51 protein-coding genes, 1 tRNA gene and 2 rRNA genes (1 of these 54 cut by a window edge) are annotated in these 55,636 nt (G+C 65.7%); 31 read left to right on the top strand and 23 right to left on the bottom strand.

Going from position 1 to position 55,636, the window contains the following annotated elements; translation table 11 throughout:
• From CFB35_RS11540 to CFB35_RS11520, 5 genes are all read left to right on the top strand, one after another.
• Positions 1 to 239, top strand: a 23S ribosomal RNA gene (locus CFB35_RS11540); the annotation flags it as partial.
• Between the two features lie 228 nt (positions 240 to 467).
• Positions 468 to 580: ribosomal RNA gene (gene rrf, locus CFB35_RS11535) — 5S ribosomal RNA — on the top strand.
• 216 nt (positions 581 to 796) lie between these two features.
• Positions 797 to 1,201, top strand: coding sequence for a Cu(I)-responsive transcriptional regulator (gene cueR, locus CFB35_RS11530; protein ID WP_059583527.1), 405 nt, complete (start codon positions 797 to 799; stop codon positions 1,199 to 1,201).
• A 215-nt stretch (positions 1,202 to 1,416) separates the two neighbouring features.
• Complete coding sequence (locus CFB35_RS11525; RefSeq protein WP_080970925.1) at positions 1,417 to 1,563, top strand: DUF3563 family protein; 147 nt, start codon at positions 1,417 to 1,419, stop codon at positions 1,561 to 1,563.
• 147 nt (positions 1,564 to 1,710) lie between these two features.
• A complete protein-coding gene (locus tag CFB35_RS11520; RefSeq protein WP_059583561.1) occupies positions 1,711 to 2,046 on the top strand; it encodes a hypothetical protein in 336 nt (111 codons plus the stop codon).
• Positions 2,047 to 2,061: 15 nt separating this feature from the next.
• Here the strand turns inward: CFB35_RS11520 and CFB35_RS11515 are convergent, their stop codons facing one another.
• Both CFB35_RS11515 and CFB35_RS11510 read right to left on the bottom strand, forming a co-directional pair.
• Positions 2,062 to 2,907: a 23S rRNA (adenine(2030)-N(6))-methyltransferase RlmJ gene (locus tag CFB35_RS11515; RefSeq protein ID WP_059583529.1), complete on the bottom strand. Its 846-nt coding sequence runs from the start codon at positions 2,905 to 2,907 to the stop codon at positions 2,062 to 2,064.
• Positions 2,908 to 3,019: 112 nt separating this feature from the next.
• Positions 3,020 to 3,991, bottom strand: coding sequence for an aldo/keto reductase (locus CFB35_RS11510; RefSeq protein WP_089464957.1), 972 nt, complete (start codon positions 3,989 to 3,991; stop codon positions 3,020 to 3,022).
• A gap of 164 nt (positions 3,992 to 4,155) precedes the next feature.
• Between CFB35_RS11510 and CFB35_RS11505 the strand changes: the two genes are divergently transcribed.
• Positions 4,156 to 4,944 (top strand): 3-hydroxybutyrate dehydrogenase, encoded by a 789-nt coding sequence (locus CFB35_RS11505; RefSeq protein ID WP_089464956.1) that lies wholly within the window; start codon positions 4,156 to 4,158, stop codon positions 4,942 to 4,944.
• 119 nt (positions 4,945 to 5,063) lie between these two features.
• Here the strand turns inward: CFB35_RS11505 and CFB35_RS11500 are convergent, their stop codons facing one another.
• A complete protein-coding gene (locus tag CFB35_RS11500; RefSeq protein ID WP_059583535.1) occupies positions 5,064 to 6,263 on the bottom strand; it encodes an amino acid aminotransferase in 1,200 nt (399 codons plus the stop codon).
• A 259-nt stretch (positions 6,264 to 6,522) separates the two neighbouring features.
• On the opposite strand from CFB35_RS11500, the gene uvrB reads away from it, so the two are divergent.
• From uvrB to CFB35_RS11470, 5 genes are all read left to right on the top strand, one after another.
• Entirely contained in the window at positions 6,523 to 8,613 is a 2,091-nt protein-coding gene (gene uvrB / locus CFB35_RS11490) for an excinuclease ABC subunit UvrB (protein WP_059583537.1), read from the top strand.
• A gap of 223 nt (positions 8,614 to 8,836) precedes the next feature.
• Positions 8,837 to 9,388, top strand: a complete 552-nt coding sequence (locus tag CFB35_RS11485) for an iron transporter (protein WP_059583539.1) — start codon at positions 8,837 to 8,839, stop codon at positions 9,386 to 9,388.
• 55 nt (positions 9,389 to 9,443) lie between these two features.
• A complete protein-coding gene (locus CFB35_RS11480) occupies positions 9,444 to 9,776 on the top strand; it encodes a cupredoxin domain-containing protein (protein WP_006478303.1) in 333 nt (110 codons plus the stop codon).
• 57 nt (positions 9,777 to 9,833) lie between these two features.
• The gene (locus CFB35_RS11475) at positions 9,834 to 10,676 is read left to right on the top strand and encodes an FTR1 family protein (protein ID WP_059583542.1); all 843 of its coding nucleotides are present in this window, start codon (positions 9,834 to 9,836) and stop codon (positions 10,674 to 10,676) included.
• Entirely contained in the window at positions 10,673 to 12,070 is a 1,398-nt protein-coding gene (locus tag CFB35_RS11470; protein ID WP_089464955.1) for a 4Fe-4S binding protein, read from the top strand. The genes CFB35_RS11475 and CFB35_RS11470 overlap by 4 nt, the downstream gene beginning before the upstream one ends.
• A 274-nt stretch (positions 12,071 to 12,344) precedes the next feature.
• On the opposite strand, the gene hemP is transcribed toward CFB35_RS11470, so the two are convergent.
• The 3 genes from hemP to CFB35_RS11455 all read right to left on the bottom strand — a co-directional run bounded on the left by hemP (position 12,345) and on the right by CFB35_RS11455 (position 14,185).
• Complete coding sequence (hemP, locus tag CFB35_RS11465) at positions 12,345 to 12,590, bottom strand: hemin uptake protein HemP (protein WP_034207822.1); 246 nt, start codon at positions 12,588 to 12,590, stop codon at positions 12,345 to 12,347.
• A 140-nt stretch (positions 12,591 to 12,730) separates the two neighbouring features.
• The gene (locus CFB35_RS11460) at positions 12,731 to 13,213 is read right to left on the bottom strand and encodes an SRPBCC family protein (protein ID WP_059583545.1); all 483 of its coding nucleotides are present in this window, start codon (positions 13,211 to 13,213) and stop codon (positions 12,731 to 12,733) included.
• Between the two features lie 99 nt (positions 13,214 to 13,312).
• Complete coding sequence (locus CFB35_RS11455) at positions 13,313 to 14,185, bottom strand: pirin family protein (protein WP_089464954.1); 873 nt, start codon at positions 14,183 to 14,185, stop codon at positions 13,313 to 13,315.
• Positions 14,186 to 14,306: 121 nt separating this feature from the next.
• On the opposite strand from CFB35_RS11455, the gene CFB35_RS11450 reads away from it, so the two are divergent.
• Positions 14,307 to 15,281 (top strand): LysR family transcriptional regulator, encoded by a 975-nt coding sequence (locus tag CFB35_RS11450; protein WP_059583548.1) that lies wholly within the window; start codon positions 14,307 to 14,309, stop codon positions 15,279 to 15,281.
• 432 nt (positions 15,282 to 15,713) lie between these two features.
• On the opposite strand, the gene CFB35_RS11445 is transcribed toward CFB35_RS11450, so the two are convergent.
• The 9 genes from CFB35_RS11445 to CFB35_RS11405 all read right to left on the bottom strand — a co-directional run bounded on the left by CFB35_RS11445 (position 15,714) and on the right by CFB35_RS11405 (position 22,995).
• A complete protein-coding gene (locus CFB35_RS11445) occupies positions 15,714 to 16,142 on the bottom strand; it encodes a biopolymer transporter ExbD (RefSeq protein ID WP_059583550.1) in 429 nt (142 codons plus the stop codon).
• Between the two features lie 13 nt (positions 16,143 to 16,155).
• Entirely contained in the window at positions 16,156 to 16,890 is a 735-nt protein-coding gene (locus tag CFB35_RS11440; RefSeq protein ID WP_059642283.1) for a MotA/TolQ/ExbB proton channel family protein, read from the bottom strand.
• Between the two features lie 36 nt (positions 16,891 to 16,926).
• Positions 16,927 to 17,658, bottom strand: a complete 732-nt coding sequence (locus CFB35_RS11435; RefSeq protein WP_059642280.1) for an energy transducer TonB — start codon at positions 17,656 to 17,658, stop codon at positions 16,927 to 16,929.
• A gap of 218 nt (positions 17,659 to 17,876) precedes the next feature.
• Positions 17,877 to 18,113: a bacterioferritin-associated ferredoxin gene (locus CFB35_RS11430; protein ID WP_006482749.1), complete on the bottom strand. Its 237-nt coding sequence runs from the start codon at positions 18,111 to 18,113 to the stop codon at positions 17,877 to 17,879.
• Positions 18,114 to 18,263: 150 nt separating this feature from the next.
• Positions 18,264 to 19,121 carry a glutamate racemase gene (gene murI / locus CFB35_RS11425; protein WP_059583556.1) on the bottom strand — a complete coding sequence of 286 codons (858 nt, stop codon included), beginning with the start codon at positions 19,119 to 19,121 and terminating at the stop codon, positions 18,264 to 18,266.
• Between the two features lie 31 nt (positions 19,122 to 19,152).
• Entirely contained in the window at positions 19,153 to 19,629 is a 477-nt protein-coding gene (gene bfr, locus CFB35_RS11420; RefSeq protein WP_006478315.1) for a bacterioferritin, read from the bottom strand.
• A gap of 193 nt (positions 19,630 to 19,822) precedes the next feature.
• Positions 19,823 to 21,346: a fumarate hydratase gene (locus tag CFB35_RS11415; protein WP_034183495.1), complete on the bottom strand. Its 1,524-nt coding sequence runs from the start codon at positions 21,344 to 21,346 to the stop codon at positions 19,823 to 19,825.
• Between the two features lie 44 nt (positions 21,347 to 21,390).
• The gene (locus CFB35_RS11410) at positions 21,391 to 21,975 is read right to left on the bottom strand and encodes a TIGR00645 family protein (RefSeq protein ID WP_012492727.1); all 585 of its coding nucleotides are present in this window, start codon (positions 21,973 to 21,975) and stop codon (positions 21,391 to 21,393) included.
• 111 nt (positions 21,976 to 22,086) lie between these two features.
• Positions 22,087 to 22,995 (bottom strand): DMT family transporter, encoded by a 909-nt coding sequence (locus CFB35_RS11405; protein WP_089464953.1) that lies wholly within the window; start codon positions 22,993 to 22,995, stop codon positions 22,087 to 22,089.
• Positions 22,996 to 23,320: 325 nt separating this feature from the next.
• Between CFB35_RS11405 and acs the strand changes: the two genes are divergently transcribed.
• The 3 genes from acs (at position 23,321) to CFB35_RS11385 (ending at position 27,752) form a co-directional block, all read left to right on the top strand.
• On the top strand, positions 23,321 to 25,303 hold the full coding sequence (acs, locus tag CFB35_RS11395) for an acetate--CoA ligase (RefSeq protein ID WP_089464952.1): 1,983 nt from the start codon (positions 23,321 to 23,323) through the stop codon (positions 25,301 to 25,303).
• 85 nt (positions 25,304 to 25,388) lie between these two features.
• On the top strand, positions 25,389 to 25,733 hold the full coding sequence (locus CFB35_RS11390; protein WP_060966372.1) for a DUF4212 domain-containing protein: 345 nt from the start codon (positions 25,389 to 25,391) through the stop codon (positions 25,731 to 25,733).
• A 3-nt stretch (positions 25,734 to 25,736) separates the two neighbouring features.
• A complete protein-coding gene (locus CFB35_RS11385) occupies positions 25,737 to 27,752 on the top strand; it encodes a sodium:solute symporter family protein (protein WP_059578266.1) in 2,016 nt (671 codons plus the stop codon).
• A gap of 84 nt (positions 27,753 to 27,836) precedes the next feature.
• On the opposite strand, the gene CFB35_RS11380 is transcribed toward CFB35_RS11385, so the two are convergent.
• A tRNA-Ser gene (locus CFB35_RS11380) sits at positions 27,837 to 27,927 on the bottom strand.
• 350 nt (positions 27,928 to 28,277) lie between these two features.
• Here CFB35_RS11380 and CFB35_RS11375 point away from each other — a divergent pair.
• The 7 genes from CFB35_RS11375 (at position 28,278) to CFB35_RS11345 (ending at position 37,810) form a co-directional block, all read left to right on the top strand.
• Positions 28,278 to 31,055, top strand: a complete 2,778-nt coding sequence (locus tag CFB35_RS11375; protein WP_089464951.1) for a type VI secretion system Vgr family protein — start codon at positions 28,278 to 28,280, stop codon at positions 31,053 to 31,055.
• A gap of 23 nt (positions 31,056 to 31,078) precedes the next feature.
• Positions 31,079 to 33,340 carry a hypothetical protein gene (locus tag CFB35_RS11370; RefSeq protein WP_089464950.1) on the top strand — a complete coding sequence of 754 codons (2,262 nt, stop codon included), beginning with the start codon at positions 31,079 to 31,081 and terminating at the stop codon, positions 33,338 to 33,340.
• A gap of 50 nt (positions 33,341 to 33,390) precedes the next feature.
• Positions 33,391 to 34,818: a virulence factor gene (locus CFB35_RS11365; protein WP_373453009.1), complete on the top strand. Its 1,428-nt coding sequence runs from the start codon at positions 33,391 to 33,393 to the stop codon at positions 34,816 to 34,818.
• A gap of 9 nt (positions 34,819 to 34,827) precedes the next feature.
• Complete coding sequence (locus CFB35_RS11360) at positions 34,828 to 35,091, top strand: PAAR domain-containing protein (protein ID WP_060966367.1); 264 nt, start codon at positions 34,828 to 34,830, stop codon at positions 35,089 to 35,091.
• Positions 35,092 to 35,138: 47 nt separating this feature from the next.
• A complete protein-coding gene (locus CFB35_RS11355; RefSeq protein WP_089464949.1) occupies positions 35,139 to 36,476 on the top strand; it encodes a virulence factor in 1,338 nt (445 codons plus the stop codon).
• Between the two features lie 209 nt (positions 36,477 to 36,685).
• Positions 36,686 to 37,069 carry a hypothetical protein gene (locus tag CFB35_RS11350; RefSeq protein WP_226093851.1) on the top strand — a complete coding sequence of 128 codons (384 nt, stop codon included), beginning with the start codon at positions 36,686 to 36,688 and terminating at the stop codon, positions 37,067 to 37,069.
• A 120-nt stretch (positions 37,070 to 37,189) separates the two neighbouring features.
• Positions 37,190 to 37,810 (top strand): HAD family hydrolase, encoded by a 621-nt coding sequence (locus CFB35_RS11345; RefSeq protein WP_059578280.1) that lies wholly within the window; start codon positions 37,190 to 37,192, stop codon positions 37,808 to 37,810.
• A gap of 41 nt (positions 37,811 to 37,851) precedes the next feature.
• On the opposite strand, the gene CFB35_RS11340 is transcribed toward CFB35_RS11345, so the two are convergent.
• Positions 37,852 to 38,961: a fatty acid desaturase gene (locus tag CFB35_RS11340; protein WP_059578282.1), complete on the bottom strand. Its 1,110-nt coding sequence runs from the start codon at positions 38,959 to 38,961 to the stop codon at positions 37,852 to 37,854.
• A 224-nt stretch (positions 38,962 to 39,185) separates the two neighbouring features.
• On the opposite strand from CFB35_RS11340, the gene CFB35_RS11335 reads away from it, so the two are divergent.
• Positions 39,186 to 40,223, top strand: coding sequence for an AraC family transcriptional regulator (locus CFB35_RS11335; protein WP_059578285.1), 1,038 nt, complete (start codon positions 39,186 to 39,188; stop codon positions 40,221 to 40,223).
• 76 nt (positions 40,224 to 40,299) lie between these two features.
• On the opposite strand, the gene CFB35_RS11330 is transcribed toward CFB35_RS11335, so the two are convergent.
• Together CFB35_RS11330 and CFB35_RS11325 are read right to left on the bottom strand one after the other, a co-directional pair.
• Positions 40,300 to 41,349, bottom strand: a complete 1,050-nt coding sequence (locus CFB35_RS11330) for a beta-propeller fold lactonase family protein (protein WP_059578288.1) — start codon at positions 41,347 to 41,349, stop codon at positions 40,300 to 40,302.
• Complete coding sequence (locus tag CFB35_RS11325) at positions 41,336 to 42,703, bottom strand: MFS transporter (protein WP_059578289.1); 1,368 nt, start codon at positions 42,701 to 42,703, stop codon at positions 41,336 to 41,338. The genes CFB35_RS11330 and CFB35_RS11325 overlap by 14 nt, the downstream gene beginning before the upstream one ends.
• 572 nt (positions 42,704 to 43,275) lie before the next feature.
• Here CFB35_RS11325 and CFB35_RS11315 point away from each other — a divergent pair.
• Both CFB35_RS11315 and CFB35_RS11310 read left to right on the top strand, forming a co-directional pair.
• Entirely contained in the window at positions 43,276 to 44,256 is a 981-nt protein-coding gene (locus CFB35_RS11315; protein ID WP_059578340.1) for a hypothetical protein, read from the top strand.
• Positions 44,257 to 44,592: 336 nt separating this feature from the next.
• A complete protein-coding gene (locus CFB35_RS11310; protein WP_059578296.1) occupies positions 44,593 to 46,077 on the top strand; it encodes a deoxyribodipyrimidine photo-lyase in 1,485 nt (494 codons plus the stop codon).
• 22 nt (positions 46,078 to 46,099) lie between these two features.
• Here CFB35_RS11310 and CFB35_RS35305 read toward each other — a convergent pair whose 3' ends face one another.
• From CFB35_RS35305 to CFB35_RS11300, 3 genes are all read right to left on the bottom strand, one after another.
• Positions 46,100 to 46,222, bottom strand: a complete 123-nt coding sequence (locus tag CFB35_RS35305; protein ID WP_059578298.1) for a hypothetical protein — start codon at positions 46,220 to 46,222, stop codon at positions 46,100 to 46,102.
• A complete protein-coding gene (locus tag CFB35_RS11305) occupies positions 46,213 to 47,442 on the bottom strand; it encodes an MFS transporter (RefSeq protein WP_059578300.1) in 1,230 nt (409 codons plus the stop codon). The genes CFB35_RS35305 and CFB35_RS11305 overlap by 10 nt, the downstream gene beginning before the upstream one ends.
• A gap of 166 nt (positions 47,443 to 47,608) precedes the next feature.
• Positions 47,609 to 48,550 (bottom strand): LysR substrate-binding domain-containing protein, encoded by a 942-nt coding sequence (locus tag CFB35_RS11300; RefSeq protein WP_059578302.1) that lies wholly within the window; start codon positions 48,548 to 48,550, stop codon positions 47,609 to 47,611.
• Between the two features lie 461 nt (positions 48,551 to 49,011).
• Between CFB35_RS11300 and CFB35_RS11295 the strand changes: the two genes are divergently transcribed.
• Together CFB35_RS11295 and CFB35_RS11290 are read left to right on the top strand one after the other, a co-directional pair.
• Positions 49,012 to 50,055 (top strand): alpha/beta fold hydrolase, encoded by a 1,044-nt coding sequence (locus CFB35_RS11295; RefSeq protein WP_059578305.1) that lies wholly within the window; start codon positions 49,012 to 49,014, stop codon positions 50,053 to 50,055.
• 123 nt (positions 50,056 to 50,178) lie between these two features.
• A complete protein-coding gene (locus CFB35_RS11290) occupies positions 50,179 to 50,934 on the top strand; it encodes a 4'-phosphopantetheinyl transferase superfamily protein (RefSeq protein WP_059578308.1) in 756 nt (251 codons plus the stop codon).
• Positions 50,935 to 50,955: 21 nt separating this feature from the next.
• Here CFB35_RS11290 and CFB35_RS11285 read toward each other — a convergent pair whose 3' ends face one another.
• Complete coding sequence (locus CFB35_RS11285) at positions 50,956 to 51,876, bottom strand: glutamate/aspartate ABC transporter substrate-binding protein (RefSeq protein ID WP_059578310.1); 921 nt, start codon at positions 51,874 to 51,876, stop codon at positions 50,956 to 50,958.
• On the opposite strand from CFB35_RS11285, the gene CFB35_RS35300 reads away from it, so the two are divergent.
• The 4 genes from CFB35_RS35300 to hutU all read left to right on the top strand — a co-directional run.
• Positions 51,875 to 52,009, top strand: a complete 135-nt coding sequence (locus CFB35_RS35300) for a hypothetical protein (protein ID WP_256939973.1) — start codon at positions 51,875 to 51,877, stop codon at positions 52,007 to 52,009. The genes CFB35_RS11285 and CFB35_RS35300 overlap by 2 nt on opposite strands.
• 78 nt (positions 52,010 to 52,087) lie before the next feature.
• Complete coding sequence (gene hutH, locus CFB35_RS11280) at positions 52,088 to 53,611, top strand: histidine ammonia-lyase (protein WP_059578313.1); 1,524 nt, start codon at positions 52,088 to 52,090, stop codon at positions 53,609 to 53,611.
• Positions 53,612 to 53,615: 4 nt separating this feature from the next.
• On the top strand, positions 53,616 to 54,311 hold the full coding sequence (hutC, locus tag CFB35_RS11275; protein WP_059578316.1) for a histidine utilization repressor: 696 nt from the start codon (positions 53,616 to 53,618) through the stop codon (positions 54,309 to 54,311).
• Positions 54,312 to 54,349: 38 nt separating this feature from the next.
• Positions 54,350 to 55,636, top strand: the 5' portion of a protein-coding gene (hutU, locus tag CFB35_RS11270; RefSeq protein WP_059578320.1) for a urocanate hydratase. Its footprint extends 402 nt past the window's final position; only the first 1,287 of its 1,689 coding nucleotides appear in the window; it begins with the start codon at positions 54,350 to 54,352; its stop codon lies off the right edge, out of view.

Here is a 55,636-nt window from a genome sequence, read left to right as displayed (position 1 = left end):
CCGGAGTGGACGAACCTCTGGTGTACCGGTTGTCACGCCAGTGGCATCGCCGGGTAGCTATGTTCGGAAGAGATAACCGCTGAAAGCATCTAAGCGGGAAACTCGCCTTAAGATGAGATATCCCTGGGGACTAGATCCCCTTGAAGGGTCGTTCGAGACCAGGACGTTGATAGGTCAGGTGTGTAAGCGCAGTAATGCGTTCAGCTAACTGATACTAATTGCCCGTAAGGCTTGATCCTATAACAAGTCTGCCTTGTCGATGATCGTTAGTGCTTCAGCACCTACGAGCATCCCACGCAGAGCGTCGAGCAGCGAAGCTGATCGATGCGGCGCGCCGGTTGAAGTACCGGTGACCTGCGTAGCAAGACGAGACAAGTTGGATTCTCGTGTGTGATACACACAACTCAAAATTACTGCTTCTTCCAAGATTGGTTCTGTTGGCCACGCCAGTAGAACAACCCTCTTTGCCTGATGACCATAGCGAGTCGGTCCCACCCCTTCCCATCCCGAACAGGACCGTGAAACGACTCTACGCCGATGATAGTGCGGATTCCCGTGTGAAAGTAGGTAATCGTCAGGCTTCCTAAGCCAAGAACCCCCGCCTGACAAGGCGGGGGTTTTTGCATTTTGGCATCCCAAAAAGCATGCGCCGAGCCGCGCCCGTTCCATCCGCGCTCCTGCGACCAAGCTGTCCCTCGGAACGAAACCTCTCGATTTGATACGATCGACGTGTCGTCGGCGACGGCATTCGTCGCCGTTCGTGTTCGAAACCAGGGCTTGATGAAGAGGGCAGGGAATGAATATCGGCGACGCGTCGCGCGAATCCGGGGTCAGCGCGAAAATGATCCGGTACTACGAACAGGTCGGCCTTCTTGCGCCGAGCAAGCGGACCGATGCCGGCTACCGGATCTACGGCGCGGACGAAATCCATATCCTGCGATTCATCCGTCAGGCGCGGCGACTCGGCTTTCTGGTCGAGGACATTCGCAAGCTGCTGATGCTTTGGCAGGATCGCTCGCGCGCCAGCGCCGAAGTGAAATCGATTGCTCTCGAGCACGTGGCCGAACTGGACAAACGCATCGCCGAACTCAGCGACATGCGCGACACGCTGGCCGATCTGGCCGCGCACTGCCATGGTGACGGGCGGCCTGAATGCCCGATTTTGGCGCGCCTCGCCGACCCCGTCGATGAACCAAATTAGTGCGCTTCCTCGAGCCGCAAAACGGGCCCCGACTACATTCCTATAAAAATCAATGAGTTATAGGTGGTCGGTGCGGTTCCATTCCAAATCGGAATGGTTCCCATGCAAGTATTTCACTAGCATCTTGGTGCGGCGTCGCTATAATTCGGGATAACCCTATACGGGAAATCCCTGAATATCGATTCACCAGGGGTCCCTCTTCCTTGGAGAACGTCATGATCGCCTACATCGTCGAAAAGCTGAGCAACTGGTTCGAGTCCGCAGAACGTGAGCGCCGTGAGGCTTACCTCGCCACGTCGTCGGACATCGTTCAGCTCGAGCGCCGCATCCGCTCGCTCGAAACCAACGGCTACTCGCTGTAATCGGAGTGACCGTCGGGTGCCGAGCGGTACCGAACGATAAGCAAGCCCCGTATTGACGGGGCTTTGTTTTTTTGTGCGCCGGATCTGGCGAAATCGCCGGTGCAGCGCTATGGTATGGGCCTACTTTTCATCGGGAAGGACACGATCATGCGTGTGCGTGTCGATGTGCGACGCAGTACCTGCGCGCGTCTCGTTCTGGGCGCGGCAATGCTCGTCCATGGCTTCGCGGTAGGTGCCGCGACGTCGTCCAGGCCGCTCGTGCTCGATACCCAGCGCGGTATCCAGGACGGCAGGGGCGGGTTGGTGTTGCAGACGGCACCGTTGTCTTCGGAGCCGATCGTCGAGCCGGCAGGCATGCGGGCTCCAGCCGGGCAGGGACCGAATACGTCGGTTCCGCTGTTCGTCGCGCCGTACATCAATGTTCCCGCATGGAACGGGCAGCCGGCCAACCAGCCGAGACTGGCGCCCAGACCGCAACCGTAACCGCCGGTCGCCCGATCAGTTGCCGCGGTGCTCGATCTGGCAGCGGGCGCCGCTATCCTGTCCCAGCTTCTCGACCAGGTAGGGCAGGACCTCGTTCATGCTCTGGGCGAGCGTATATGGCGGATTCAGGATGAACATCCCGCTTCCGTAGAGGCCCAGTCCATCGGTCGGCGGATTCGACACCGTCAGCGTCAGGTGGAGCCAGTTGTTCGGCTGCAGGCGCTTCAACTGCTCGGGAAAGCGTTGCGATTCCGTCCGCGTGACCTGCGGATACCAGATGGCATAACAGCCGGTCGCGAAACGCTTCAGGCATTCCGTCACGCAGCTCACCGTGCGCGCGTAATCCTTCTTGTCCTCGTAGGACGGGTCGATCAGTACGAGTGCGCGTCGCGGCGGCGGCGGCAGCAGCGCCTTGATACCTTCGAAGCCGTCGCCGGCGAAGATCATCGCGCGTCGCCCCGCATCGCGAAAATTGTGGCGCAGCACATCGATTTCCGTCGTATGCATTTCGAACAGACGCATCCGGTCCTGCTCGCGCATCGACCGCCAGGCGATGTACGGGGAGCCCGGGTAGAAGTGCAGTTCGCCGTCGTCGTTCAGCGCGCGGACTTCATCGATATAGTCGCCCAGCGCTTCCGGAAGGCTCTTTTCGTTCCACAGCCGGCCGATGCCGGTATCGAATTCCGACGTCTTCGCTGCATAGCCGTCGCGCAGCGAGTACACGCCGGCGCCCGCGTGCGTATCGATGTACCAGTACGATTTGTCTTTCTTGTTCAGGTAGCGCAGCAGCTGGACGACGACGGTGTGCTTGAGCACGTCCGCGTGGTTGCCTGCGTGAAAACCGTGACGATAACTGAGCATGGCTGGCTGCCTGAAACGAAAGGTGAATCGATTAAAAACGGTCGAACGTGCGCGGCCGTCAGGCCGGGCACCGATGCGGCCGCGTATTGTACGCGAGTGGTCGCGAGTCGCCTTACTCGTATGCGTCGCCGACTACCGCCTCGATGCGCTGCTTCACATCCGGCGTCAGCTTCGCGGCAACGTCGAGCGCGCGCATGTTGTCGCCGATCTGGTCGACCCGCGAGGCGCCCGTGATGACCGAACTCACGCGCGGATTCGCGAGCACCCACGCAATGGCCAACTGGCCGGTGCTGCAGCCGAGCTCGGCGGCGATCTCGCCGAGCCGTTCGACGATGTCGTTGGCGGCCCGATCGGTCAGGCGTTCGCGCATCCAGTCGTAGCCTTGCAACTGCGCGCGGCTGCCGGCCGGCACGCCGTTGCGGTATTTGCCGGTGAGCAGGCCCGACGCGAGCGGGCTCCAGGTCGTGAGGCCGAGGCCGTAATCGTCGTAGAGCCGCGCATATTCCTGTTCGACCCGGGTGCGGTGGAACAGGTTGTACTGCGGTTGTTCGACGACCGGCTTGTGCAGATGATGCCGCTCGGCGATCTCGCATGCCGCGCGGATCTCGTCGGCGCTCCATTCCGACGTGCCCCAGTACAGCGCCTTGCCGCGCACGATCATGTCGCTCATTGCCCAGACGGTTTCCTCGATCGGCGTATGCGGATCGGGGCGATGGCAATAGACGAGGTCGACATAGTCGAGCTGTAGCCGGCGCAGTGAGCCGTCGATCGCGTTCAGCAGGTATTTCCGGTTCAGCGTGTGATACTGGTTCGGGGCTTCCGCGAGCCCCCAGAAGAACTTCGTGGACACGATATAGCTGACGCGCGGCCAGTCGAGCGACTTGAGCGCGTGGCCCATGATTTCCTCGGATTTGCCGCCGGCGTAGACCTCGGCGTTGTCGAAGAAATTGACGCCCGCGTCGCGTGCCGCGGCGAGGCATTCGCGCGCGACCCGCTGGTCGACCTGGTTGCCGTACGTCACCCACGAGCCGAGGGAAAGCTCGCTGATCTGCAGGCCGGAGCGGCCTAGCCGTCGATAGTGCATGAGATTCTCCTGCTGAACGGAACCGACCTTAAGCTTAGACGTTTTGCGCGCGAACGGCGGGTCCGATCGGGCACAATGGCGGCTGGCACGCCGATGCGATTTCGCGATGCGCGCGGATGCGGCGGGCGCGTGTTTCATCGATCCGACAACGGGAGGAGACGGACATGGCAGCAGATCTGAATGGCAAGACCGCAGTCGTCACGGGCGCCGCGAGCGGCATCGGCAAGGAAATCGCGCTCGAGCTCGCCAAGGCGGGCGCGGCCGTCGCGATCGCCGACCTGAACCAGGACGGCGCGAACGCGGTCGCCGACGAGATCGTCAAGGCAGGCGGCAAGGCGATCGGCGTCGCGATGGACGTGACCAACGAGGAAGCGGTGAATAGCGGCATCGACAAGGTCGCCGCGACGTTCGGCTCGGTGGACATCCTCGTGTCGAACGCGGGCATCCAGATCGTCAACCCGATCGAGAACTACTCGTTCGCCGACTGGAAGAAGATGCAGGCGATCCACGTGGACGGCGCATTCCTGACGACGAAGGCCGCGCTCAAGCACATGTACAAGGACGATCGCGGCGGCGTCGTGATCTACATGGGCTCGGTGCATTCGCACGAAGCGTCGCCGCTGAAGTCGGCGTACGTGACGGCCAAGCACGGGCTGCTGGGTCTCGCGCGCGTGCTGGCGAAGGAAGGCGCGAAGCACAACGTGCGCTCGCACGTCGTGTGTCCGGGCTTCGTGCGCACGCCGCTGGTCGACAAGCAGATTCCGGAGCAGGCGAAGGAGCTCGGCATCAGCGAAGAGGACGTGATCAAGAAGGTGATGCTCGGCAACACGGTCGACGGCGTGTTCACGACGGTGCAGGACGTCGCGCAGACGGTGCTGTTCCTGTCGGCGTTCCCGAGCGCCGCGCTCACGGGCCAGTCGGTGGTCGTCAGTCACGGCTGGTTCATGCAGTAACGCGGATGTGGGCGGTGTCGCCGCCCGCCGCGTTGGATGGCGCAAAAAAACGCGCTCCGTGGAGCGCGTTTTTCATGTCGGCAGGGCGGGGCCGGCGACGGCCGCCGCCCGGCGCCGCTTTACTTCAGGACCGCTGCGACCGCTTGGGCGACCACGTCGAGGTTGCGCGTGTTCAGCGCGGCGACGCAGATCCGGCCCGTGCCGACCGCATAGATGCCGAACTCGTCGCGCAGGCGATCGACTTGTGCCGAGGTCAGGCCCGAATACGAGAACATCCCGCGCTGCGCGTTGATGAAGCTGAAATCGCGATCGACGCCGCTTGCCTTCAGGCGTTCGACGAGACCGTTGCGCATCGCACGGATGCGGTCGCGCATTTCGCCGAGTTCCTGGACCCACGAAGCGTGCAGTTCCGGCGACGCGAGCACCGCTGCGACCACCGCGCCGCCATGGGTCGGCGGGTTCGAGTAGTTCGTGCGGATCACGCGCTTCAGTTGCGACAGCACGCGCGTGGCTTCTTCCTTGCTCGACGTGATGATCGACAGCGCGCCAACGCGCTCGCCGTACAGCGAGAACGACTTCGAGAACGACGACGACACGAACGCGTTCAGGTCGGCCGCGGCAAACAGGCGCACGGCAGCGGCATCGGCTTCGATGTTTTCGCCGAAACCCTGGTAGGCCATGTCGAGGAACGGCACGAGGTTGCGCGCCTTCACGACGTCGACGACCTGTTGCCATTGCGCTTCGGTGAGGTCCACGCCGGTCGGGTTGTGGCAGCACGCGTGCAGCACGACGACCGTGCCGGCCGCGTAGCTGTTCAGCGCCGACAGCATGCCTTCGAAGTTCACGCCGTTGGTGGCCGCGTCGTAATACGGGTACGCGACGACTTCGAAGCCGGCCGCCTCGAACAGCGCGCGGTGGTTTTCCCAGCTCGGATCGCTGATCGCGACCTTCACGTTCGGATTCACGGTGCGCAGGAAATCGGCGCCGATCTTCAGCGCGCCCGTGCCGCCCAGGGCCTGCGCCGTGACGACGCGGCCCGCCGCGATCAGCGGCGAATCGTTGCCCAGCAGCAGCTTCTGCACGGCCGCATCGTAGGCGGCGATCCCGTCGATCGGCAGGTAACCGCGCGGCAGGCCGGCTTCGACACGCGCCTTCTCCGCGTCGCGAACCGCGCGCAGCAGCGGAATCTTGCCTTCCTCGTTCGTGTACACGCCAACGCCGAGGTTGACCTTGGTCGGACGCGTATCGGCGTTGAAGGCTTCGTTCAGGCCCAGGATCGGGTCGCGGGGAGCAAGCTGGACAGCGGAGAAGAGCGACATGATGATTCGGCAGTAGTGAAAAGAGGGTCAGGCTTTCAGCCGGCGGGACGGGTGCAGCGGACCGCGCCAACGGCGCGACGCCGGAAAGCGCAGCAGCCTGACATTGTAGCGAATTCGCGCTGGCGGGGGCGGTGATTCCGTCGCGATTGGCGCGGCGAAACGCGATTTCGGGCGGCCGTCGCGCGTCAGGAGCCGACAGCAGTTCGCTCGGCCGCGAAGCGCTAGAATGCTTTCTTTGCCCTTGCTCCGGCCGCATTCCATGTCCGAACATCATGCCGAAGTCGGCGACGCGCTCGACGAATCCAAATTCGTCACTTTCGAAGGGTCGCCGTTCCAGCTTTACCAGCCGTATCCGCCCGCGGGCGACCAGCCGAGCGCGATCGACACGCTCGTCGAAGGGGTCGGCGACGGCCTTGCCTTCCAGACGCTGCTCGGCGTAACCGGCTCGGGCAAGACCTTCACGATGGCCAACACGATCGCGCGGCTCGGCCGCCCGGCGATCGTGTTCGCGCCGAACAAGACGCTCGCCGCCCAGCTTTACGCGGAGTTCCGCGAGTTCTTCCCGCGCAACGCGGTCGAGTACTTCGTCTCGTACTACGACTACTACCAGCCCGAGGCCTACGTGCCGCAGCGCGACCTGTTCATCGAGAAGGATTCGTCGATCAACGAGCACATCGAGCAGATGCGGCTGTCGGCGACGAAGAGCCTGATGGAGCGCCGCGACGTGGTGATCGTCGCGACGGTGTCGGCGATCTACGGTATCGGCAACCCGTCCGAATACCACCAGATGATCCTGACGCTGCGCACCGGGGACAAGCTCGGCCAGCGCGACGTGATCGCGCGGCTGATCGCGATGCAATACACGCGCAACGAGCAGGATTTCCAGCGCGGCACGTTCCGCGTGCGCGGCGACACGATCGACATCTTCCCGGCCGAGCATGCGGAAATGGCCGTGCGCGTCGAGCTGTTCGACGACGAGGTCGAGACGCTGCACCTGTTCGACCCGCTGACAGGGCGCGTGCGGCAGAAGATCCCGCGTTTCACCGTGTATCCGTCGTCGCACTACGTGACGCCGCGCGACACCGTGATGCGCGCGGTCGAGACGATCAAGGACGAACTGCGCGAACGGCTCGAGTTCTTCCATCGCGAAGGCAAGCTCGTCGAGGCGCAGCGCCTCGAGCAGCGCACGCGCTTCGACCTCGAGATGCTGCAGGAGCTCGGCTTCTGCAAGGGCATCGAGAACTATTCGCGGCATTTCTCGGGGGCGGCGCCCGGCGATCCGCCGCCGACGCTCGTCGACTACCTGCCGCCCGATGCGCTGATGCTGCTCGACGAATCGCACGTGCTGATCGGCCAGTTGAACGGCATGTACAACGGCGACCGCGCGCGCAAGGAAAACCTCGTCAATTACGGGTTCCGCCTGCCGTCGGCGCTCGACAACCGGCCGCTGAAGTTCCACGAGTTCGAGCGCAAGATGCGCCAGGTCGTGTTCGTGTCGGCCACGCCGGCCGACTACGAGAAGCGCGTGACGGGTCAGATCGCCGAGCAGGTCGTGCGGCCGACGGGCCTCGTCGATCCGGAAATCGAAGTCCGGCCGGCGAGCTCGCAGGTCGACGACGTGCTGACCGAAATCAACGCGCGCGTGAAGGCCGGCGAGCGCGTGCTGATCACCGTGCTGACGAAGCGCATGGCCGAACAGCTGACCGAGTTCCTGGCCGACCACGGCGTCAAGGTGCGCTACCTGCACAGCGACATCGACACGGTCGAGCGCGTCGAGATCATCCGCGACCTGCGGCTCGGCACGTTCGACGTGCTGGTCGGGATCAACCTGCTGCGCGAGGGCCTCGACATTCCCGAAGTGTCGCTCGTCGCGATCCTCGATGCGGACAAGGAGGGCTTCCTGCGCGCCGAGCGCTCGCTGATCCAGACGATCGGTCGTGCCGCGCGGAACGTGAACGGCAAGGCGATCCTCTACGCGGACAACATGACCGAGTCGATGAAGCGCGCGATCGGCGAAACCGAGCGGCGCCGCGCGAAGCAAATCGCCTACAACGAAAAGATGGGCATCACGCCGCGCGGCGTCGTGAAGCGCATCAAGGACATCATCGACGGCGTCTACAACGCCGACGACGCGCGCGCGGAGCTGAAGGAGGCGCAGCAGCGCGCGAAATTCGAGGACATGTCGGAAAAGCAGCTCGCGAAGGAAATCAAGCGCCTCGAGAAGCAGATGGCCGACTACGCGAAGAATCTCGAATTCGAGAAAGCCGCCGCGACCCGCGACCAGCTTGCCGTGCTGCGTGAACGCGTGTTCGGCGCGAACGTCGGCGACCACATCAGCGGTGGCCGGTAAATCTTTCCAAGCGTCACGGAATCCTTCGGTAAAGCGCCTGTAAGCCTTGTCGGATCAGGGGTTTACGGCGCTCCCCGTTTGTTCCGGAACGGGTTCGGTGCTAAACTCCGCATGTATTGAGAATAGTTCGCATTAACGTTCTTCGTCGCGTTAGTGTTTCCGGCGGGCGGCAGCGGCGGCTCGCATGTCGTCAAGATAGTCAGACAAATAACAAGGAGTGTCCATGTTGGGTTCTTCGTTCATCCGCACGACGGTTGCGGTAGCGGCGGCGTTTGCCGCGATGTCGGCCTCGGCTGCCGAGTATCCGATCGGCAAGCAGCAGATCCAGGGCGGCATGGAAATCGGCGCGGTGTATCTGCAGCCGATCACGATGGACCCGGAAGGCATGATGCGCAAGGCGTCGGATTCCGACATCCACCTCGAGGCCGACATCCATGCGGTCAAGAACAACCCGACGGGTTTCGCGGAAGGCGACTGGATGCCGTACCTGCAGGTCACGTACAAGCTGACGAAGCAGGGCGACACCAAGTGGAAGGCCGAGGGCGATCTGATGGGCATGGTCGCGAGCGACGGCCCGCACTACGGCGACAACGTGAAGCTCGCCGGCCCGGGCAAGTACCACCTGACGCTGGTCGTCAAGCCGCCGATGCAGTCGGGTCACATGGCGTTCGGTCGTCACGTCGACAAGGAAACGGGCGTGGGCCCGTGGTTCAAGCCCATCACGCTCGAGTACGACTTCCCGTTCGCCGGTATCGGCAAGAAGGGCGGTTACTGATCGGTGGCATCACGAACGGCGCGCTTCGGCGCGCCGTCGGCGTAGAGAACCCAGAATGAAAATTCCCCAGAAAATCGTCGCCGCAGCCGCTGCGCTGTGGCTTGCCGGCGCGGCGCATGCGGCCGATCTGCCGACGTTCAAGCTCGAGATGACGGATGGCAAGCTGAATCCCGCCCGCATCGAAGTGCCGGCCGGCCAGCGTTTCAAGATCGAGATCAGGAACACCGGCAAGGGCGCCGCCGAATTCGAGAGCGTGCAGTTGCGCAAGGAGAAGGTGCTCGCGCCGGGCGCCGATTCGTTCGTGGTCGTCGCCCCGCTGTCGCCGGGCGAATACAAGTTTTTCGACGATTTCCACCAGCAGGCACAGGGCGTGATCGTCGCGAAGTAACGTGTTTTATCTGCGCGCGGGCGGGCCAGGCCGTGCCCCGCGCGTCAGGAGGTATCGATGGGTCAGATCTTGTTCATCGTCTGGCGGGAGAGCGTCGAAGCGCTGCTCGTCGTCGGCATTCTCTATGCATGGCTGAAAAACGGCGACGACGACGCGCGCCGCGGTTTGCCTTTCCTCTGGACGGGCGTCGCTGTCGGCCTGCTGATGGCAGTCGGCCTCGGCGCCGCGCTGGTCGGGTTCACCGAAGTGTTGTCCGGCGACGCGCAGGACTATTTCCAGACGGCGATGGTGCTGATCGCGTGCGTGCTGATCGTGCAGATGGTGCTGTGGATGCGCCGGCACGGCCGCACGCTGAAGCGCGACATGGAGCAATCGCTGCAGCAAAGCACGCGTGATTCGAACTGGTGGGGCGTCGCCGTGCTGGTCGCGCTCGCGATCGCGCGCGAAGGCAGCGAGACGGTGATCTTCCTGTACGGCCTCGGTTTCGGCCAGTCCGGCCACGTCGACGGCAGCCAGATGCTCGCGGTCGTGATCGGCCTAGGCCTCGCGTTCCTCACGTTCTATCTGCTGCAGCTCGGCGGCAAGTACTTCTCGTGGCGGCATTTTTTCCGCGTCACCGAAGTGATGCTGCTGTTCCTCGGCGCGGGCCTGTTCCAGACCGGCGTCGACAAGCTGATCGACAAGGAAATCCTGCCGCTCGGCATCTCGCAGGTGTGGGATACGTCCGCGATCCTCGATGATTCGGGCACGTTCGGTTCGCTCGTCGCGACGCTGACCGGCTATCGCGCGCACCCGGCGCTGACCAACCTGGTGGCGTATGCGGTGTACTGGGCGGTCGTCTGGTTGCTGATGAAGCGTGCGAGCCGCCGTCCGGCCGTCGTAGCGGGTCGCGCGGCATGAGCGTTGTCGCCGCCGTCAAGCCGGGCTGGCTCGCGCAGGCCGGCCGGTGGATGCAGCGCCACGGTGCGCTGATCCGCGGTATTCAGTGGATCGTCGTCGCCGTCTACGCGTTCCTGATCATCGTGCCGGCGGTGTTGCCGCTGCCGGACGATTCCGCGCATCTGTGGAACAACCTCACGCTCATCGCGCAGTTCGCGTTCTGGGGCATCTGGTGGCCGTTCGTGCTGCTGTCGATGGTGATGCTCGGCCGCGTCTGGTGCGGTGTGCTGTGCCCGGAAGGCGCGCTCACCGAATACGCGAGCAAGTTCGGCCGCGGCGGCCCGATTCCACGCTGGATCCGGTGGGGCGGCTGGCCGTTCGTCGCGTTCGGCATCACGACGATCTATGGGCAGATGGTGAGCGTGTACCAGTACCCGCTCGCGGTGCTGTTCGTGCTCGGCGGCTCGACCGTCGGCGCGATCGTGATCGGCGTGCTGTACGGCCGCGAGAAGCGCGTGTGGTGCAAGTATCTGTGCCCGGTCAACGGCGTGTTCGGGTTGCTCGCGCGGCTTGCGCCGATGCGCTACAAGGTCGACGAGGACGCGTGGCGCCGTTCGTACAGGAACGGCGAGCACGGCCATCGCGTGATTCCGATCAATTGCGCGCCGCTCGTCCCGTTGCGCAACATGAAGGGCGCGGCGGACTGCCATATGTGCGGCCGCTGCAGCGGGCACCGCGACGCGATTTCGTTGTCGCTGCGCTCACCGTCCGACGAAGTCGTGAACCTCGGTGCGGAGCGAGCCAACCCGTGGGACACCGCACTGATCCTGTACGGCCTGCTCGGCGTGGCGATCGGTGCGTTCCACTGGACCGTCAGCCCGTGGTTCGTGCAAATCAAGCAATGGCTCGCGGGCTGGCTGATCGACCACGACATCACGTGGCCGCTCGAGACCAATGCGCCGTGGTTCCTGCTCACGCACTACCCGGATCGCAACGACGTGTTCTCCTGGCTCGATGGCGGGCTGGTCGTCAGCTACATCGTCGGCACGGGGCTCGTGTACGGCACGGCGTTGCTGGTGTTGCTGGCCGGCGCCACGCTGATGCTCGGCCGCTTCGATCGCGTGCGCCTGCATCACCTCGCGCAGGCGCTGATCCCCATCGCGGGTGCGGGCGTGTTCCTCGGGTTGTCGGCCACGACGCTGTCGTTGCTGCGCGCCGAGCATGTGCCGCTCGGCTGGGCAACCGATGTGCGCATCGCGATTCTGGTCGGCGCCAACGTATGGAGTGCGTGGCTCGCGTGGAAGGTGACGGGGCGCTATGCGGCGTGGCCGCGCCGGCTCGCGGCATTCGCGTGGTTCGCCGTCGGGCTGGCTGTCGTCGACAGCGCATGGTGGTTGATGTTCTGGGGATTCTGAGGCGGCGCGCATGCCGCTCTCGCCGTCGCGCATTGACGGCAGCCACGACAGTTGGGCAGCGTGCTTCGCGCATCGGCTGCCCAAACAAAAAAGCGACACGTCCATCGACGTGTCGCTTTTTTCTTCCTTGTGCGAGAACCAAAAAAGTGGCTTGGCTTGCTGCAACGGCTGCTTGAGTGTGTTTGCACGAAGGGGTCTAGATCTCGCGTGCAAGCCGTTACGCTGGCTACTGCCCAACACCTCTCAGGGAGGTGGTCCCCACAATACTCGGTCGTTACTTCGTCAGGATCAGTTTGCCGAGCCGCGTGGCGCGCAACTGATACGTCTCTCCGTTATGCGCGATGCTGACGTGGCTTTGGCCTTGCAGCAACGCATCACTGTTGACGACCCGCGTGCCTGCATCGCGGTTGCCGGCGGGTTTCGCCGGCGTGGTGACCGCTGCCGTCTTCTGACGGCTGCTGGCTGCGGTGCCGGTGGTCCGGCGCAGGGTCAGCGTGGTCGGGCGCATGGTGTCGGTCATTCGGTTTGATCGGTGACTGTCGATACGATGGAATGAATTCTAAATGATAACTATTCCCATTTACAAAAACTCTTTATCGATCGATGGTTCTAGTCTGATAGTTTGAATCAAAAGGGGCGGCCCGCAGGCCGCCGCCGGGCTCAGTGCAGCGGATCGGGGTCCTTGCGACCCTGCGCGTATTCGCGGATCAGGCGCACCGTGTCGATATCCGACGTGCGGTATGCCTCCTTGACGATCCCATGCGTCTGTCGCGCTTCTTCGCTGTCGTCGGTGACCGTCAGCGTCGTCCGGTACTCGAAACGCAGGAACAGTTCGTGGTCGTCGCGCTCCTCGATCGTCATCGTCAGCGAGCCGCCGATCTCGCCATCGGCTGCTCGGATGTCGTAGCGGACCTGCTGGTTCGGCGTGAACGTCACGTGGTCGCGCACCGTCGCGTGGCCGTAGTGCAGTTCGCGTTCGAGCGTCGTGTCCGTCCGTTCGTGGATGACGCAACTGTCGAGGCCGATCACGAACAATTGCGGCTGTTCCGCACGCAGCACGAGGCCTTCCCAGAGCTGGTCGCGAGTGAGAGTCGGCACGGCCGGATCGTCGGAGTTGATCTGGATCAGATGTTCGAAGTTCAAGGGGACGGGTTCCTTCTGGGTGGCGGGTGGCCACATGGTTCAAGAAGTTATTGTGACGCAAAACCGCCGGCTTCGCGGCACCTGCGACCCCGATCGAATCTACGCCTCGATGCGACCCATGCGACCGGTCTGATAGTCGACAACGGCCTGCCGGATCTCTTCCTCGGTATTCATCACGAACGGGCCGTAACGGACGATCGGCTCGTTGAGCGGCACGCCGCCGATCAGCAGCAGGTCGAGCGACGTGTCGCCGGCAGCGAACGTGACGGTGTCGCCATCGTCGCCGTAGACGATCATGTGTCGCGGGTCGACAGCCTGCCTGTCGGGCCCGTAGAGGCCCGTTCCGTCGATCGGATAGGCAAACACGCGATAACCGGCCGGCACCGGCTGCGTGACCGTTGCGCCGGGCTCCAGCGTGAAATGCTGATAGAGGATCGGCGTGCGCGTCTCGATCGCGGCCTGTACGCCAAACGCTTCGCCGGCGAGGACGCGCACGCGCGCGCGACCATCCGGCGACGTCGCCGCCGGAATGCGAGCGGCCGGAATCTCCTGGTAGCGCGGCGCGATCATCTTGTCGCGGCGCGGCAGGTTGACCCACAGCTGGAAGCCGTGGGAGCGGCCGCCGGCCTGCGCGAACGCCGGGTCCGGCATTTCGCTGTGGACGACGCCGGCCCCGGCCGTCATCCATTGCACGTCGCCCGGGCCGAGCGTGCCGGCATGGCCGGACGAGTCGCGATGGCGGAAGCGTCCGTCGAGCGCGTAGGTCACGGTCTCGAAGCCACGATGCGGATGGTCGGGCGCGCCCACGGCTTCGCCGGGCGCGTAATCGACAGGGCCCATTTCATCGAGCAGCAGGAACGGATCGAAATCCATCAGCAGCCGCGTCGGGAACGGGCGGTGAACCACGAAACCGCCGCCTTCGGTGGTGCGAAGCGCGGGGTAGGTGCGATCAAGCGAGCGAGCGGTGGTCATGGGAAGCCCTCGAAATCATCGGAATAGCGTTATTTTCGAAACATAGCGCTATTATATTGGGCGTTTTACCGGTCGATTTGCGGCGGATCGCAATGGATTGTTCTGAAATTGGAACGATGAGATGAATATCGATGCACATAACCTGAACGACCTGATGTACTTCTCGCAGGTCGTCGAACATGGCGGTTTCTCGGCCGCCGAGCGCGTGCTGGGCATCTCGAAATCGCGTCTGTCGCGGCGCCTGACCGAGCTCGAGGCGGCGCTTGGCGTGCGCCTGCTGCAGCGCTCGACGCGCAAGCTCGCGCTGACCGAGGCAGGGGAGCTGTTTTACCAGCATTGCCAGGCGATGCTCGCGGAAGCGCAGGCCGCGATGAACGCCGTGCAGCAGTTGCGCGCGTCGCCGCGCGGCTCGGTACGTGTCAGCGTGCCGGTGACGCTGTCGCAGACGATGCTGTCGCGCATCCTGCCCGAATTCCTGCGCCGCTATCCCGAGGTGAAGGTGCACGTCCGCGTGACGAACCGCGTGATCGACCTGTTCGAGGATTCGATCGACGTCGCGTTGCGCGTGCGCTCGGAGCCGCCGCAGAACGCGAACATCGTCGTGCGGCCGCTGTGGCGCACCGAGCAGATGCTGGTCGGCGCGCCGAGCCTGCTGAGCCAGAATGCACCGCCGCTGGTGCCGGACGACCTGACCGGCTTCGAGACGCTCGATACGCCGAGCGTCGACGGCCGGCACGTCTTCAACCTGATCGCGCCGGACGGGACGCGCCACGTGCACGAGCACGATCCTCGCCTCGTGACGGCCGACCTGATGACGATCCGCGAGGCCGTGCTCGACGGCCTCGGCATCGCGGCGCTGCCGGAGATGATGTACGGCAACGCGCTGCGCGCGGGGCAACTGTCGCCGGTGATGCCGGGCTGGACGCTGCCGGTGCCGCAGTTGTATGCGGTGTTCGTGTCGCGGCAGGGGATGCCGCCCGCGGTACGTGCATTCGTCGATTACCTCGTCGAGAAGCTCGACCATGGCGCGTACAAGGATCCGGGTTGCCCAGAACGTGCGAAGAAGGAAGCGGCGGCCGATGTTTCGGCCACCTGAACACGGCGGGCACGACGACGCAAATTTGTTTTGTCATTGAAGCGCCGCCTGCAATCGCAAGTTTCAATCGCCGGAACCTTGAATGCGTGCGCTGGCGAGCCTATATTGAAATCCCATTTCGTGAAGGAAGTTCTGAGCGAAATCAGGTGGCCGCATATATTGTGAGCCAGATAGGGCAGAACGCGCAGTCCGTGCAGACCACGGCAAAGTCGCATTTGCGTTGCTCGAGGCGTAACCGATACCGCCGAAGAGCCCGCCGCCCGAAGGCGCCCGCGTGCGCATGAAAAAAGGCCTTCATCTGGCGATGAAGGCCTTTTACTTTGGGTGCGGCCGGCGAGGCGCGGCCGGCGAGGTGCGGCCGGCGAGGTGCGGCCGGCTAGGCGCGGCCGCTAGGCGCGCAGTGACTACTGGCGACGACAGAACGTGCGCGTGTTACTTCGTTTTCGCGCCGGGCTCCGTCACGAAGCCGAGCTTGGTCAAGCCGCCAGCCTGTGCATCCGACATCACTTCCGCGACGTGCTCGTAGGCCACCTTGCGGTCTGCGCGCAGATGCAATTCCGGCTGCGGCGTGCGCTTCGCGGCTTCCGCGATGCGCGCCTGCAATTGTTCGCGCGTGACCGTGTGGTCGTCCCACAGGATCGTGCCGTCACCCTGGATCGCGACGTCGACGGTCTGCGGCTTTTCGTCGACGGGCTGGCTGCTGGCGTGCGGCAGGTCGATCTTCACCGCATGCTGCATCGCCGGGATCGTCACGAGGAAAATGATCAGGAGTACGAGCATGACGTCGACGAGCGGCGTCATGTTGATCTCGCTCATCACGGCATCGTCGTCATCGTCGCTGAAACCGGTGTTCATGGCCATGGTTCACCTCGTCTCAGCTGGCGGTGCGCGATGCGAGACGCAGGCCGTCGCGCGTCGACGACGACGCGAGGCTCGCGCCCGTCACGAAGTACGCGTGCAGACCGTGCGCGAAGCGGCGCAGCTTGCTGACGACACCCTTGTTCGCGCGGATCAGCGCGTTGTAGCCGAGCACCGCGGGAATCGCGACGAACAGGCCGAAGGCCGTCATGATCAGCGATTCGCCGACCGGACCCGCGACCTGGTCGATCGACGTCTGGCCGGTAGCGCCGATCGCGAGCAGCGCGTGATAGATCCCCCAGACCGTGCCGAACAGGCCGACGAACGGCGCGGTGCTGCCGACCGATGCGAGGATCGCGAGGCCGCTCTGCATGCGCGAAATGCCTTCGTCCATCGTGTCCTTCAGGCAGCGCGTGACCCAGTCCGATACGTCCATGCGATCGTGCAGATGCGGTTGCGTGTGATGGTGGTGGTCGACGGCTTCCTTGCCCGACAGCGCGAGCGCGAGGAACGGGTTGTCGTTCGGCGTCGACGCGGCGAGGCCGAGCTTCTTGATGCCGTCGTCGAAATCGTCGGAATGCCAGAAAGCCTGTTCGGCGTTCTTCGTGAGGCGGTTCAGGCGGATCACGTTCCAGCCCTTGATGACGATCACGATCCACGACAGGACCGACATCACGAGCAGCGTGATCGCAATGGCGCGCGTGACGAAATCACCTTGCGCCCAGACGTGCGCGATACCGTAGCTTTGCATTTTTTTGTTTCCTTTGAATCTTCCGGATGAGGCAGGTTAGTCGGTGAGCCCGAAGCTGTAGGGCTGTGTGCGGGCGGCGCGGATCGCCTCGCCGTTCTCGATGTACGGACGGCAGGTGGTCGCGCGCATCGCGTCGAGTGCGGCATCGTCGAGGCGCGGATAGCCGCTGCTCTTCTGCAGATCGATGCTTTCGATCTTGCCGGTCACGCCGACGACGAAGTGGACATAGGCGGTGCCCGATTCGCCGCGGCGTCGCGACATCGACGGATAGTCGGGCTTCACGAAGTTGCATTGGAGCGTCGGCACGTTCTTCGGCGCGCTGACCTGCATCGTTTCGCGCGCCGGGCCCGGCGTGGCGGCCGGTGCCGCGGGAGCGGGCGCGGCGGGAGCGGGTGTCGGATCGGCCGCGGGAGCCGGGGTGGGCGACGGCGCCGGCGACGGCGCGACCGGCTGCGGGGTCGGCTTTGCGGCTTTCTGCACCGGTTTCGGCTCGACCTTCGGCTTCACGCGCGGCACGGGCTTCGGCGGGGCGGGCTGCGGAATCGATTCGGCCGCGACCTGCTGCGCGATCGGCGCAGGCGTGATGAGCTGCGCGGTGATCGTCTGGACCTCGACCGATTTCGGCGGCGGCGCGTTGCGATGGAGCCATGCGGCCGTCAGCATGATCGCGTGTGCGGCTAGCACGCCGACCGCGACGACGATCACTCGGGGATTCATACGTGGTGCAGCCGGCATGGCGCCGGCAGGAGCGAGATGCGAAGCCTGCATGTTAGCTTGAAAGAACGACGCCGCACCCGGGGCGCGGCGGGTGAATCGGCATCACTTGCGGAAGATCAGCAGCGAGATGCAAACGGTGGTTACGAATCCAATCAGCAATTCCATCACAGGCTCCTTGGCAGGTAAGCCGTTGGCTCGCGCAGACGGTGGCTTGCTGACGGTCAAGACAAAAAATGCGGCCCGGGCCGCATGCACACGCTCGGCGCCGCTCAGGCCGCCTTGCGGTCGTAGAACGTGACCGGGATCGGATGAGCATGATGCTCGACACCGCACCGGCTCGCGCAGACGCCTTGCTCGGCCATGAGGTCGCGTACAGACTCCTCGCACTTGCCGCAGCACGTGGCCACGCCGAGCTCGAACTGGAGTTCATCGAAAGAGTTCACGCCCTCCGCGAGGGACGCGCGAATCTTGCGATCGGAAACAGACTTGCACACGCAGACGATCATGATGAGTTGCGATAGCTAACGTTAATGCGAATTATTATCATTAATTTTGCAGGTGTTGACAAGCCTGGGTCGGGCTTTTTTTAAGGTCATCGGACCCTTGAAAGGAAGCGGCGGCTTGGCCGCCGTGGGAGCCCGGCGTGCCGGCGCGCGTCAGGCGGTCGCGCAGGCGTGCGCGTTCGGCGAGGAAATGGTGACGGATTCGACCGGCGCCTCGAGGCCGAGCAGCGTCGACGCGAGCGCGCGCAGTTGCAGGCCGTCGCTCGTCGAGCACAAGCGCGTCGGCGCGGCGTGCGTGCCGGCCGGCGCGCGCAGCCCGCGTTCGTCGAGCACCCGCGCGAGCTGGCGGGCAATGGCATCGCTCGTGTCGACGATCGTCAGGCGCTCGCCAACAATGTCACGAATCGTTTCTGTGAAGAACGGGTAGTGCGTGCAGCCGAGTACCAGCGTATCGGCGCCGTCGTCGAGCATCGGCTGTATGTAACGCTCGAGCAGTGCCCGTAGTGCGGGCGAGTTCGTGTCGCCGCGCTCGATCGCTTCGACGAGCCCGTGGCCGGGCTGACAGATGAAGCGGCGGCCGGCGCCGTAGCGGTCGAGCAGCGCCTGGAAGCGCGGGCTGTTCAGCGTCGACTGCGTGGCGAGGACGCCCGCGACGCCGGTCGCGGACAGCGCGGCGGCCGGCTTGATGCCCGGCTCGACGCCGACGAGCGGTATCGACAGGCGTTCGCGGATGGCCGCGATCGCCCGAGCCGTTGCCGTGTTGCATGCGATGACGAGCGCTTTCGCGCCTTCGCGCGCGAGCCACTCGCCGATGGCCAGCGTGCGTTCCGTAATGAATGCCTCGTCGCGCGGGCCGTATGGCGCGTGGTGCGAGTCGGCGACGTAGACGAACGATTCGCCGGGCAGGTGCGCGCGCGCGGCGCGCAGCACCGACAGGCCGCCGAGCCCCGAGTCGAAGATGCCGACAGGGGCGGCGGCGTGCGGCGCGCTAGCGGCGGACGGGTGCGTCATCGTCGGGCGTGCGGCGGGCAGGGCAGGGCGATTACTCGGCCGAACCCATCATCGTTTGCTGATAGTTCTGCAGGCCGACCTTGCCGATCAGGTCGATCTGCGTTTCGAGCCAGTCGATGTGCTCTTCGGTGTCGTCGAGGATCTTTTCGAAGATCTCGCGCGACACGTAGTCGCGAACCGATTCGCAGTAGGCGATCGCTTCCTTGCAGGTGGACTGCGAGATCTGCTCGAGCTTCAGGTCGCACTTCAGGATCTCTTCGGTTTCCTCGCCGACGAGCAGCTTGTGCAGGTCCTGCAGGTTCGGCAGGCCGTCGAGCATGAACACGCGTTCGATCAGCCAGTCGGCGTGCTTCATTTCGCCGATCGACTCGTCGTATTCGTGCTTGCCGAGCTTGTCGAGGCCCCAGTGCTTGTACATGCGCGCATGCAGGAAGTACTGGTTGATCGCCGTGAGTTCATTCTTCAGTTGGGCGTTCAGATATTCGATGACTTTCTTGTCGCCTTGCATGGCTGTTCCTTGTTCAGTGGAGCTTCAGAAACCGAACGATAATCGCTCGAACGAGAAAAGCCAAGCCTCGAAGCCTTGTCGGGCCTGCCTTTTGCGTGTAATGAGAATCAGCCTTGAATAACCGGCCGCGCACAATAATGAGAATGAGAAGTAAAAAGGCCGGACGCGCGTCCAGCCTTTCGTTCGATCGCGCTTACGCGGCTGCGACCGGGATCTTGCCGATCTTCGCCTGCCATTCCTTCGGACCCGTCTGGTGCACCGACGTGCCCGACGAATCGACAGCAACTGTTACAGGCATGTCCTGCACGTCGAATTCGTAGATCGCTTCCATGCCGAGGTCTTCGAACGCGAGCACCTTCGCGCCGCGAATCGCCTTCGACACGAGGTAGGCCGCGCCGCCGACCGCCATCAGGTAGGCGGCCTTGTGCTTCTTGATCGCGTCGATCGCGACCGGGCCGCGCTCGGCCTTGCCGACCATCGAGATCAGACCCGTCTGAGCGAGCATCGTCTCGGTGAACTTGTCCATGCGCGTGGCCGTCGTCGGGCCGGCCGGACCGACGACTTCGTCGCGCACCGGGTCGACCGGGCCGACGTAGTAGATCACGCGGTTCGTGAAGTCGACGGGCAGCTTCTCGCCCTTCGCGAGCATGTCTGCGATGCGCTTGTGCGCGGCGTCGCGGCCGGTGAGCATCTTGCCCGACAGCAGCAGCGTCTGGCCCGGCGTCCAGCTCGCGACTTCTTCCGGCGTCAGCGTGTTCAGGTCGACGCGCTTGCTGGTTTCCGTGTTCGGTTCCCACTGCACCTTCGGCCAGGCGTCGAGCGACGGCGCTTCAAGCTTGGCCGGGCCCGAGCCGTCGAGCACGAAGTGCGCGTGGCGCGTGGCCGCGCAGTTCGGGATCAGCGCGACCGGCTTCGACGCCGCGTGCGTCGGCGCCGCCATGATCTTCACGTCGAGCACGGTCGCGAGGCCGCCGAGGCCCTGCGCGCCGATGCCGAGCGCGTTGACCTTCTCGTGCAGTTCGACACGCAGTTCCTCGACCCAGTCCTTCGGGCCGCGCGCGATGATTTCCTGGATGTCGATCGGCTCCATCAGCGATTCCTTCGCCATCAGCATCGCCTTCTCGGCGGTGCCGCCGATGCCGATCCCGAGCATGCCCGGCGGGCACCAGCCGGCGCCCATCGTCGGGACCGTCTTCAGCACCCAGTCGACGATCGAATCGGACGGGTTCAGCATCACGAATTTCGACTTGTTTTCCGAGCCGCCGCCCTTCGCCGCGACCTGCACGTCGACCTTGTCGCCCGGCACGATCTCGTAGTGGATCACGGCCGGCGTGTTGTCCTTCGTGTTCTTGCGGGCGCCTTCCGGCGGATTGACGATCGATGCGCGCAGCACGTTGTCCGGGTGCGTGTAACCGCGGCGCACGCCTTCGTTGATCATGTCGGTGAGGCCCATCGTCGCGCCGTCCCAGCGCACGTCCATGCCGACCTTCACGAAGATCGTGACGATGCCGGTGTCCTGGCAGATCGGACGCTTGCCTTCCGCGCACATGCGGCTGTTCGTGAGGATCTGCGCGATCGCGTCCTTCGCCGCCGGGCTCTCTTCCAGCTCGTATGCGCGGCCGAGGGCCTGGATGTAGTCGAGCGGGTGGTAGTAGCTGATGTACTGCAGCGAATCCGCGATGCTCTGGATCAGGTCTTCCTGTTTGATGACGGTCATGGCTGAGACTCTGTGGGGACAGTGGGGAATGCGTTGCCGACGGTTCAGGCCGCCGGTCGGGACGCCGCGGGCGCATGCGCCTCGTGGAAATGGGCCGGGTGCGTGTGCGTCGTCAGGCGGTCGACCCACGCCATCACGAGCGCCGACACGAGGAACGACACGTGGATGATTACCTGCCACATGATCGCGTGCGTCGTGTGCTGGTCGGGGTTGATGAACGTCTTCAGCAGATGGATCGACGAAATGCTGATCAGCGCCATCGACAGCTTGACCTTCAGCACGCCCGCGTTCACGTGGTCGAGCCATTCGGGCTCGTCGGGGTGGCCCTCGATGCCGAGCCGCGACACGAACGTTTCATACCCGCCGACGATCACCATGATCAGCAGGTTCGAGATCATCACCACGTCGATCAGGCCGAGCACGGCGAGCATCACGCTGATTTCGTCGAGGCCCGTCGCATGCGACAGCAGGTGCCAGACTTCCTTCAGGAACAGGAACACGTAGACGGCCTGCGCGACGATCAGGCCCAGATAGAGCGGAACCTGGAGCCAGCGGCTCATGAAAATCAGCGCGGGAAGCGGGCGAAGCGGGCGACGGCCAGGATGGCCGGGCGAATGCGGGGCGGACATGTCGGGGTACGGGCGCGGTGCGCAGGTATCGGGGTAATCTTGAAAAGGCGCGCTATTGTAACGCGTCGGCCGGCGCGACTGCAGCGATGCGCCGACGCCGCGGGGGACGGATCAGGAGGCGGCCGCCGGCATGCGTTTGACGCGCAGGCTCGCGAGCACGATGCCGGCGACGACGCACGCGAGCGCGATGCCGTGCGCGAGCGTCGGGCGCTCGCCGAGGAACGCGATGCCGTACGCGGCTGCCGCGATCGGCAACACCGCGCTGAACACGCCGGCGAGGCTGCCCGGCACGTGCCGGATGCCCTTCATCCACAGCCAGAACGAGAAGATGCTGGCCGACAACCCGTACCAGACGACGAGCGCCCAGGTGCCGGCGGGCACGCTCGCGTAATCGAAGCGCCACAGCGCCGTCGCGCCGAGCGGCAGCATCAGGAACAGGCCGAACAGGTGGGTATACGCGCAGATGTCGATCGGCGCGAGCGTCTGCGTGAGCCGGCGCGACAGGATCACGTAGATCGATTCGCAGCACACCGCGCCGAGGATCAGCAGGTTGCCGGCGAGCGAGCCGGACGCGTCGCCCTGCGCGCCGTGGCCGGCCGCGCTGCCGTTGGCGAGGTTGATCGTCACGACGCCAATGATCGCGAGCGCGATCGACACGAGCGCACGGCCGTTCGGTTTTTCACGCAGGATCAGCCATGCGAACAGCGCGACGATCGCCGGAATCGTGCTCGTGATGACGCCCGCGGCCACCGCGCTCGTGCGCTGCACGCCGTTGAGCATCAGCAGCGTGAACATGAAGGTGCCGAAGAACGCCTGCAGGAACAGGTTCAGCCATTCGCCGCGCTTGACCGTGCGCATCTTCGCGGGGCTGAACAGCGGCCACAGCACCGCGATCGCGATCACGAAGCGCAGCGTGGCGAGGATGGCGACGGGGACGAATGCAACGATGGATTTACCGATACCGACGTTGCTGCCGACGAACAGCATCGACAGGATGAGGAAGAGGGCGTAGCGATTCAAGCTGGAATCCGGAAGGCGAGTTCAGTTAGGATTGTAGGGTCGCGGTTGTAACAGCGTAAAGCTGGCCTCGATGCGGCGCCTCGCGCACGAAACGGCCATGCCGCGTAAGTGACGGGTAAGTTGGCGCGCTTATCGTGGAACTGCCGCGCCGCAGGTCACGTTTGCGTGACGTGACTTGATGTGGTGCGGTGCAGCATCGTGCGCAGGCCTTCGCGGCCGCGCGCGGGTGGTGGGAGACAGCGGCGCGCAGCGCCGGCCAGGACGACGCGCGGCGCGCACGATCGCGCCGCCATGCAGAGGATTCATGTTCACCAAGGGGTAGTCGATGTCTGCGATTGAATCGGTTCTTCACGAAACCCGTCAGTTCGCGCCGCCCGCGGCGCTCGAGAAGACGGCGACCATTTCCGGCATGCCGGCCTATCGCGCGCTCGTCGCCGAGGCCGAGCAGGATTACGAAGGCTTCTGGGCGCGGCTCGCGCGCGAAGGCCTCACGTGGCACAAGCCGTTCACCAAGGTGCTCGACGAGCGTAACGCGCCGTTCTACACATGGTTCGACGACGGCGAGCTCAACGCGTCGTACAACTGTCTCGACCGTCACGTCGAAGCGGGCCACGGCGAGCGCGTCGCGGTGATCTTCGAGGCCGACGACGGCACCGTCACCCGCGTCACCTATGCCGATCTCCTCGCACGCGTGTCGCGCTTCGCCAATGCGCTGAAGAAACGCGGGATCGGCAAGGGCGATCGCGTCGTCATCTATATCCCGATGTCGATCGAAGGCATCGTCGCGATGCAGGCGTGTGCGCGTATCGGCGCGACGCACTCGGTCGTGTTCGGCGGCTTCTCCGCGAAATCGCTCAATGAGCGGCTCGTCGACGTCGGCGCGGTCGCGCTGATCACCGCCGACGAACAGGCGCGCGGCGGCAAGACGCTGCCGCTCAAGAGCATCGCCGACGAGGCGATCGCGCTGGGCGGCTGCGAAGCGGTCAAGAGCGTGATCGTCTATCGTCGCACCGGCGGCAAGATCGACTGGCACGCGGGCCGCGACCTGTGGATGCACGAGCTGACCGACGGCGAATCCGACCGCTGCGAGCCGACCTGGGTCGGCGCCGAGCATCCGCTGTTCATCCTGTATACGTCGGGCTCGACCGGCAAGCCGAAGGGCGTGCAGCACAGCACGGGCGGCTACCTGCTGTGGGCCGCGCAGACGATGAAGTGGACCTTCGACTGGAAACCCGACGACGTGTTCTGGTGCACGGCCGACATCGGCTGGGTCACGGGCCATACGTACATCACGTACGGGCCGCTCGCGTGCGGCGGCACGCAGGTCGTGTTCGAGGGCGTGCCGACGTATCCGGACGCCGGGCGCTTCTGGAAGATGATCGGCGACCACAAGGTGACCGTGTTCTACACCGCGCCGACCGCGATCCGTTCGCTGATCAAGGCGGCCGAAGCCGACGACAAGGTTCATCCGAAGAGCTATGACCTATCGAGCCTGCGCATCATCGGCACGGTCGGCGAGCCGATCAATCCGGAAGCGTGGATGTGGTACCACAAGCACGTCGGCCACGAGCGCTGCCCGATCGTCGATACGTGGTGGCAGACCGAAACCGGCGGCCACATGATCACGCCGCTGCCGGGCGCGACGCCGACCGTGCCGGGTTCGTGCACGCTGCCGTTGCCGGGCATCATGGCCGCGGTGGTCGACGAGACGGGCCAGGACGTGCCGAACGGGCAAGGCGGGATTCTGGTCGTCAAGCGCCCGTGGCCCGCGATGATCCGCACGATCTGGGGCGATCCGGAGCGCTTCAAGAAGAGTTATTACCCGGAAGAACTCGGCGGCACGCTCTATCTGGCTGGCGACGGCACCGTGCGCGACAAGGAGACCGGCTACTTCACGATCATGGGCCGGATCGACGACGTGCTGAACGTGTCGGGCCACCGGCTGGGCACGATGGAGATCGAATCGGCGCTGGTGTCGCATGAACTCGTGGCGGAGGCGGCGGTGGTCGGCCGCCCGGACGACACGACGGGCGAGGCGGTCGTGGCGTTCGTGGTGTTGAAGCGTTCGCGCCCGGAAGGCGACGAAGCGGCGGCGCTCGCGAAGGCGCTGCGCGACTGGGTCGGCAAGCAGATCGGGCCGATCGCGAAGCCGAAGGACATCCGCTTCGGCGACAACCTGCCGAAGACGCGCTCGGGCAAGATCATGCGGCGCCTCTTGCGCTCGCTCGCGAAGGGCGAGGCGATCACGCAGGATACGTCCACGCTCGAGAATCCGGCCATCCTCGAGCAGCTCACCGAAGTGCGCTGAGCGCCTGCCGGTTGCGCGTCACGCGCACGAGCCCCTGCGCGGCAATCCCGATTGCCCGCGCAGGGGCTTTTTGCTACATAACGGCATGACCGTTCCGACCCGTTCGGCGCCTGCTGCGCCACCTCCCGTTCCCGCGCCGCTCGCGCGTGCGCACGCACGCTACTGGCGCTTCAACGTCGCGCTGATCGCGGTGCTGATGGTGATCGGTTTCGCGGTGTCGTTCATCGTGCCGTTCTTCGGGCCCGCGCTCGCCGGGGTTCGCTTCGCCGGCTTCAGCCTGCCGTTCTATGTCGGCGCACAGGGCGCGATTCTCGTGTACCTCGTGCTGATCGTCGTCTACATCGGGCTGATGCAGCGCGCGGACCGCACGCTGCGCCGCGCGTACGACGAGCATGCGGCGCGCGCCGGCCATGCGAACGGCGGGCGCTGATTCATGCTGACACATCGACTGATACGCGCTTACGCGCTCTACACGCTCGGGTTTCTCGGTTTCGTGCTGCTGATGTGGCGGATCGAGCGCGCGACGGGCTCGGGCGTGTGGATCGGCTACGTGTTCCTGTTCGTGCCGATCGCCGTGTACGCGGTGATCGGGTTGTTGTCGCGCACGTCCGATCTCGTCGAGTACTACGTGGCCGGGCGGCGCGTGCCGTCCGCGTTCAACGGGATGGCGACGGCGGCCGACTGGCTGTCGGCCGCGTCGTTCATCGGCCTGGCCGGCTCGCTCTACGCGACCGGTTACGACGCACTCGCGTACGTGATGGGCTGGACGGGCGGGTTCTGCCTCGTCGCGTTCCTGCTCGCGCCGTATGTGCGCAAGCTCGCGCGCTACACGATTCCCGATTTTCTCGGCACGCGCTTTTCCAGCACGGCCGTGCGCGCGCTCGCGGCCGGCGCGGCGATCCTGTGTTCGTTCGTGTACCTGGTCGCGCAGATCCAGGGGATCGGCCTGATCGCGACGCGCTTCATCGGGGTCGATTTCGCGATCGGCATCTTCTGCGGGCTCGCGGGCATTCTCGTGTGCTCGTTTCTCGGCGGGATGCGCGCGGTCACGTGGACCCAGGTCGCGCAGTACATCATCCTGATCAGCGCGATCCTGATTCCGGTGTCGCTGATCGCGATGAAGAACGGGCTCGGCCCCGTGCCGCAGTTCAATTACGGCAAGCTGATGGAGCGCGTCGCGGCGCGCGAGGCGCAGGTGCGCGACGCGCGCGACGAGCAGCAGGTGCGCGATGCATACCGCCGGCAAGCCGCGGCCATCCAGACGCGGCTCGACCGGTTGCCGGCGTCCTATGCGGACGCGCGCCGGCATCTCGTCGACCAGCTTGCGGACCTGCGGCGCCACAACGGGCCGCTGCGCGAGATCAGCCGGCGCGAGCGCGAGCTGGCCGATTTCCCGCGCGATCCGGCGGCGGCGCGCGTGGCGTGGACGCAGGCGCGTGACGACCTGCTCGCGCGTGCCGAGCCGCCCGTGCCGATGCACGAGCCGTTTCCGGCCGCGAGCGAAGACGAACGCAAGCCGCGCGAGCGGAATTTCCTCGCGCTGCTGCTGTGCCTGTCGCTCGGTACGGCGAGCCTGCCGCACATCCTGACGCGCTACAACACGACCACGTCGGTTGCGTCGGCACGGCGCTCGGTCGGCTGGACGCTGTTCTTCATCGCGCTGTTCTACCTGAGCGTGCCGGTGCTCGCGGTGCTGATCAAGTACGAGCTCCTCGCGAATCTCGTCGGGCGGCCATTCGCCGAATTGCCGGGGTGGGTCACGCAGTGGCATCACTTCGAGCCCGACCTGATCAGCGTCGTCGAGGTGATTCGCGACGGCATCGTGCACTGGTCGGAAATCCAGATGCAGCCGGACATGGTCGTGCTGGCCGCGCCGGAAATCGCGGGGCTGCCGTACGTGGTGTCGGGGCTGATCGCGGCCGGTGCGCTGGCCGCGGCGCTGTCGACCGCGGACGGGCTGCTGCTGACGATCGCGAATGCACTGTCGCACGACGTCTACTACTGCATGGTCGCGCCCGATGCGTCGAGCCAGCGGCGCGTGACGATCTCGAAGGTGCTGCTGCTCGGGGTGGCGCTGTTCGCGTCGTATGTCGCGTCGCTCAATACCGGGAAGATTCTGTTTCTGGTCGGCGCCGCGTTTTCGCTGGCGGCGTCGAGCTTCTTTCCGGTGCTGGTGCTGGGGGTGTTCTGGAAGCGCACGACGACGCGTGGCGCGATTGCCGGGATGGTGACGGGGTTGGCGGTGTGCGTGTACTACATCGTGTCGACGTATCCGTTCTTCACGCAACTGACCGGGTTCGCCGGGCGCACGTGGTTCGGGATCGAGCCGATCAGTTCAGGCGTATTCGGGGTGCCGGCGGGGTTTGCGGTGGCGATCGTGGTGAGTCTGTGCGACAGGCGGCCGGATGAGTATACGCGGGCGTTGGTGGATTACATTCGGCATCCGTGAGGGGGCGGGGCGATGTATGGCGTGTCGGCGGTCCCAAAATGAAAAGCCCCTGATTCCTAGGGAAATCAGGGGCCTCACGTATTCTGGCGGAGAGAGGGGGATTCGAACCCCCGATAGGCGATTAACCTATACACGCTTTCCAGGCGTGCGACTTAAACCACTCATCCATCTCTCCGGAAGACCGAGAGTATAGCAAACTCTGGCGGCAGCCCGCCACTCCCTTCCGCGCCTGTCGGAAAATCGTCGATCCATACCGAGCGCGCGTCGCCCTGCGTCAGATCGTGACGACCCGTACGACCTGTTCGCTACATCGGACACGGAACGTCCCGGTTCGAAAGAATGTGAACGGTTGAGTCCGTTCGGACGCTTCGCAAAAAGGATTCTAAATCCTGTCAAAAAGCCGTCACCAAGCCGACAAATTTGTTATGCTCGCCGAAAATCAGACGGGCGGCACTCCCAGGACGGACCAGCGGGCGTGATTGTTCGCCGAACAACGAAGTCAAACAAAATCCTGAGAGTCATGCTGTGAATACAGCCGAATTGCTGCGCACGTTTGCGTCCGGGGTGGTCGATCAGAACAATCGGCCGGTTCGCATGAACTGGGGGGCCGCCCAGAAAACGCTCGAGCAGGTGCTTGCGCTCCAGTATGCCGATATCCGCGAAGGGTTGATGACGGGCATCGAGGGGCATCTGACCTGCGTGTCAGCGCGGGCCGATCTTCCGATCCGCGGCTTCATCGGGCTGCCGGTCTCCGTCGAGATGACGACCGATCGCGGGCGTCTCCATACCATCAACGGCATTGTCACCGACGTTCGCACCGGCCAATCGGACGGTTCACTGACCTGCTACCAGCTGACGATTCGCGACGTGCTGTCCGTGATGGAGCGGCGCACCAATTCGCGGTTGTTTCGGTCCAAGAGCCTCCCCGACATCCTGGGTGTGCTGCTTCAGGAATGGCGCCAGCGCAGCTCGGCGCTCGCGGGCGCATTCGAATTCGATCTGTCCGGTCTGCAAGCCGAGCGTTACCCCGCGCGGGAACTCACGCGGCAGGTCAACGAGTCGGACGCGCATTTCATTCGGCGCCTGTTGCGACGGGAGGGAGCGACCGTATTCGTCAAGGCGGGCAAGACCGGGGAGCGGGCTAGCGGCAATGCGCACGACACGCCGGTGCATACGCTCGTCTTTGCCGACGACTCGATGAAGTTGCCGCAGACGGCCGCCGGCACCATCCGCTACCACCGTGACGCCGCCACCGAAGAGCGCGACTCGATCACGCTGTGGGCGACGAGCCGCCGGTTGATTCCGGGCAAGATCGTCCGGCCGACGTGGGACTACAAGAGCGGCCGGATGTCCCAAACCGAGCAGGCGACGATCGTCGATCAGGGCGACAGTGGCAACGACCTCGGGCATTTGCTGGCCGACGTCGTGATCGATATCCCGCACGCCGGGGATTCGTCGTCCGATCTCGACCGGATCGGCAAGGACCGGATGCTGGCGCATGAACTGCGCGCCGAATCCGTCGACGGCGTGAGCAACGTGCGTGATCTGGCCGTCGGTCACTGGTTTGCGCTCGCGGAGCATCCGCAACTCGACACGTTGCCGGCCGAACAGCGGCAGTTTGTCGTCACGTCGCTTCATCATCGCGTGCGAAACAACCTGCCGAAGGAACTGAACGAGCGCGCGCAATCGCTGTTCGCCGCAAGCCGCGTGCTGTTCAACGCGGTGCCGACCGACGTGAGCGGCAAGCCGGGCGACGAAAGCGACAGGCGCTACGAGAACACGTTCTCGTGCGTGCGGCGCGGCGTGCCGCTGACGCCTGCCTACGATCCGCACGTCGACCTGCCGCCCGTGCATCCGATGACGGCCGTCGTCGTCGGGCCGGAGGGCGAGGAGGTGTTCTGCGATGAAATGGGCCGCATCCGGGTGCGGATCCAGGGGCTGAGCGCGGACGATCATGCACACGCACAGGGTGCCGGCACGAGTGGCACGCCGTCCGACAGCGCGCCGGTGCGCGTCGCCTGCGCGCTCGCCGGGCCGAGTTTCGGCGCGAATACGTTGCCGCGCGTCGGCATGGAAGTGCTGATCGGCCATATCGGCGGCGATCCGGACCGGCTCGTCGTGATGGGTGTGCTGGCCAATGGGCCGAACATGCCGGCGACCTTCAGTCATACCGGCGCGCTGCCGGGCAACCGCTATCTTTCCGGCACGAAGACGAAGGAAATCAAGGGGCAGCGGTACAACCAGATCCGCTTCGACGATACGCCCGGGCAGATCAGCAGTCAGTTGGCGAGCGAGCATGCGTACAGTCAGCTGAACCTCGGCTATCTGACGCAGCCGCGCGACAACGGGCAGGGGGCGGCGCGCGGCGAAGGCGCGGAATTGCGCAGCGATGCGCACGTGGCGATTCGAAGCGGCAAGGCGATGCTGATTTCGGCCTGGGAGCGGCTGCGCGCCAGTGACGGCCACCTCGCGCGGGACGAGTATCTGCAGCTGATGCAGGAATGCGTCGAACTGTTCAAGAGTCTCGGCGACTATGCGGCCCGGCATCAGGGCGTCGCGCCCGACACGCAGCCGCACGATGCACTCATGACCACGGTGAAAGGCTGGCCGAATGGCGAGGCGTCCGGCGGCGGTGAGTCGTCAGGCGCGTCGATGGCCGCGATCGGCATCACCGCACCGGCCGGCATCAGCATGGCGACGCCGAAGACCGTGACGACCCATGCGGGCGGCAACGTCGATGTCGTCGCGCAGAACCACCTGCAGTACACGAGCGGGCAGCGGATCAACCTGCAGGCCGGGCACGGTGTCGCGATGTTTGCGCACAGCGAAGGCGTGTCGGCAATCGCCAACCGGGGGAAAGTTGCGCTGCAGAGCCAGAACGACGACACGCAGATCGATTCGGCGAAGAACATCCAGATGACGGCGGGCGGCGGCAAGCTCGCGGGCATGGCCAGCGAGCAGGTCGTGTTCGTGACGTCGGGCGGCGCGTATCTGAAGCTGCATGGCGGCGATATCGAGCTCGGGTGTCCGGGGAGTTTTACCGTCAAGTCCGCGTCGCATACGTGGGCCGGGCCGGCGAGCATGAGCGCCGACTTTCCGAAGTTCGACCAAGGCTCGCTGGGGCGCGTGCCGAAGCTGGTACGCGCCACGGACGGGCAGCCGGTCGAGGGCATGGAAGCCGAGGTGCGAAAGGCGTCGGGCGAATTGATCAAGGGGAAGACCGACGCGCAAGGCAAGCTGGCGCCGGTCAGCAGCGATCAGTTCGAACAATTGGCGGTTCGCTTTTTCAAGTCCAGAACCTGAGCTGAGTCTTCAAGAAAAACAACATGTTCAACTACAACTTTGCGCAGAACCCGGGCGGGCAACCGTCGACGGACGACCCGTCGCAGACTTCGGTGGGCGGTGGACTGGGGACGACACTGTTCAACCGCAACGACCTCGAGTGCGTGATGCAGATGCCGTTGCCGGGCGTCGTCATTTTCGTGCACGGGGTGAATTCGGAAGGGGAATGGTTCAAGGACGCCGAGAAGGGGTTGTGTGCCGGATTGAACCGGCGCATGGGGCGTTATGACGATCAACTGTTCCATTGGGGGCCGGTGGCCGGGCAGATGACGCCGGTCAGCTATATCGAAAGCCTGACGCCAGACGGTTTCCTGAATCCGGACATGTCGTCGAAGACGTACATCAAGCCCGATCCGTCCTTTTCGCCCGTCATCCACTTTCGGTGGGGCTATGCCGCGAACGCGGAAGAGCTGAAGGAGTATGGCGACAAGATCATGCTCAACGAAAAGAATTACTGGGGCGGTGGCCCGTTCGCGGGCGGGTGTACGAGTTTGCCGGATCTGTGGAACGACGGGTTGAACGATCGGCTTTTCCTGTGGCTGACCGTCCAGCACATGAATGGCATCGGCAATCGAAAAATCTACTCCACGCCACCGCGCACTTACGGTGTGCTTGGCGCGCTGCGGCTTGCACGCCTGGTCGAGTCGATCCGCAAGCGACAGGCCGACGCGCCGATCACGATCGTGTGCCACAGCCAGGGAAACATGATCGGCCTTGCCGCTGCATTCCTTGGAGACCGCTTGCCCGAGGTGACGGATCAATGGGGCAAGAAAGGGCGCTGCGTCGCCGATACCTATGTTCTCGCCAATCCCCCGTACAGTCTCGTCGAGGCCAACATGACCGACTCGTGGGCCCAGCGCGGGGTGCGCGACAAGAACGGGCACGTGGGGCGCGAGACCTATGTCGCGCGCAAGGAAACGCTGAGGGAGTACTTCGATATCCTGCGTGCCCGGGCCGAGCTCGAGATGCCTGCGGAGGATCTGGATCGCGCAATGGAAAACGCAAGACCGTCGAAGAACGGCGGCAAACCGTATAGTGCAGCCAAGGACCGCGAGGCGCACGGGTTGTACCAGAAAAACACGTACGGCAGAGTGACGCTGTACTGTTGCCCGCACGATCAGGTCATTTCGGCCTTGACCGTTCAGGGAATCGGCTGGCGCGGGATGAGTGTCGACGAGATCAGTGCGACGAACGGGTGGGGTGTTTTCTCGCAGCGCGTGTTCGCGTCGAATTTCGAGGTGGGCGGAGAGAACAAGCTCTATCGGTATTGGCAGGATGACTGGCGCAAGGACAAGAACCAGAAGGAGGGTTTCTGGTATCCGCCGTCACCACCTGCACGGTATGGTCTTGGACGAGGCACGCATTCCAATGAAGGGTGGATCGCGAAGTTTTTCACGATTGCAACGAGCCCGGCTCTTTACCTGTTCAATTTGACTAACATGGCGGTCAATGCCGATCCGCCGAAAGACTGGGAAATCCCGATTACGGCACCGATGCTCGACAAGGAGACCCGCTTCCTTCCGCAGGCGTTGCGCTACGACAAACCGTCGGGCGCTTGCGATGCGCAGGGGAAACCGATTGAGGAAGGGCGCTTCAACGAGAGTTACGATCCGCCGTCGGCTGCGCGCGATGCCAAGAAGGAGAGCAAGCGCGATGACGATCCGTACGACAACTTCGACGCGAAGTCGGAAAAATTCAAGACTGAGGGTGATGCGCTGAAAGCACTGGGCGATGCGGCGTCCGAGGCTGCGCAGCGGTATGAGGATCATTCGATTCTTCGCATGGAAGCGCGGAGATCCGGAAATCGTCGCTGGGTCGACAAGGATGGAAATGTGGTCGGGGAGGACAATCCGGAGTCAGCGAGTGCTGACTATACGGAATGGCGGAACAAGGAGATATTTCAGATTCTGAACGGCGGGGACAAGAATAACCCCACCAACCATTCGACCATCATGACCAACAAGGACCATGCTGAAAAGGCGTTGGCTTATGATGTTGCAATTGGGCTTTGTTATCTGACGGAGCTTGATTTTTATAAGCTTCGCATTGAGGCTGACTGGAGGTTTGTCGGGGGTCTCGATGATAGTAATCCGAGTCAGAAATTTTCTGAATATATCGTGTACGGAAAGTACAAAGAAGATTTTCTTCAGAATTGGGTGAAGAAGGACAAGGATGCAATGATGCCGCCCAAGATAAATGATGAGCGAGACGGAGGATTTTTCCTGAAGATTGGGGGTATTCTGTGAGGACGATCATTGCCACATGGCCTCGTCGTATAGGATTGGCATGCGCTGTGATGGTCATCACCTCGCTCGTTTCTCTGGTGCTGGCGATTTCAACTGGTGATTCGACTGGCTGGTTATTAAATTTGGGGGAGCTGATGAAGCGACTGGTGTTGTTGCCGGGACTTTTGGCAATTGTGGTGTTGGCGTTGGCAAGCGTCCTTGTGGCACCGAAAGCGACCGCCGCGCCGGCAGCGGGAACGGCTTTCGCAGGTGCGGAAGCAGCGCCGTCTAAACCCTTTGTGGCGCAGGTGGTGGGCCTTGAGTGGATGAATCCGCTGCAGCGACGAGATTATCCGACGGAGTGGCAACTGTTGTGGACGCTGGGTTTGGCGAAGCCAAATAAAAACGACGATATGGTTCGGACAAACCCAAAGAAATATTCGACATTACAGGCAATTTCTATTGTGGCCGACGGGCAGTGGGGTAGTGAGTCGTTCGTTGGTTTTTACAAGAAATATGTTAGAAAATTGCTGGTGCTTTTTCGTACTCGATATGTGACTAGTTCCAGTTATTTTTATACGATAAAGTCTGACAATAAAAGTGAATGGCGCGAATTGGCAGGTATTCACGTCGAACTCGCCATTCCGAAGGGGCGGTTGGATCCGGTACTCGCCGGCTCATTTCTGCGTGACGAAATGGTCAACGCTTATGAGATTGGAAATCCGTCCGCCAAAAATTTATGGAGCCACGACACACCGCCGGACGTGCACGTGACATCGGGGCAGGGGAATGCCGGCTTCACGTCGCTGAACGCGGCGCTGGACTATCTGGCCGCCCACCCCGACAAAAGCGCGTGGGTGATGAACTGGGATGCACCGAGTTTCCCGCCGAACGACGAACAGATCAACGAGAACATGGTGGTGCTGTTCCTCGCCGGCCCCGACCTGAAGACCGAGCGTGAGCCGCTGGCCTGGATCGGCAAGGCTGCACGAAGCAACGTCAAGGATTTCGAGGTAAAGCAAGGCGCGAGCCGTGCGGTGCAGGCATGGAAGTCGACGATCGATACGGCGGCGAGTAATGCTGGCGTGCCAGTGTCGTCGTTGAATTACATCGTGCACGACGCGGGCAAGGGCAGCGATGCTGCATCGACACGCATTGCCTCACTGTCGCAGACGCTGACAGAAGTTCTTCCGGAATACGATTTCCGCACGCAGACCTTCAATACATCGGCGTTGCTCGGTGACATGGGTGCCGGCGCGGCGCTGACCGATGTGGCGCTGGCGATCGGCCGCGCGAATCACCTCGGTGGAAATGTGCTCGTAGCCGGAACGACCGACGCGGAGCATCCGACGGCCGTGGTGGTGGTTGCGCCGTCGAAGCTGACACCGATAGATCCCGGCAAGGACTGGTTCCGCGCACGTGGTGAGAACAACGCGTACTTGCCGTGGTGGGGGCGCCGTCACGACGCGCGTCCGGCTCCGCAAGGCTATTCGGAATAAGGAACACGCATGCGCGGAATCATTCGGGTCGGCGACGCAACGAGCCACGGCGGTCAGGTCGTGACCGGCAGCGCGGTCAGCGAAGTGATGGGGCGGCCGGTCGCGCGGCTCGGTGATACGTGTGTCTGCCCGATCACGGGCCATCAGGCCTGCTTTATCGCCGAAGGCGATCCGCAGGTCATCGTCGACGGGAAGCCGGCCGCATTCGATGGTCACAAGACATCGTGTGGCGCGACGCTGATTTCGAGTCTGGCGTCGTCCGGACGGGAATGAATTATCGGACCAGCGCTCGGGATTGGTCGGCTCGATCGGGAATATTCATGCACTGCTTCAAGCTTGCCAGACGCTTCGGGTGCGTCTCGATGGTCATGGCAACACTCTTGTCGTTCCCGCCGTTGCGGGCCGAGACGAGCACCACATCGGCGCAATCTGTCGAAGGTGCATCTGCCGCGCCATTTCTTGCTCAAGTTGTCGGACTTGAATGGCTCAATCCGCTGCAGCGTCGTGACTATCCGACCGAGTGGCAATTGCTGTGGACGCTCGGGTTGGTGAAACCGAACGCCAACGACGACATGGTGCGGACAAACCCCAAAAAATACTCGACCTTGCAGGCGGTTTCCATCGTTGCGAATGGTAACTGGGGAAGTGAGACGTTTTCCGGGTTCTATGAAAAGTACGTCAACAAACTCCTTGTGTTGTTTCGAACGCGCTACGTGATGAACCCCGATTATTTTTACACCGTCAGCTCGAAGTACAAGCGGGAGTGGCGTGAACTGGCCGGGGTGCGTGTCGAACTCGCTCTTCCTGCCGACCGTCTCGATCCTGAAGCTGCCGGCGCGTACTTGCGCGACGAAATGGTAAGTACGTACGAAATCGGCAACCCCTCCGCAAAAAATCTATGGAGCAGCGATACGCCGCCCGATGTGCGCGTGACGTCGGGTCACGGCAATGCCGGCTTCACGTCGCTGAACGCCGCGCTGGACTATCTGGCCGCGCATCCCGACAAAAGCGTGTGGGTGATGAACTGGGACGCGCCAGGTTTTCCCCCGCAGGACGAACAGATCAACGAGAACATGGTGGTGCTGTTCCTCGCCGGCCCGGCTCTGAAGACCGAGCGCGAACCGCTGGCATGGATCGGCAAGGCGGCGCAAGGCAACGTCGAGGATTTCGACGCGAAGCAGGGCGGCAGCCGGGGAGGGCAGGCATGGAAGTCGACGATCGATGCGGCGGCAGGCAATGCGGGCGTCGCTGTCTCGTCGCTGAACTATGTTATTCACGATGCGGGCAAGGGCAGCGCTGCCGCGTCGGCAAGGGCCGCGTCGCTTTCGCAAGGGCTCGCGCAAGCCGTGCCGGAAAGCGACCTCCGCGACGCGACCTTCAACACGTCGGCACTGCTCGGTGACATGGGCGCCGGCGCGGCGCTGACCGATGTGGCGTTGGCGATCGGCCGCGCAAACCATCTCGGCGGAAACGTGCTCGTGGCGGGGACGACCGACGCGGAGCATCCGACGGCCGTGGTGGTGGTTGCGCCGTCGAAGCTGACACCGATCGATCCCGGCAAGGACTGGTTTCGCGCACGCGGGGAGAACAACGCGTACTTGCCGTGGTGGGGCCGCCGTCACGATGCGCGCCCGGCGTCGCAAGGCTATTCGTACTAGGGCGCGACGCAAGGGCTCGCGTTAAGCGATCTGTAACAATCAGCGGAATGGTGAACGCTTAATTCTTTCAAAATACTTTCCGCTTCTCTTTGCCGACGTGCCCCGAGGAACCCGGATTCGTGCTCCATCAAGGCACTTGTCCTGACGTTGCCGGAGGCAACATCGGAATCCCCATCGCATACATTGCAAAATGTATTGAAATGGAAAGGATGGCCTGGCTTGACGCGCCGCATCGTCGCCCCAGCCATGTCGACTACCGCGCGGCGCTCGGCGCGCTGAAGCAATCGCTCGGCTTTTTCCCGCGCCGGACCGAGGAACTCGCCGCGAAGGTTCGCCATGCGGAAGAGAACCTTGTGGTCGTGCTCGCGGCGCTGAGCGCGGTGTCGGACGTCGTGCGGGCGCCGGACGACGCGGGCGTCGAGCGCACGCTGTTCGATCGCCGCAACATCGTCGGGCAGGCCGTCCAGCAGATCCGGATGCAGCCGGCGCAACTGCGCGGGCTCGACGAGCGCGTGACCGATCTGCTGTCGCGCGCCGATCACCTGATGAACGTCGTGCTGCCGGCGGCGCTGGCCGCGCGGCCGCCGCGCTGAGGGAACGATGCGACCGCGCGCTTCGGTGCGCGTGGTCTCATGTCGGGCTTTACGGTTTCGCGCGGATGGCCCCGACTCTGCTATCTTCCCGGCATCTCACCGCTTTCCCGCCGATTCCCCATGACCGACCGCATCGTCGCCGCCTTCGATTTCGACGGCACCATCACGACCACCGACAGCTTCCGCCATTTCGTCCGCCAGGCGGTCGGCACGCCGCGATTCGCGTGGGCCGGGCTGCGCGCGCTGCCGTGGATCTTCGCGATGAAAGCCGGGCTGCTGTCGCGCGGCGACGCGAAGGCGAAGTTCGCGTCGTTCGCGTTCGGGCCGATCCGCGAAGACGCGCTCGATGCACACGCGCGCACGTTCGTCGACAGTTATCTGCCGAGCCTCGTGCGTCCGGAAATGCTCGAACGCATTCGCGAACATCGCGCGCGCGGGCATGAAGTCGTGCTGGTCAGCGCGTCGCCGTCGCTGTATCTGGAGAAGTGGGCGAAGACGGTCGGCTTCGACGCGGTGCTCTCGACGCGGCTCGCGTTCGAGCGCGGTGTCTTCGCCGGGCGGCTCGACGGCGAGAATTGCTGGGGGCCGCAGAAGGTCGTGCGGTTGCGCGGATGGTGGGGCAACCGGCCGCCGAAGCAGTTGTTCGTGTACGGCGACAGCCGCGGCGACAAGGAAATGGCCGAGCTCGCGAACTGGTCGTGGATTCGCGGGCAGGGGCCGATGCCGCCGATCGGCGATTGACCCCGGCGCTGACGCCGCGCTGACGCCCCACGCTGCCCGCGTTACGCGTCGGCCTGCGCGTCGCGCGTGCCGCGAGACGGACGATAGGCGCCCCAGCGATTCGCGCGGGCGAACGTGCCGACATCGTTGAAGCGCACGCCGACTTCGCGCAGCGCCGCATGCGCGGTGCGCGCGGTCAGCTGCCGGATGTAGAACGGGTCGCGCACCACGAAGTGATGGATCGCGTGCGTGCTGCCGAAATTGAAGCAGAACAACTGAAACGGCAGCATCCACCACGGGTTCAGCACCTGCGTCTGCTGGATCACGTTGCGCGAATCGATGTCGCCGAAGTAATGCATGTTCGAGCTGACGAAGTTGATGCAGAAGCTGCGCAGGAAGTTCGGCCCGAGCCACACCACCGCGAGGAAATCGACGACGCTCATCACGCGTTCGACGACGGCCGGCACCGTCACCGCGTAGCCGAACCCATGCAGTGCGAACAGGCCGACGTGATAGACGATGAACGCGTGCCACAGCGTGTAGTACAGGTGACCGATCGGCATGTACGACGACAGCTGCTCGACGCGCAGTTGCAGGCGCTCGGACGGATCCTGCACCGGCTGCGCGGCCACGTACTGCTTCACCTTGCGACGCATCGCGGCCGGCCGCAGCACGACGGCGAGCATGCCGTCCGCGATCATCAGCGCGCGCTTCATGCCCCAGCGCTCCCCGTTGGTGATGCCGAATTCCTCGAGATCCGATTCGCCGCCCGATACCTTGTGGTGATGCAGGTGCATGCGCCGCCGCGTCCACGGGTTGATCGTGCCGGGCCGCGTGAGCCAGCACAGCGCCATCATCAGGTGATACGCCCACGGTGTCTTCTTGAAGTACATCAGGTGGATCAGGTCGTGCTCGAGCTCGTGGATCAACGACGTGACGAACGCGGCGAGCGGCAGCGCGACGTACCACGCGATCGCGCCGCGCGCATACAGCCACGCGATCGCGAGCATCGCGCCGACCGACACGACCATCACGGTCGCGCCGACGAGGTTCTGGTTGTCGAGCAGCGGAAACCGCGCGCGGATCGCGTCGCTCGCGGCGTTGACTTCGCGGCGGACGTACGCGACCTTGTCTGCGTCGTGGCGAAAGGCGGTTCGTGCGGGGTGGCTCATCGACCGGGATCCATGCGGAAGGAGTGGGGCGCAATGCCGATGCGACAAGCATAGGCGCGTGCCGGAGCGCGTGCGAGGGCCGCCGGTGCCAATCGTGGTGTCATTTCGGGCCACGTTGGCCGGCGGGCGCGCACCCGACGGATGTCGGCGCGCTAGAGTGCCGGCAAGGTGTCATGGCGGGCCAGCGACGCTACAATCCGCCGAAACCGCCCGGAGTGAGCCGCATGGTCCCGTCCGTTCCGGATGCCGCGCGCCAGTTGAACAAGGCGACGGTATCGTCCGCGTATGCGCTGTTCATGCTGATGCTGGCCGAGGAGCGCGGCATCGACGGCGGCCGCATCCTCGCCGGCTCGGGCGTCGAGCGTGACCGGCTCGCGCAGCCCGATGCGCGCATCACGCCGCTGCAGCAGGCGGCGATCGTGTTCAACCTGCTCGACGCGACCGACGATCCGTCGATCGCGATCGAGATCGGGCTGCGCAGCAGCCTGACGAAAGCGGGGCTGATCGGCTTCGGGCTGATGAGCTGCGCGACGCTCGGCGAGGCGATCGCGCTCGGCATCCGTTACCTGCCGACGCGCGTGCCGTTCTTCTCGGTGCGGCTCGCGCGGCTCGACGGCATCGTCGACATCGACGTGCGCGAAGCGTTTCCGCTCGGCCGGCTGCGCCAGTTCGCGGTGGAAAACTTTCTGGTCGAGACCGCGATCCTGTTCAATTCGCTGCTGTATCCGACGCCGGGGCGCACGCTGCAGTCGCGTGCCGAACTGCATTTCGAATGGCCGGAGCCGCCGTGGTTCGAGCGCTATCGCGCGCGCCTGCCGCGCTGCCATTTCGACGCGAGCGCGAACCGCATCCGCTGCGACGCCGCGCTGCTCGACGAGCCGATCGGCACCGCGAACGCGCAGACCGCGCAGATGATCGTCCAGCAGTGCGAGGCCGAACTCGCGCGGCTCGGCTACGCGGAAAGCATCGTCGAGCGCGTGCGCAACCTGCTGATCTGCGGCGAGGGCGGCTATCCGTCGGTCGACGATATCGCGCGCGAGCTGCATGTGTCGGCGCGCACGCTCAAGCGCAAGCTGGCCGAATACGGCGCGACCTATTCGGCGCTGCTCGACGAGATCCGGCTGCGCGACGCGCTGCGGCTGCTCGAAGGCACGCGGCTGCCGGTCGACGAGATCGCGGCGCGCGTCGGCTATACCGACCGCGCCAATTTCACGCGCGCGTTCAAGCGCTGGACGGGCGTGGCGCCGAGCGAGCGGCGCTGAACGCGCCGAACGGCGCGCCCGCATCGGCGTGCCGGTTCCCGCGCGGGCGCGGATGCTTCTTCAAACCTTCAGACGTTCAAACGATCGCGATCCAGTTCGCGCCGCGGCCGCCCGGCACGCGCGCGTGCAGCGACAGCGTGCCGTCGTCCGGCGCGATCGCATACACCGCGACGTGTTCCGACTGTTCGCCGCAGGCGACCAGCCAGCATCCCGACGGATCGATCGCGAAGCCGCGCGGCTGGGTCTCGGTGGGCGTCGCGTGGGTGGGCACGAATGTGCCATCTTCGTCGAGGCGATAGCCGAGCAACTGGCTCGACGTGCGCTCGCTGACGTACGCAAAACGTTCGTCGGGCGTCAGGTGCAGATCGGCGGCCCACACGGACGGCTCGGCGGGGGCGGGCGGGCGCGCATGGCCTTGCGCGAGTTCGGCGACGGCCGGATGGCGCGCGCTCACGTGCGGGTCGCCGAGCCGGCCGGTGTCGGTGTCCCGCGCGAAGGTCGCAAGCGTCGCCTGGAATTCGCTGACGACGACCAGCGTGCGGCCGTCATCCGCGAACCGCAGGTGACGCGGGCCGAAGCCGGCGGGCACGCGCGTTTCGCCGTGTTCGACCGCGCGCAGGCCCGTGGCGCCTTCGACCAGCGCGAAACCGAACACGCGGTCCGAGCCGAGCGAGCTGACGTACGCGAAGCGGTTGTCCGGCGACACGATCACCGCATGCGCGTTCGCGATGCCGCCGGCGACCTGCAGCGGCGTGCCGTCGCCGTCGCGCACGCGCGCGGCGTCGTAGACGCTCAGCGAATTCCCGCCGTACGACGCGCCGAGCAGCCAGCGGCCGCTTTGATCGAGCGACAGGTACGCATGGCTCGCGTCGATCGCGGTCGTGCCGATGCGTGCGAGCGCGCCCGTGGCGGCGGCGACGCGGAACGCGACGATCATCGGCTGCGCGCCGCGCGTCGCGACGTAGAGCCGCGCGCGGTCGGCCTGCACCGCGATCGGCATCGCGGCGTCGGCCGCCGGATAGCGGGCGAGCGGTGCGAGCGTGCCGTCGCCGGCGAGGGAGAACGTGGCGAGGTCGCCGTCGACGGCATTCGAGACGACGACGGTCAGGCGGTCAGTGTTCGGCATGGCGGAGCATCGGGGCGTGCGTGAAGGGTTCGTCGGCCGGCCGGCCGCGCGGCGGATCGCTGCGCCGGTGCGTGCGCGCGAACAGCGCGGCGACCGCGGCGACGAGCGAAGCGATCGCGAGCGCATACAGCCCGCCCGTGATCGAACCCGTATGTTGCTTCAGATAGCCGAAGGCCGTCGGCGCGACGAAGCCGCCGAGGTTGCCGACCGAGTTGATCAGCGCGATCACGGCCGCGGCCACGCGCGTGTCGAGATAGCCCTGCGGGATCGGCCAGAACAGCGACGCCGCCGCCTTGAAGCCGAGCGCGGCGAAGCAGACCGACGCGAACGACCACACCGGATTCGGCGACGTCGACGCGAACAGCCCGCACGCGGCGAGCACGAGCGCGAACGCGAGCCATCGCTGCGGATGCTTCCACTTCGACGACAGCACCGCGAAGCCGTACATCGCGCCGATCGCGATCATCCACGGAATCGTGTTGTACAGGCCGACCTGGAAATCGGTGAGGCCGCCCATCTTGCGGATGATGGTGGGCAGCCAGAACGTGGCCGCGTAGATCGTCAACTGGATCGAGAAGTACAGGAAGCAGAACAGCACGATCTGCGGATCGCGCAGCAGCGCGGTGGCGCGCACCGGCACGTTCGAGCGGACGTCGCGCGTCGCGCGCTCGTCGTCCAGCGCGTTCTGGAGGGCGGTGCGTTCGTCGGCCGTGAGCCACGTCGCGTCGCAGATGTGCGATTTCAGCAGCAGCCAGCTCGCGCCGCACAGCGCAACCGAGAACAGCCCTTCGATCAGGAACATCCATTGCCAGCCTGCGAGGCCGAAGCCGCGGATCGACAGCAGGGCGCCGGTGACTGGCCCGGACAGCACCGACGCGAACGCGGAGCCGCCGAGGAAGATCGCCATCGCCTTGCCGCGCTCCTGCGGCGGCAGCCATTGCGACAGGTACAGCACGACGCCGGGGAAGAAGCCGGCCTCGGCCGCGCCGAGCAGGAAGCGCAGCGCGTAGAACGACGTGTCGTTCCACACGAACGCCATCGCGGCCGCGACGATGCCCCAGGTCGCCATGATCCGCGCGAGCCAGACGCGGGCGCCGTAGCGCTGCATCAGCAGATTCGACGGCACTTCGAACAGCGCGTAGCCGACGAAGAACAGGCCGGCGCCGAGCCCGTACGCGGCCGCGCCGATGCCGATCGACGCTTCGAGGTGGCGATCGACGAAGCCGACGTTCACGCGGTCGATGTAGTTCGCGATGAACATGATCAGCACGAGCGGCAGCACGTGCCACTTCACTTTCGAGACGGCGGACGCGAGCGGATCGCGGCCGGGCAGGGCGGACGAGGGCGGGTTCAAGGGTGTCTCCGGTCGGGTGTCGGCGGGCGGAGCGGCAGCCCGCGGCGGCGTCTGGGTAGCGGTTATGTAGTATGTCGTCGTATGACATGGTACGCCGGAGTGCCCTCAAAGACGTCGCGGGTTTACCCGGGAATTTATCAAAAATTACCGAAATCTCGAGATGGAAAGCGCCTGTCTTCACATCTGATGACGTATGACATAAGGCAACATTGCACCGATCGCTGCTTCAAGGTCGGGCCGGCTGGGCGCGAGGCTCGCGGTCGAGGCGGTGCGTGAGCGCACGGCGTGTGGCCGGCGCCGGCGGAGAAAACCGGCCTCGACGGGGCGACGTTCGATATTCACGCGCTCCGTACGGTGTGCCCATACAGGAAGTCGTGCCGCCGATGAAGCGGCAGCGGCGTGATCGCGACGATCGACACGCAGTCGACCCGCAAGCCGTTTACCGGGAGCACGACTACGCTGTATCGAAAGGCGCGCTCGCGGTTGCGGCAAAATATCTGGCGCCGGAACTCGGCGTGCTCGCCACGCGAGAACGGCCGCGATTTCATGCCTTGACGATGGAGCAACGGATCATGCAGGACAACCAGTACGCGCGGCACGTGTTCGCGTTCAACGGCGACGCGGACGGCCTGTGCGCGCTTCAGCAGTTGCGGCTCGCCGAACGCGTGCACGGCACGCTCGTGACCGGCGTGAAGCGCGACATCACGCTGCTCGAGCGGATCGACGCGCGCGCGGGCGACCTCGTCACCGTGCTCGACGTGTCGCACGACCAGAACCGCGATGCCTGCGCGCGGCTGCTGCGGGCAGGCGCGACGGTCCGCTATTTCGACCATCACTTCGCGGGCGAACTGCCCGACGATCCGCGCTTTCACGCGCATATCGACACGGCGGCCGACGTCTGCACGAGCGCGATCGTGAACCGCTATCTCGGCGGCCGGCACGTGCGCTGGGCGATCGTCGCCGCTTATGGCGACGAACTGCCGGCGCTCGGCGATGCGCTCGCGCGCGAGCATGGAGTCGACGAAGCCGAGCGCTGCACCCTCGCCGAGCTGGGGCGCTACCTGAATTACAACGCATACGGCGAATGCGTCGGCGATCTGCATTTCGATCCGGCGGCGCTCGCGGATGCGATGTTGCCGTGGGCCGATCCAGTCGATTTCGTGCGCGAGACGGCCGTGTTCGCCGCGCTGCGCGACGGCTATCGCGACGACATGGCGCTCGCGTGCGCGCTCGCGCCGCTGCGTGAGGTGCCGGGCGCGACGCTGGTCCGGATGCCCGATCATCCGTGGGCGCGGCGCGCGACCGGCATGCTCGCGAACGAACGGATGCGCAATGCGCCGCATACGGCGCTCGCGGTGCTGTCGCCGCGCGCGGGCGGCGGGCTCGTCGTCAGCGTACGCGTGCCCGACGGCCGGCCGATCGGTGCGGACGAGTTCTGCCGCGGCTTCGCGACCGGCGGCGGGCGCAAGTGCGCAGGCGGCATCAACCATCTGCCGGAAGCCGAGTTCGACGCATTCGCCGAGCGCTTCGAGGCCGCGTTCCGGCTCGACTGATCCAACATCGATGCGCCGTGCGCCGGGCGGGCCATCGCGCGGCACGTGCATCGCGAAGCAGACCAGCCGGCCGCACAGGTGGCCACGGCAGGCTTTCCTGCGTTCGTCGATGCGCGGGGCAATGCGCCAGCGATGCGCCGGGCGCACGAACCGGTCGACGGACGACAGCCTCGCAAACATCACCTGCGTGCGGCCGGCACCGCAACCTTCATCGGGTCGGCGCCGCGTGTACGGCCGCGCACGGCGTCGCCGTGATGCGCTAGCCGTAACGGCCGGCGTCGACACCGCGCAGCGCAGCCGCGACAATACGCATCTCCTGTCCCTTTCGTCATCGAGATGCCCGTATCCGCCCAGTCGTCCGTTGCCCCAGCGATCGTATGGTTCCGCGACGATCTGCGCGTGACAGATCAGCCCGCACTGACGCGCGCGGTCGAATCGGGCCGGCCGCTCGTCTGCGTCTTCGTCGACGGCACGGACACGGGCGCCGGGCCCGCGCTCGGCGGCGCGGCGCGCTGGTGGCTGCACGGGTCGCTGGCCGGGCTCGACGCGGCGCTCGCGCGGCATGGCGGGCGCCTGCTGCTGTTGCGCGGCGACGCGCGGCGCGAGATCGAGCGCCTCGTTCGCGACACGGGCGCCGCGGCCGTGTACTGGAACCGCCGCTATCCGCAGCCACAGCGCGACGCCGATGCGGCGTTGAAGGCGTCGCTCAAGGCGCAGGGCGTGACGGTCGAAAGCAGCAACGGCAGCCTGCTGAACGAGCCCTGGGAGGTGCTGACGGGCAGCGGCGGCCCGTACCAGGTGTTCACCGCTTACTGGCGCGCGGCGCGCCGCGATCGCACGGTGGCCGCGCCGCTGCCGGCGCCCGAGCGGATCGCGTTCCATCCGTGGCCGAAGGCCGTGCGCGAGCGCGCGCTGTCGCTCGATGCGCTCGCATTGCGTCCGCATGCGCCGGACTGGGCCGGCGGCCTGCGCGAGGCGTGGCCGGCGCCCGACGAAGCCGGCGCGCACGCGCAGCTCGACACGTTTCTGACGACCTCGCTCGCCGGCTATGCGGACGCGCGCGATCGACCCGACCGCCCCGCGACGAGCCGGCTGTCGCCGTTCCTGCGCTTCGGCAACGTATCGCCGCGACAGGTGTGGCATGCGGTGCAGGGCGCCGCGAACGCGGGCGGCGCGGCGTATGCGATGCACGCCGACAAATTCCTGAGCGAGCTCGGCTGGCGCGAATTCAGCTACATGCTGCTGTATCACTTCCCGGCGCTCGCGACCGACAACTTCCGCGCGCAATTCGATGCGATGCCGTGGCGCGACGATCCCGCCGCGTTGCGTGCGTGGCAGCGCGGCCGGACCGGCTACCCGCTCGTCGACGCGGGCCTGCGCGAGCTGTGGACGACCGGCTGGATGCACAACCGCGTTCGAATGGTCGTCGCGTCGTTCCTGATCAAGCATCTGCTGATCGACTGGCGCGCGGGTGAAGCGTGGTTCCGGGACACGCTGGTCGATGCGGATCCCGCGAACAACGCGGCGAGCTGGCAATGGGTGGCCGGCTGCGGCGCCGACGCGGCGCCGTATTTCCGCATCTTCAATCCGGTCGCGCAGGGCCGGAAGTTCGACCCGGACGGCGCGTACGTACGGCGCTGGGTGCCCGAGCTCGCCGGCCTCGACAACACGTCGATCCATGCGCCGTGGGAAGCGTCGCCGCTGGAACTCGACGCGGCCGGCGTGCGGCTCGGCGTCGACTATCCGGCGCCGCTCGTCGAGCATGCGGCCGCGCGCGCCCGTGCGCTCGATGCGCTGGCCGCGTTGCCGAAGCGCCACTGACGATGCGCCGAGGTTTGCCGCATCAATTGCAGAACGCGACGTGCTCGAGCAGCGCGTACGCGACGCCCGAATCGAGGTAGGCCGCGCCGCACCACGCGACGAACGCGAGCATGCCGGCGGCCAGCGCCGCGCGAATCATGCCCATGCCGCAGTGCCCGATCCCGGGCGTGCGACGCGCGCGTCGTCGATCGGCAAGTGCAGCAGCGCCGCGAGCACGCCGAGCGCGATCGAGCCGATCCACAGCGGCAGGTACGAGTGCGTCGCATCGTACACGAGCGCGCCGAGCCATACACCGAAGAAACTGCCGAGCTGGTGCCCGAAGAACACGAAGCCGAACAGCGTCGCGATGTAGCGCACGCCGAACACCTGCGAGATCACGCCGTTCGTCAGCGGCACCGTGCCGAGCCATGTGAAACCCATCACGGCCGCGAACACGTAGACACTGGCGGGCGACAGCGGTGCGGCGACGAACGCGGCCATCGCGAGCGCGCGCACGAGGTACAGCACCGACAGTACGTACTTGCGCCGCAGCAGCCCGCCGAGATGGCCGCACGCGTAGGTGCCGGCCACATTCGTCAGCGCGATCAGCGCGAGCGCGACGCTCGCGTGGCGCGCCGGCAGCCCGTGGTCGAGCAGGTACGCGGGCAGGTGCGTCGCGATGAACGCGAGCTGGAAGCCGCACGCGAAGAAGCCCGCATTCAGCAGCCAGAAGCCGCGATGCGCGAACGCCTCGCGCACGGCTTCGCCGATCGACTGGTCGGAGCCGGCGGCGGCGGCCGCCTGCGCGGGCCGGTCGCGCAGCAACACGGCGAGCGGCGCGAGCAGCGCGGCGACGAGCGCCAGCGCGATGAACGCGTGCCGCCAGCCGATGCCGCCGATCAGCTCCTGCGCGAGGGGCACCATGCAGAACTGGCCGAGGCCGCCGACCGCGCCGGCGACACCGAGCGCCCAGCCGCGCCGGTCGGGCGGGAACAGTCGGCTCAGCGCGCCGTAGATCGACGCGAACGCCGAGCCCGACAGCGCGACGCCGATCACGAGCCCGGCGCCGACCGTGAACAGGCCGGTCGTGGCCGCATGCGCCATCGTGCCGAGCCCGGCTGCGTACAGCAGCATGCCGGCGACGATCACGCGCACCGAGCCGAAGCGGTCGGCCACCATCCCGGTGAACGGCTGCGCGACGCCCCAGATCAGGTTCTGCAACGCCAGCGCGAGCCCGAACGCCTCGCGCGACCAGCCGTGGTCGAGCGACACGGGCGCGAGGAACAGGCCCTGCACGTGGCGGATGCCGAGCGCGGCGCCCATGATCAGGCCGCCTGCCAGCACGGGCAGCCAGCGGCGCCGGACTTCCTGCTCGATCGGGGTCATGCGTGTCTCCGGATGAAGGCGCGCGGCGAAACCGCCGCGCTCGATCCGATTAGACGAGCGCGGCTGCCGTCGCTCAAGCGATCATTCGGTCAGGTTGGCATGCGTGGCGCGAATGTGAAGGGGGCGGCGTGAGCCGGTGGTCATGCGCAGCCGCCCAGCTGCCGGTTCAGCCCGACGCCGTATCGTGCGCGTGCATCGCCGCATCGCATTCGGCTGCTTCGGCGAGCATCCAGTCGCGCACGTCGACGACCTCGCGGCGCGGGGCCGGATCGTGCTGAAACAGCCAGTAGCCGTACGTTGGCGGCAGCGTCCGCGTGTGCGGCCCGAGCGCCGCCAGCCGGCCGTCGGCGAGCATTGGCGCGACGAGCGCGAGCCGCCCGAGCGCGATGCCCTGGCCCGCGATCGCGGCCTGGATCACCTGGTCGTACTGGTTGAAGCGCAGCACGCCTTTCGGGCGCGCGTCGTCGAGCCCGGCCGCGTGCAGGTGCGCGTGCCATTGCAACTGCGGTTGCGGCGGCCCGTCGAATTCGAGCAGCACGTGATCGGCGATCGCGGCCGCGCTCGTGATCGGCCGCGCGGCGAGCGCGGGATGCGCGACCGGCACGACGATCTCGTCGAACAGGCGCAGCGCGCCGGCTGGTGCGCGCTCGCGCGGGCAGTAGCGGATGCCGAGGTCGATGCCCTCGGCGCGCAAATCGAGTACCTTGTCGTTCGCGGCGACGCGCAGGTCGATCCCGGGCAGGCGCGCCTGCAGCCGCCCGAGCCGCGGCAGCAGCCACAGCGCGGTGACGCCGATGCTGGCGGTGATCGTCACCGGCTGGCGCTCGCGCCCGGCGGCGAGCGACGCGACGGTGTCCTGCAGGCCGTGCAGCGCCGCATCGGCGACGCGGAACAGTCGCTCGCCTTCCGGCGTGAACGCGATCTTCCGGTAGCCGCGCTGCAGCAACGCAACGCCGAGATGCGCTTCGAGCGCATGGATCTGACGGCTGACCGCCGACTGCGTGACGCACAGGTCCTGCGCGGCGAGCGTGATGCTCATGCGGCGGCCGACGGCGACGAAACCGCGGACGAGATCGAGCGACGGGAGACGGACGAGTGGCATTGACATGCGTGTGACTCATGCGAACGGAGCGGCAAGATTGGTTGAGAACGCGGCGCGCGTCAAGTTCAATGGAGGCGGGGTGATTGCGGAGGGCGGGGCGTTGAGCAAGTGTTGAAGCGCTGACTCCATCCAGCCACGCCATGGGACCAGAGTAGGCGCTAAAGCGCTAACTCGGGTCGACCGCCGTGGGGTTGGAGTAAGCGCTAAAGCGCTAACTCCATCCAGCCACGCCATGGGACCAGAGTAAGTGCTGAAGCACTTACTCCGGTCGACCGCCGTGGGGTTGGAGTAAGCGCTGAAGCGCTAACTCCACCCAACCACGCCATGGGACCAGAGTAAGTGCTGAAGCACTAACTCTGGTCGACCGCCGTGGGGTTGGAGTAAGCGCTGAAGCGCTAACTCCAACCAGCCACGCCATGGGACCAGAGTAGGCGCTAAAGCGCCAACTCTGGTCGACAGGAGACACAATGACGATTTCGAACGAGAACAGCGGCGCGCCACAGGCCAATCGCACGGCCGACGCGTTGCCACCCGAACCCGTGACGCTGCGCGCAGCCGACGGCTACGAACTGCGCGCCCACGTCTGGCGCCATCGCGGCGGCGGCGGCGCCGTGCGGCCCGTGACGGTCGTCAATTGCGCGACGTCGGTGCGCTGCGACTACTACTTTCGTTTCGCGGCCTGGCTGTTCGCGCAAGGGCGCGACGTGCTCGTCTACGACTATCGCGGCATCGGCGGGTCGCGCCCGGCGCGGCTCGCCAAGCTGCACGCGAACTGGCTCGACTGGGGGCGGCTCGATTGCGAAGCCGCGCTGCACTACGCGCGCGACGCGTTTCCGGGGCAGCCGCTCGACGTGGTCGCGCACAGCATCGGCGGCTGCGTGCTCGGCCTCGCGGCATCGAACGTGCACGCGCGGCATGTGGTCACCGTCGGCGCGCAGTATGCGTACTGGCGCGATTACCTGCCGGCCGAGCGACGCCGGATGTGGTGGAAGTGGCACGTCGCGATGCCCGCGCTCGCGGCCGTGTTCGGCTACGTGCCCGCGAAGCGGCTCGGCTGGATGGAGGACACGCCGCGCGGCGTCGCACTGTCGTGGGCGCGCTCGCAGCCGCGTTTCGAGGATGGCTACATCGGCAGCGTGCTCGACGACAGCGCCACGAGTCGCACCGCGTTGCCGGCGCGCTTCGCGGGGCTGTCGGCGCCGATGCTCGCGATAGGCATCGACGACGACGCGTTCGGCACGGTCGACGCGATCGAGCGGCTGGCCGGCTATTACACGGGCAGCAACGTCACGCATCTGCGGATCGCGCCGGCCGACATCGGCGTCGACGCGATCGGCCATTTCGCGTTTTTCCACAGCCGCTTCACCGACACGCTGTGGCCCGTCGCGCTGTACTGGCTGCAACACGGCGTGCTGCCGGCCGATGCGCCGGGCGTCGTGCACGCGCTGCACCCGGCGTCGCGCGGGCGGCTGACGGGGAGCGGCTTGCCCGGCATCGCCGCGAACGGGTGACCGCGCATCCGCGCACGCATCCCGCAGCCCCGTTCAATGCCCGATCGTGCCGCAGCGGCCGCAGGCCGGCGCGATCGATTAACATCGGACGTTTCGCTTTACCGCACCGACTGCCGCGCGCCGATGTCCATTCCGTCCGATTCCGCTTCTTCCGTTGAAACGCCCCGCGCATGGCGCATGCGTGCGCTCGACGTGCCGCCCGCCGCGGCGCGCGCCGGCGTGCGGATCGCGCGCGTCGATTTCGATTGGCGCGTGCCGCTCGTGTCGGCCGCGTATGCGGCGCTGAGCGATGACGAGCGCGCCCGCGCCGCGCGCTTCCTGCGGCACGAGGATGCGGTGCGCAGCGCCGCGACGCGCGCCGCGCTGCGCGACGTGCTCGGCGCGGCGCTCGGCATCGCGCCGCGCGCGGTCGCGATCGTCGTCGACGCGGCGGGGCGGCCGTCGCTGGACCCTGCGCATCGCGCGTCGCTCGACTTCAACGTGTCGCACGCGGGCGAACACGCGCTGCTCGCGTGGGCGCCGGCAGGCCGCGTCGGCGTCGATATCGAGGGCTGCAACCGCGCGACCGACTGGCGTGCGCTGACGCGCGAAGTGTGCGCGCCCGCCGAGATCGCGTATCTCGACGGCCTGCCGCCCGGCGCGCGCGAGGGTGAATTCATGCGGGTGTGGTCCGCGAAGGAGGCGCTGCTCAAGGCGCTCGGCACCGGCATCGTCGGCGGGCTGCGCGCGTTCGCGGTCGTGCCGCCGCGCGACGCGGCGACGCCCGCGACGACGATCGTCGAGCCGGCCGCGCCCGCCGCCGGCGTCGCGGCGTTCGACGCGGCGTGGCTCGACGCGGCGCCCGGCTACGCGGCGTGCGTCGCGTGGACGCGCGCGTAAGCCGGTGTCGACGCGCGGCGCTCACTCGAGCGGCGCGTCGTTCGGCGCCGCATAGCGCGCCTTGATCACGTCGCTCATCGGGAAGTCGAACGACAGCCCCTTCGGCGGCACCGGCTTCAAGAACCACTTGTCGTACAGCGCGTCGATCTCGCCGCTTTTCATCAACTGCACGAGCACGCCGTCGACGAGCGCCTTGAACTGCGGATCGTCCTTGCGCAGCATGAACCCGTACGCTTCCGACGATTGCGGCGTGCCGACGATCCGCCAGTCGGCCGGTTTCGCGGCGAGCTGGCGCACGCCCGCGAGCAGCACGTCGTCCATCATGTACGCGGCCGCGCGGCCCGATTCGAGCGTGAGCCGTCCTTCGCCGTAGTCCTTCGCGCCGATGATCTGCATGCCCATCTTCCTTTCTTCGTTCATCTTGCGCAGCAGGCGTTCGGACGTCGTGCCCTGGTTCGTCACGACCGTCTTGCCGGCGAGATCGGGGAAGTCGCGGATACCCGAGGTCGTGCGCGTGAGCAGGCGCGTCGTCGCGACGAAGAAGGTGGTCGAGAACGCGACCTGCGCATGGCGCGCGGCGAGGTTGGTGGTCACGCCGCATTCGAGATCGACGGTGCCGTTCTGCACGAGCGGAATGCGGTTCTGCGACGTGACCGGAATGAAGCGCACCTGCAGGTCGGGCTTGCCGGTGCGCGCCTTCACCGCGGCGATCACGCGGTCGCACAGGTCCTGCGAGAAACCGACGACCTTGCCGCTGGCATCGACATAGGAGAACGGCACCGACGTTTCGCGATGGCCGATCGAAATCAGGTTGGCCTGGCGGATCCTGTCGAGCGTGCCGGACAGCGGCTCCGCCGCGAAGGACGCACCGTGCGCGAGCGCGCACGCGACGACGAGCAGGGGGAAGCCGAGGCGGGCGGCGAATCGTGACGGGAAGGGCATGACGGTCTCCGTGGCGAGCGATGATTCGTATGTTGCCAAAAATAAAATAATTGCAACAGATGTTAAGAACCGGATCGCGGCGACCGGCCCGGCGGGCCTGCCGGGCATCAGGGAAACTCCCGAGTCGGAATAATGAAAAACGGGTTGTCTAGACAAGTGTGGGTGGCTACACTTCAATCCATTCCGAACTTGTCTAGACAGGATTGCTCACATGATTACGTTGACCCCCGGCCACCTGACGCTCCCGCAACTGCGCCGGATCGCACGTGAATCCGTGCAACTGAAGCTCGACCCGGCCAGCTTCGCGAAGATCGACGCCGGCGCGAAGGCCGTTGCCGACATCGCCGCGAAGGGCGAGCCGGCCTACGGCATCAACACGGGCTTCGGCCGCCTGGCGAGCACCCACATCCCGCACGACCAGCTCGAACTGCTGCAGAAGAACCTCGTGCTGTCGCACGCGGTCGGCGTCGGCGAGCCGATGGCGCGTTCGTCGGTGCGCCTGCTGATGGCGCTGAAGCTGTCGAGCCTCGGCCGCGGCCACTCGGGCATCCGTCGTGAAGTGATGGACGCGCTGATCACGCTGTTCAACGCCGACGTGCTGCCGCTGATCCCGGTGAAGGGCTCGGTCGGCGCGTCGGGCGACCTCGCGCCGCTCGCGCACATGTCGGCCGTGCTGCTCGGCGTCGGCGAAGTGTTCATCCGCGGCGAGCGCGCGAGCGCGCTCGACGGTCTGCGCGTCGCGGGCCTCGCGCCGCTCACGCTGCAGGCGAAGGAAGGCCTCGCGCTGTTGAACGGCACGCAGGCGTCGACCGCGCTCGCGCTCGACAACATGTTCACGATCGAAGACCTGTACCGCACCGCGCTCGTCGCCGGCGCGCTGTCGGTCGACGCGGCGGCCGGCTCGGTGAAGCCGTTCGACGCGCGCATCCACGAACTGCGCGGCCACCAAGGCCAGATCGACGCGGCCGCGTCCTACCGCGAACTGCTCGAAGGCTCGCCGATCAACCAGTCGCACCGCGACTGCGACAAGGTGCAGGATCCGTACAGCCTGCGCTGCCAGCCGCAGGTGATGGGCGCGTGCCTGGACCAGATGCGCCACGCGGCCGACGTGCTGCTCGTCGAAGCGAACGCCGTGTCGGACAACCCGCTGATCTTCCCGGACACCGGCGAAGTGCTGTCGGGCGGCAACTTCCACGCGGAGCCCGTCGCGTTCGCCGCCGACAACCTCGCGCTCGCCGCAGCGGAAATCGGCGCGCTGGCCGAACGCCGCATCGCGCTCCTGATCGACGCGACGCTGTCGGGCCTGCCCCCGTTCCTCGTGAAGGACGGCGGCGTGAACTCCGGCTTCATGATCGCGCACGTGACGGCGGCCGCACTCGCATCGGAAAACAAGACGCTCGCGCACCCGGCGTCGGTCGACTCGCTGCCGACCTCGGCCAACCAGGAAGACCACGTGTCGATGGCGACGTTCGCCGCGCGCAAGCTCGCCGACATCGCGGACAACACGAAGCACATCCTCGCGATCGAGCTGCTGGCCGCCGCGCAAGGCGTCGACCTGCGCGCGCCGTACCACACGAGCCCGAAGCTCGCGCCGGTGATGGAGACGATTCGCAGCCAGGTCGCGCACTACGAACTCGACCACTACTTCGCGCCGGACATCGCGGTGATCGCGAAGCTCGTCGGCGAGCGTGCGTTCGCGAAGGTCGCGCCGTTCTCGTTCGCATCGGAACAGTAAGCCGATGAGCGCGCCGGTCTACCAGGAGATCAAGGATTTCATCCTGGCCCGCATTCACGCCGGCGAGTGGGAGGAGGGCGACCAGGTGCCGTCCGAGAACGAACTGGCGCGCGAGTTCAAGGTGGCGCGCATGACCGTCAACCGCGCATTGCGCGAGTTGACGGCCGAGCAGGTGCTCACGCGCATGAAGGGCGCGGGCACCTACGTCGCGCGGCCGAAGTACGAGTCGACGCTGGTGGCGATCCGCAGCATCTCCGAGGAAGTCGGCGCGCGCGGGCATGCATACCGCGCCAGTGTGCTCGGCCTCGACACGATCCGCGCCGACGAGGCCCTCGCCGACGAGATGCAGGTGGCCGTGCGCACGAAGCTGTTTCATTCGCAGGTGCTGCACTTCGAGAACGACGAGCCCGTGCAGCTCGAAGAACGATGGGTGAATCCGGCGGTCGCGCCGGATTACGCCGAGCAGGATTTCACGAACACGACGCCGAACCTGTACCTGATGCGCGCGGCGCCGCTGCAGCGCGTCGAGTACCGGATCGAAGCGGCGGCCCCGGCGCCGGAGCGGCGCGAGCAGCTGCGGATGGACGACGTCGAGCCGTGTCTGGTTTTACATCGGCGCACCTGGTCGCAGGGCGTCGTCGCCTCGGTGGCGAATCTGTGGCATCCCGGCAGCCGTTATCGCTTCACCGGGCATTTCTGATTCCTTATTGATCTCAATTTCCCTCGGGAGCAGTCGTCATGAACCATCCGAAACACATCGATCCCCGTCTCGATCCGACGCGCACGATCCGCGCGCCGCGCGGCAGCGAGAAGACGTGCAAGACCTGGCTGGCCGAAGCGGCCTACCGGATGATCCAGAACAACCTCGACCCGGAAGTCGCCGAACATCCGCACGCGCTCGTCGTGTACGGCGGCATCGGTCGCGCGGCGCGCAACTGGGAATGCTACGACCAGATCCTCGCGTCGCTGAAGGATCTCGAGGAAAACGAAACGCTGCTGATCCAGTCGGGCAAGCCGGTCGGCGTGTTCCGCACGCACAAGGATGCGCCGCGCGTGCTGCTCGCGAACTCGAACCTCGTGCCGCACTGGGCGAACTGGGATCACTTCCACGAGCTCGACCGCAAGGGCCTGATGATGTACGGCCAGATGACGGCCGGCAGCTGGATCTACATCGGCAGCCAGGGCATCGTGCAGGGCACCTATGAAACCTTCTTCTCGGTCGCGAACCAGCACTTCAACGGCGATCCGTCGGGCCGCTGGATCCTGACGGGCGGCCTGGGCGGGATGGGCGGCGCGCAGCCGCTCGCCGCGACGATGGCCGGCTTCTCGATGATCGCGGTCGAATGCGACGAGACGCGCATCGACTTCCGCCTGAAGACGCGCTACGTCGACAAGAAGGCGACGACGCTCGACGAGGCGCTCGGCATGATCGACGAAGCGAAGCGCACCGGCAAGCCGGTGTCGGTCGGCCTGCTCGGCAACGCGGCCGACGTGTTCGCGGAACTCGTCGCGCGCGGCATCACGCCGGACTGCGTGACCGACCAGACGAGCGCGCACGATCCGATCAACGGCTACCTGCCGCAAGGCTGGACCGTCGCGCAATGGCGCGAAGCGCAAAAGGTCGATCCGCAGAGCATCGTGAAGGTCGCTAAGCAGTCGATGGCCGTCCAGGTGCGCGCGATGCTCGCGCTGCAGGAACGCGGCGCGGCGACGCTCGACTACGGCAACAACATCCGCCAGATGGCGCTGGAAATGGGCGTCGAGAACGCATTCGACTTCCCGGGCTTCGTGCCGGCGTACATCCGGCCGCTGTTCTGCGAAGGCAAGGGCCCGTTCCGCTGGGTCGCGCTGTCCGGCGATCCGGAAGACATCTACAAGACCGACCAGAAGGTGAAGGAGCTGATCCCCGACGATCCGCACCTGCACAACTGGCTCGACATGGCGCGTGAGCGCATCGCGTTCCAGGGCCTGCCTGCACGGATCTGCTGGGTCGGCGTGAAGGATCGCTATCGCCTCGGCCAGGCG

Source organism: Burkholderia sp. AU16482 (genome assembly GCF_002223285.1).
GTDB classification, from domain to species: Bacteria; Pseudomonadota; Gammaproteobacteria; order Burkholderiales; family Burkholderiaceae; genus Burkholderia; species Burkholderia semiarida.
The sequence above is the reverse complement of the archived record's forward strand: the minus strand, read 5'-3'. Positions and strand labels throughout refer to the sequence as shown.

Bases quoted from the DNA above. Each gene is read 5' to 3' on its own strand.
- CFB35_RS11350 (WP_226093851.1), top strand. From the start codon at position 36,686: ATGGCCTGGCTTGACGCGCCGCATCGTCGCCCCAGCCATGTCGACTAC.
- CFB35_RS11295 (WP_059578305.1), top strand. From the start codon at position 49,012: ATGACGATTTCGAACGAGAACAGCGGCGCGCCACAGGCCAATCGCACG.
- CFB35_RS11440 (WP_059642283.1), bottom strand. From the start codon at position 16,890: ATGCAAAGCTACGGTATCGCGCACGTCTGGGCGCAAGGTGATTTCGTC.
- CFB35_RS35305 (WP_059578298.1), bottom strand. From the start codon at position 46,222: ATGGGCATGATTCGCGCGGCGCTGGCCGCCGGCATGCTCGCGTTCGTC.
- CFB35_RS11485 (WP_059583539.1), top strand. From the start codon at position 8,837: ATGTTGGGTTCTTCGTTCATCCGCACGACGGTTGCGGTAGCGGCGGCG.
- CFB35_RS11365 (WP_373453009.1), top strand. From the start codon at position 33,391: ATGGTCATCACCTCGCTCGTTTCTCTGGTGCTGGCGATTTCAACTGGT.
- CFB35_RS11520 (WP_059583561.1), top strand. From the start codon at position 1,711: ATGCGTGTGCGTGTCGATGTGCGACGCAGTACCTGCGCGCGTCTCGTT.
- CFB35_RS11385 (WP_059578266.1), top strand. From the start codon at position 25,737: ATGCTGACACATCGACTGATACGCGCTTACGCGCTCTACACGCTCGGG.
- CFB35_RS11310 (WP_059578296.1), top strand. From the start codon at position 44,593: ATGCCCGTATCCGCCCAGTCGTCCGTTGCCCCAGCGATCGTATGGTTC.
- CFB35_RS11500 (WP_059583535.1), bottom strand. From the start codon at position 6,263: ATGTCGCTCTTCTCCGCTGTCCAGCTTGCTCCCCGCGACCCGATCCTG.
- hutC (WP_059578316.1), top strand. From the start codon at position 53,616: ATGAGCGCGCCGGTCTACCAGGAGATCAAGGATTTCATCCTGGCCCGC.
- hutH (WP_059578313.1), top strand. From the start codon at position 52,088: ATGATTACGTTGACCCCCGGCCACCTGACGCTCCCGCAACTGCGCCGG.
- CFB35_RS11515 (WP_059583529.1), bottom strand. From the start codon at position 2,907: ATGCTCAGTTATCGTCACGGTTTTCACGCAGGCAACCACGCGGACGTG.
- CFB35_RS11475 (WP_059583542.1), top strand. From the start codon at position 9,834: ATGGGTCAGATCTTGTTCATCGTCTGGCGGGAGAGCGTCGAAGCGCTG.
- CFB35_RS11315 (WP_059578340.1), top strand. From the start codon at position 43,276: ATGCAGGACAACCAGTACGCGCGGCACGTGTTCGCGTTCAACGGCGAC.
- cueR (WP_059583527.1), top strand. From the start codon at position 797: ATGAATATCGGCGACGCGTCGCGCGAATCCGGGGTCAGCGCGAAAATG.
- bfr (WP_006478315.1), bottom strand. From the start codon at position 19,629: ATGCAAGGCGACAAGAAAGTCATCGAATATCTGAACGCCCAACTGAAG.
- CFB35_RS11480 (WP_006478303.1), top strand. From the start codon at position 9,444: ATGAAAATTCCCCAGAAAATCGTCGCCGCAGCCGCTGCGCTGTGGCTT.
- CFB35_RS35300 (WP_256939973.1), top strand. From the start codon at position 51,875: ATGACGGTCTCCGTGGCGAGCGATGATTCGTATGTTGCCAAAAATAAA.
- CFB35_RS11470 (WP_089464955.1), top strand. From the start codon at position 10,673: ATGAGCGTTGTCGCCGCCGTCAAGCCGGGCTGGCTCGCGCAGGCCGGC.
- CFB35_RS11300 (WP_059578302.1), bottom strand. From the start codon at position 48,550: ATGTCAATGCCACTCGTCCGTCTCCCGTCGCTCGATCTCGTCCGCGGT.
- CFB35_RS11510 (WP_089464957.1), bottom strand. From the start codon at position 3,991: ATGCACTATCGACGGCTAGGCCGCTCCGGCCTGCAGATCAGCGAGCTT.
- uvrB (WP_059583537.1), top strand. From the start codon at position 6,523: ATGTCCGAACATCATGCCGAAGTCGGCGACGCGCTCGACGAATCCAAA.
- CFB35_RS11390 (WP_060966372.1), top strand. From the start codon at position 25,389: ATGACCGTTCCGACCCGTTCGGCGCCTGCTGCGCCACCTCCCGTTCCC.
- CFB35_RS11355 (WP_089464949.1), top strand. From the start codon at position 35,139: ATGCACTGCTTCAAGCTTGCCAGACGCTTCGGGTGCGTCTCGATGGTC.
- CFB35_RS11335 (WP_059578285.1), top strand. From the start codon at position 39,186: ATGGTCCCGTCCGTTCCGGATGCCGCGCGCCAGTTGAACAAGGCGACG.
- CFB35_RS11410 (WP_012492727.1), bottom strand. From the start codon at position 21,975: ATGTCCGCCCCGCATTCGCCCGGCCATCCTGGCCGTCGCCCGCTTCGC.
- CFB35_RS11340 (WP_059578282.1), bottom strand. From the start codon at position 38,961: ATGAGCCACCCCGCACGAACCGCCTTTCGCCACGACGCAGACAAGGTC.
- CFB35_RS11455 (WP_089464954.1), bottom strand. From the start codon at position 14,185: ATGACCACCGCTCGCTCGCTTGATCGCACCTACCCCGCGCTTCGCACC.
- CFB35_RS11345 (WP_059578280.1), top strand. From the start codon at position 37,190: ATGACCGACCGCATCGTCGCCGCCTTCGATTTCGACGGCACCATCACG.
- murI (WP_059583556.1), bottom strand. From the start codon at position 19,121: ATGACGCACCCGTCCGCCGCTAGCGCGCCGCACGCCGCCGCCCCTGTC.
- CFB35_RS11305 (WP_059578300.1), bottom strand. From the start codon at position 47,442: ATGACCCCGATCGAGCAGGAAGTCCGGCGCCGCTGGCTGCCCGTGCTG.
- CFB35_RS11450 (WP_059583548.1), top strand. From the start codon at position 14,307: ATGAATATCGATGCACATAACCTGAACGACCTGATGTACTTCTCGCAG.
- CFB35_RS11360 (WP_060966367.1), top strand. From the start codon at position 34,828: ATGCGCGGAATCATTCGGGTCGGCGACGCAACGAGCCACGGCGGTCAG.
- CFB35_RS11370 (WP_089464950.1), top strand. From the start codon at position 31,079: ATGTTCAACTACAACTTTGCGCAGAACCCGGGCGGGCAACCGTCGACG.
- CFB35_RS11525 (WP_080970925.1), top strand. From the start codon at position 1,417: ATGATCGCCTACATCGTCGAAAAGCTGAGCAACTGGTTCGAGTCCGCA.
- acs (WP_089464952.1), top strand. From the start codon at position 23,321: ATGTCTGCGATTGAATCGGTTCTTCACGAAACCCGTCAGTTCGCGCCG.
- CFB35_RS11435 (WP_059642280.1), bottom strand. From the start codon at position 17,658: ATGCAGGCTTCGCATCTCGCTCCTGCCGGCGCCATGCCGGCTGCACCA.
- CFB35_RS11415 (WP_034183495.1), bottom strand. From the start codon at position 21,346: ATGACCGTCATCAAACAGGAAGACCTGATCCAGAGCATCGCGGATTCG.
- CFB35_RS11430 (WP_006482749.1), bottom strand. From the start codon at position 18,113: ATGATCGTCTGCGTGTGCAAGTCTGTTTCCGATCGCAAGATTCGCGCG.
- CFB35_RS11330 (WP_059578288.1), bottom strand. From the start codon at position 41,349: ATGCCGAACACTGACCGCCTGACCGTCGTCGTCTCGAATGCCGTCGAC.
- CFB35_RS11505 (WP_089464956.1), top strand. From the start codon at position 4,156: ATGGCAGCAGATCTGAATGGCAAGACCGCAGTCGTCACGGGCGCCGCG.
- CFB35_RS11285 (WP_059578310.1), bottom strand. From the start codon at position 51,876: ATGCCCTTCCCGTCACGATTCGCCGCCCGCCTCGGCTTCCCCCTGCTC.
- CFB35_RS11290 (WP_059578308.1), top strand. From the start codon at position 50,179: ATGTCCATTCCGTCCGATTCCGCTTCTTCCGTTGAAACGCCCCGCGCA.
- hemP (WP_034207822.1), bottom strand. From the start codon at position 12,590: ATGACCGACACCATGCGCCCGACCACGCTGACCCTGCGCCGGACCACC.
- CFB35_RS11445 (WP_059583550.1), bottom strand. From the start codon at position 16,142: ATGGCCATGAACACCGGTTTCAGCGACGATGACGACGATGCCGTGATG.